Consider the following 57671-nt stretch of genomic DNA (forward strand, 5'->3'; position numbering starts at 1 on the left):
CTTTGTCATCAACTGACGACTTTTACTATTATACTAGGTATTGTTTGTTTTGTCAACAACTTTTTAAACATTTTTAAATTGTATTTTTAAAGTGTTAAATGTTAATTTATCAATCTTCACCTTTATCGTTACTCATTCGCGACGACAAGGAGTATTCTATCATGTACACCTATTACACATTCACGCCAATTCGCTAAATATGGCAATTATACTCAATATCCTTCATTATACTACTAATTATCAAATCTTTTTCACACTGATACACTAGGATTAGTATACTTTGTTCTTATCTATAACGTCCTCAAATTACATTGTATTTAATCTTTTAATGCCATTAAGCCATATACAACAGCATCATTTTCATATTCAAATTAATATAGGCTAATCCCCCCTTTTCAATATCTACTCCCTGTTTTGGAATATCATTAGATCTAGATTAAATCTAGAATATAGATATAAGAATTTTATGGTTTGACTTTAGTTCAGCCGTCATTCCTCACCGGCTTATAATTTATTCTACATCTTATACCTATTATTATGTTTGTTTTAAAAATGGATTGTTTAATTATACTTCATTTAAAAAAACTTCAGCCATATTTTTTTCACACTCAAAACCTAGTGCTTTTAATGAGTATTGTAATGCAAGTAAAGTATATGCTACTTTATCCTTTTTCGCATTTTCTCCCATATGTCCTATTCTTATTACTTTCCCCTGTAGATATCCGAATGAGCCAGCTATAAATACATTAAATTCGTCAACCATATGTTTTAATAGTTGTTTATCATTTATAGCCTCAGGTATTTCTATAACTGTTACCGTATTAGAATATCCCTCTTCAATATATAAATTAAGGCCTGCTTCCATTACAGCTTTTCTTGTAGCTTTACCAATAGAATTATGCCTAAAAATTATCTCTTCATCATCCAGTATATTATCGATAGCCTGTCTTAGTCCAACGATATCACTTATTGGTGGTGTATATGGAAACCATTTGTTTTCGTAGTAATCCTTCCATAGAAGTAAATTACAATAGTAAGAGGCTATTGGTTTTTTTCTCTGCTGCATTAATCTAAATGCATCTTCACTGATACTTAAAAAAGTGAGCCCTGCTGGAGCAGAAACGCATTTCTGTGAAGCACCTAATGCTATATCTATTTTCCATTCATCTACTCTTATATCTTCTCCACCCATAGCCGCTACACTATCTACCACCGTTAATATACCCTTTTTCTTTAATAAATTACATATTTTATCTATGTCATTTAAAACTCCTGAAGGCGTATCACAATGTACTACCGTAGCATATTTAAAGTCATGATCTTTTTCAAGAAATTTTTCAAGTTCTGTTATATCTATCTTACATTTCCTATTCCCTTTAAAAAAAACCGCTTCTCCACCGTACATCTTAACAAAATCAGCGAATCCTTCTCCAAATATTCCATTATCAATCACCAATACCCTATCATCATTTTCAGTAAGAGATGCACATGCAGCCTCAAGACTTAAAATCCCCTCACCACTTAATATTCTAACTTCATTATTAGTTTTTAAAAACCGACCTATTTCCTCACAAGTTTCTTTGTAAAATTCATAAAACTGCAAATCTAAATCTGGATTAGTAGTAGCTAGAGCTCTGGCCATCCTGACGTTCTCTCTTACCTCCGTGGGTCCTGGAGTCATTATTTTACACACTTTCATAATTTTCACTCCCTTAAACTATAAATTATATTCTTATATTAAAAATCATATCACTACATAGGCTGTTTCCTTATTCATATCCTTAATTTAAATGTGAAATATCAGCCTCTAAAATAATTTCAATTTTCTTATCTTCAACTTCTAATACAGTTAAACATGTATCATACATAAATGGTTTATTCCAAAATTCCTCAAGAGAATAATTCTTGATTATTGAATAGATCGCCTTTATTACAAGTGTATGTGATACTATTAAAATGTTTTCACCAATAGTATTACTCGCAATGTCATACAATACTTTTTTTACTCTATTAATCAATTGATCAAAGCCTTCCCCCTCTACAGGTTGATACAAATAAGGCTTATTCCAGAAATTAAACTGCTGCAAGGGATATAGTTCTTTTACTTTTTCTTGATCCATGCCTTCCCATATACCAAATCCCATTTCTTTTAAAGATTCAATTTTAATTATTTCCGTATCCTTATTTCCTCTAATGTAGTTCGCTGTATCAACAGCCCTTCCCAGTGGGCTACAATAAATATAATCAAAATCTATATCTTCTAAACTTACGCCGAGCTTTTTAGCATTATCAATCCCCTTTTCAGTTAAATTAGAATCCTTCCATCCCTGCATTCTACCTTCTCTATTCCATTCTGTTTCCCCATGTCTTGTTATATATATTTTCATTTTAACCCACCCTCTTACTATGATAAGATAATACCAAATATCTAACAATTATTATATATTTTTGCTCTTTAAAATACCTTCCGCCTTTTTGAGAAACAATAAATCTCTTATTTGAATGAATTTACCAATGTAATTATCCGGTGTATCATTCTCAAGAATAAGTATAGCTTCATCTAATGCAACCCATTTTAATTGAAATCCATTATCTATTTCCTCATCTGTAAATGATGGTTGTTTAATATATCCTTTAACTTTAGAATAAAAGCAGTATGATATTTGCAGTATATTTTGCATATTTTTATACTCTATTATTGTACCTACTTCACCTAAAATATCAATATTAACCCCAGATTCTTCCATAACCTCGCGATTTAAAGCAATATTTCGATCTTCGCCTGCTTCAATTCCTCCGCCCGGCAATTTGTGGTAGTTATTCTTTGATACATATAATAAAGCTATTTTCCGTGAATTATTTAATACAACCGCTCTTGATGCTTTCCTAAGCTTATAAGTAATGTCTATATTTTCATAATTGTAACCAATATCCTTTTCATATATCTCTTTTATTAATTCCATTTTATTTACCTGCTCTATTTCAATTTGGATTTATAAATGCACTATTAATATATGTTTTCTCTGTGATTTCTCATAACTATAAGATTATATTATTTACTTAGATTCATTTGTTAACTCGGTTATGCAATCAAATGGATAACTCAAATTTCACCATCTACCCCTATTATAGACTTATTTCATTTGTTAATTTATATTTAATAATTATAATGTACGATAATTCTTTTGCCAACCTATATTTATCACATTCCAAAAATTATGTATATCTCCTTTTAATTTATAAATAAAACCCTTCTTACGCGCCCCTTAAACATACCCCCTTAGAAATAATTTTTGTAACACATCAATTAATGTTGGTTTGCCTGGTATTAGGTGAATAACTCAAATGTAAAAGCTCCAAAAACTAATCGAGCTCGCATCCGATTAGCTATTGGAGCAAAATTTTATTTAAATTTAGTTAGGCCTTTTTTCGAAGAAGTAAATTTTTTTTAAATGTGACACAAATATACATCGTACAAAATGCCGCAAGGCCTCCACAAGTATCTATTAGCACATCTCGAAAGGCAGGCCCTCTTCCTGGAACAAAAGCTTGATGAAACTCATCTGAGCATGCATATAAAAACACAATCAATATAACCTTAATAAAAACTTTAATGTCTAGATTCTTCTTTGTATTTATAGCTCTATATAACAGAAAATATAAAATAAAATATTCAGTGAAATGAGCTGCTTTTCTAAGTATAAAATCACTCAAAGTCCCAAATATGCTATTTAAATCTAATCCAAGTAAGTTGAATACAGATGCAACAAATTTATTATTTCCACTTGATACTTCTCCAACTTGGCTAGAAAACAAAAATATTAATATCATCCACCCTATAACCAAAATCCAATCTATATGTTTTTTCTTCATATACACACCCCTCAATTATTTCACTAACTTCCCTTTATTAACACTTCAATTATGATTTAATTAAATATACTTGTCAATAACAATATCTTTAGAGACTTTAGTAACAGCACGTAATGGTTACAGTCCTTTAACATAGAGAAGTACCCTGTAAAACCAAACATTTATTTTTGCAGGTTGACAAATTTCATCTTGCAAGTTAAAATGATTTAAAGTTATTTATCTAAAAACTGTGACGAGAAGAGTAAATGTAGGAAGTAGTTAAAGCGAGTGGATTATAGTGTAAGTTCCATACAAAGCCTATGTTGAATAACATCTCTGAGTTTCCAACTGAAATCCTTGTGAAATTAGGTATGGACGGAGCCTAACCGTTATTTATAGGGCAGTATCGAAGATTTGTTTCCGTACTGATTATGAGTGAGCTTTTTCAGCTAATTTAGGTGGTACCACGGAAGTCTAACCTTTCGTCCTAGAAACTAGGATGAAGGTTTTTTGTTTTTTGTTTAAATTTTGAAAATTATTTAGCACGACCATTATAATCATTACAAAAAAATCACAACATTACTAGGAGGTTTTATTTATGATAACTTACAAAAAAGGACTTGCAATTCCCAATGGATACAATCCACTTCTCGGATTAAAGCATACGGAAATTGCTATTAAACAATTAAAAGATTATTTTGAAAACAGGCTATCAAAAGAGTTAGCTCTTACCAGGGTCTCAGCTCCTCTTTTCGTAAAGTCTAGCACCGGTTTAAATGATAACCTAAGCGGTACTGAACGTGCTGTTTCCTTTGATATGAAAGCCATGCATGATACACCTATCGAAATCGTACATTCTTTAGCTAAATGGAAACGAATGGCTTTATATAGATATAATTTTGAGTCCGGAGAAGGTCTATATACTGATATGAATGCTATAAGACGCGATGAAGATTTAGATAACCTCCACTCCATATATGTGGACCAATGGGATTGGGAAAAGGTCATTCTTAAAAAAGAAAGAACTTTAGATAAGTTAAAAGAAATTGTAACTAGTATTTATGCAGTTTTTAAAGATACTGAGGATCATATCCACAAACTATATCCTGAAATAGACCAATTTTTACCTGAAAAAATCTTCTTTATAACTACACAAGAACTAGAGGATATGTACCCTTCTCTTACTCCAAAAGAAAGGGAAGATGCCGTATGCAAAGAAAAACTTGCAGTATTTATAATGCAAATTGGTGGCGACCTAAAATCTGGCGAAAAGCACGATGGTAGAGCTCCCGACTATGATGATTGGTCACTTAATGGAGATATCGTATTCTGGTATCCAATACTAGAAAAAGCCTTTGAACTTTCCTCTATGGGAATAAGAGTTGATGAAATTGCGCTAAAAGAGCAACTTGTATTATCAGGTTGTGAGAAACGTTGTACATTAGAATTCCATAGGATGTTACTGGAAGGTAAGCTCCCATATACTATGGGTGGTGGCATAGGCCAATCTAGAATGTGTATGTATTTCCTAAACAAGGCTCATATTGGTGAAGTTCACTCCTCAATATGGCCAGATGAAATGATAACCGATTGTATAGAAGAGAATATAGTTTTACTATAACAAAGAGAAAACTAAATATTGTTCAAAAAAGATTAACTTTAGAAAAACACTGTAACTAACTATTACAGTGTTTTTCTAAGGTTATTTTTGTAATATTTATTATTTATTACCATTTAAATTTTACCGCAGTTCCATAAGCAATAACCTCTGCAGCCCCTTGCATTATAGCGCTAGTTGCATATCTTATGTTAATGACACCATCAGCACTCAAACCTTCAGTTTTTACTGCCATACGTTTTGTTGCTATAGCCTGAGTTTCATTCATCATCTCTGAGTAACTTTTAATTTCCCCGTCTCCAGCTATAATAACAAATTAACACATCTCTAAATTAATATTATTTCAAATATTTTAGGCCACATCTTTCCAGTTACAAAAGTGCGATTATTTTTTTTATCATACGTTATTCCATTCAGTGTACCCGCCCTTTTACATTCTTTAGAACTTAGCAATCCTTTAAGCTCTATCCATCCAGTTATTTTCCCGCTATGGGGACAAATTCTAGCAATTTTATCACATTTCCATACATTCGCATAAATTTCCCCTTTAATAAACTCTAATTCATTTAGTTTTTTAATAGGCCTAAATTCATCATGTACTTTAATACTATACACCTTTTTAAAATTTTGGAGATTTAAAAAATATATTTCATCTGTGCCATCACTCATAATTAAATGCTCATCATTGTGAGTAATTCCCCACCCTTCTGTATTATAGTAAAACTTATTAATTAGGTTAAAAGTATCTTTATCATAAATAAATCCCACATTAGATTTCCATGTCAATTGGAAAATTTTATCATTATAAAGTGTAATTCCTTCACCAAAATAATTTCCATCTAATTTGTGTAATTTTAAAATTTCTCCTGTTTGCAAATCTACTTTACGTAGTGTGGACTCATTAATTCTTCCGGTGCTTTCATAAAGAAACCCATCTTCATATACTAACCCCCCGGTAAAAGCATTAACATCATGTGGATAAGTGTTTATAATATTATAAGAATATCTTGGAACATTATTGAAATATATCATAACCCTCACTTCCCTAAATAATTTATATTTTGTAATTATTGTATGTATATTTCAATAGTTGTGTTAATGTAAAACAAAAAATATCCATTATTAGAACTGCTTTTCATATTATATGTGCTTACGTATACAAATTATAAAAGTTAACAGTAACTTTCTACCCAAAGAATTCAGGATTTTTTACATTATCTGCTCTTATTGCCTTTTTCATTATAGTCAAATCTACAGTTTGATTGTCTTTATCAAAGCAACAAGGATATTTGGTTCCACACTGATTACATTCTATAAATTCCTTGAAGCAAGTCTGTTCTCTATTATCAAATAAAAATGGAAGATTTTCCGCTCCTTCATCATCTATATTTACTGTATCTATTTTATATGTATAGAGATAAGTTGCCTCATGTTTTATTTCGAAGTTTTTACTATTACATTTTGGGCATACTAGTGATTCATTTATTTTCAATTTATAACATCCTCTCTGTCTTAGTATATTTATAGTATTTCTTTATTTTCTTTCATATTCCTATTATTAGCCTTAGAGTTTTATAGTGTTTTTATACATTAAATGATAAACTAGTTATAATAACTGTATATTATTTTTAATAAATAAAATCTCATTTTATTATTAAATTTCTTTATATAAATTTAATTTTATTTTCTAGATCTATATCAGTCTGTACTATAAATCTAGAAATAAGATTGGGGGTTAAACTTTGATTAATACTAGAAAACAGATAAGTACATCTATTTTAGAATCACAAAATTTATTTAAAGATATATTGGTTCCTGTAAATAAACGTCCTGGGTTTATTAGATCAAAATCACCTAATATACCTATTTATTTTTATAGATATATTGGCACTTGTGAAAATAAAGAACTCTATTATGAGAATTTACATAAACTAAACGATGAGCTGACTTCACTTCAAAGCTCATATTTAAAATTCACCTCAGGAATACCAATGACAATTTTATCTACCTCTATATTACAAATACCCTGGGATGGACTTCTTAGTTTCAATCCACTCCAAAGAAATACTTTAATTAGTATTCTTAAAACTAAAGGACTACTGCCGAACATAAAAAACAACTTCCTCGATGATTATATTGAAAGTAGTTTTGACGAAACCTTAGCTCTTTATTTAGCAAATAAACCTAATGTTACAGAAACTGTAATCAAGAATTTTGCTGTTAAATTTTTAGGATGGATTGGAGAATTTGTTCCAAAATTATTCCAAAACTCTGATTATAATCCTAAAATTGAAAAAGATATTATTAATCCTAAAGTCCTTTTTTATGGTGAGATAAAAAAACATGAAATATATTTTCTAATATTCTTATCGAAACTAGGTTGTGATGTGCTTTATGTTAATTCACTATCCGATATGGATTTCGCCAAAATTGATAAAGAAAATATGTATTCAAAACTCATAAATTTACCTAAAACTGAACCATTAATAGATCTTAATTTTAAAACAAACCTCACTAATACTAAAGCTAAAAAAGACGATACTATTGAATCTCAAAAAACTATTAATCAAAACAAACAACATGTTGTAGAAAACAGAAATTCATCTTTAGATATAACCTTTAAAGATTCTATTAATATTATCCTTAAATGCAGTATAAATATATTTGATGATTTAACCCTTCCTGCCAATAAAAGAATTGGATTTTTAGGTGGATCTTCTGCTTTTATCCCAGTATATTTTTATAGATATATAGGAATAAAGCAAAATGAAGATGATTATTATAATGACCTATTTAGATTAGACAAAAACTTTAGTATCTTCGATGGTTTATATTTAAAATTTACAGACTCTATACCCATACGCTCTAATCCTAAATTAATCACCAGTACTTTAAACATATGGCAATATATAGATCCTTTTGATGTATCACTCACAAGGAAGCTTGCGGCTCTATTTCTAGAACACAAGGTTTTCCCCACGAGTAATCATACTTTAAATTGCTCTATGGCAAATAGTTTTAGCTATATATTAGATTTATACTGTAAGGAAGAAAAAAATTTAAACCTGTCCAAAGTTAGAAATTTTTCTTTGAAATTACTTTCTTGGGTTTATGAATTTGTTCCAAACCTTATGAAAAATTTCGACTTTCAAAATACTTCGTCCGATGAAATTTTTAATCCTAAAGTAATATATTATGGTGATATTAAAAAACATGAGCTTTTATTCTTGATTTTTTTATCTAGATTAGGCTGTGATATTATATATATAAATTCCTTCTGTGATATGATTTTAGAGATTACAGAATATAGTGATCTATTTTCAAAAAGCTTTGAACTCCCATATAAAGCACATTTAAAAGAATTTCCAAAAGAAGAATTACTCATAAGACACGAAACTATTGCTCTAAAAGCCTCAAGGGAATTAGAGGCTACACTATATACCGATGATGATGGCTTTTATAAGCCTTGGCAATTTGAAAAATATGAAACTCACCCTACTACGTTAAAAACTACCTTTTATGAGCTGAAAATTTTATGGGATGAACCTTCTAGTTTGCGTACAGGATTTAAAGTAGAGAATAGCACCGTATATATGCCAAACTTATTCGCGAAAATAAGCGGTGTACACAGCGATTTAAATTTATATTGGAATGATTTCTTTAAGTTAAAATCATCAGATAATACATTATTTATAGCTGAAATTCCTTTTACTAAGGTAACCTACTCCAAAACCGATTTATACTCCTTAGCCTTTGTACTTGATAATATCGGGTTAATTGATAAACAAAAACTACTAAATCATAGCTGTTACAAATTTTCTTATTTAAAAACTTCCCTGCAACATACTATTTTACAAAAAATAAATTATTTGATGAAAACCGATATGCTAATAAAAACTATAGATAAAGAATTCAAATTAAAGATCTTAATGACCATCTTAAATCTTGATAAAAATATACTACAGCTAATTCAGCAGTATGATTACCCTTCAAAAATACCTAAACTTGTTATTTATGATAATAATGAAAGTATTTTTAGCGATGAAGATTCCATTGTATTATGTTTTTTAAACATATTTGGATTTGACATTACTATATTAACTCCTACTGGCTATAATAACATAGAAGGAAAAATCCAGGAAAAATTTTATGATACTCATAGATTAGAAGAAGTTAGTTTTAATTTATCCTTACCTGATTTTAAAAACGAAAAAAAATATACCAAAGAAAAAGCAAAAAAATTCTTTTCTAACATCTTTAATTTCAAATGATTTTCTTCAAAAAACAAATAAGGGACTTATTGAGTAAAGTCCCTTATTTATTTTAAATATAAGTTATATAATGTTGATATTTAGGAATTTCAAAGCTAACAATCAATTCCTAAATCGTATCGATCCCATAATTATTACACAAAGCTTCTAACCCACCTCTAAATCCACTACCTATGCAATTAATTTTCCATTCATTTTTATATCTATATATCTCAGCTACTACAATGGCTGTTTCTACAGATAAATTTTCATTAAATTTATAGTTTAGAATTTCTTGTTTATTGTCACCCGCTATAATTCTAAAATATCCATCTGATACTTGCCCAAAGTTTTGCTTCCTTTCATTTGCTTCATATACGGTTACAGTAAAAGCTAATTTTTGAATGCGAAGTGGTATTAGATTTAAATCTAGCTGTATGCACTCATTGTAAGCTTCCTTAAGAGAAGTATTATGATCCTTTTTAATTACTATTCCGCCACAAGTGCTCTTAGTGTTTTCATAAAAAATAAAGTCTTTCTCTGCTGTTTTATCATTTATATCTACCATAAATACCGATACATCTAAATCAAACTCATTATAACTATTTTTTATTATATTATAATCTAATGTTACTATTAATTTCGAAAGATTTTTAGCGTTCTGATTTAAGCTTAACTTCTGCCCTTTCGCTAATTTAATGCTTTTAGTAACATCCACAAGTTTTCTTTTTTCCATATTATTTACCTTTAATGGGACATTAACTTTAGGCTCAGAAATAATTTTAGAATGTACATTGTTTAACCCTTCAGCATTATTCTTATTCGTGTTCTGATTTGGCCCCATTACTACAGTTGCCTTTTTTTCCGGAATAATTGAGGTCTCAACAATTAATTTTCCATATTGTCTCTTTTGAGATCTTATTTTTTTATTACTGCTTTCAATAATTATAGCCACAAACACGTACCTCCTAATCTATTGCAACATTTAATCCTGAAGTTCTTTCACAAGGCTGGATAATTACAGTTTCGCCCTGAGAATTAAATTCTAACATATAGGATTCTCCAGAGGTTTGCCCAAGAAAAGTTTTCCAATTTACATCCGTTTTAAAATGAGGGTCAGCGCCTGTCCAGCATACTACTGCATCAGGATCTACTACGCAAGGAGACTCTAGAATAATCGGGTTTCCATTTGTAGTTATAACTACCTGCGCATTATTAGAAGTAGCTGTTAAATTTGATGTAAACATACCCTTTTGAGATATTACACCTGACCCCATAAATCTAACTCCATATTTACACTCCTGCGTAAAAGCAAGTAAATTTTCTCCTTCAACTCCTATACTCTGACCTGACTGAAGTGTAATTATACTAATATGTTGTGCTTTGTCTGCCATATAATAACTTCCCTGCCCATTTACTTTCATAATAGGAATATTCTCACCTGTCAGCTTTCTAGCAGCTAGATTCATAACAGATTTGAATATGCTTTGATTGTTATTTGTATCTACTAATACTTTTTCTTGAGTAAAATTACCCGTGTAAGCCACCATAGCACCAACTTTTGCAAAAAAATGTCCATCTCCCTCGGCGATGCAAGTAAGCTCTTGGTGATTTCTAAAATTAAACATGTATGTTGACTCCTTTCTCAATTTAAATATAGCGGAATTTCTAACTATGTACTCTATGTATTTTTGCAAACTTCCATTTTTTAAAATTCTATGTGTAAAGTATATCATAATGTTGTTAATGATTTATTAACGAATAGATCAATTATATTTATTCTATATTCAGTAATTTCTGTGTGTAATATGTAATTGTGTATAGAAATATGCTATAATTTGTATCACAATCAGTACTATTTATAATCTTTAAATTACTGATTAATTTATTATAATAAATGGAGAACAATTATGCGATATTTTAATAATATTAATAATTCACAAGATATTTTCTTTAAAGCCCCTTCAATTTACGGATTATTTTCCTCAAAGGAAGAGTTATCCTATTCATTAGGCGCATGTTTATACATGCCAGCAACGCGAGAACATTTACTTAAGGACATTCTTTTAAGTAACAAAATGGGTACTCACACCATCAGTCTTTGTCTTGAAGATTCCGTATCTTCAGACCAAGTTGTACAAGCTGAAACTAACATTATTAATCTATTTAAGAGTATCGACCTTCTTTTAAAAGATAACTCTTCTTTTATCGATAGTCTACCCCTTATTTTTATCAGAGTCCGAAATGTTAGTCAACTTCAAAAGTTGATTAATGAATCTTCTTTAATTGGTCTTTGTGGTTTTATTTTCCCTAAATTTGATTTTACACTTGGAGAAAAATACTTTTCTATACTAAAAGAATACAATATATCTAATAAAAGAACCCTGTACGGAATGCCAATACTCGAAACCCCCAGCATAATTCATAAAGAAACTCGAATAGAAGAACTTACTCGCGTAAAACATATCTTAGATTCTTATAAAGAATATGTTTTAAACATTCGAATTGGCGGAACAGATTTTTCTGGATTATATAGTCTTCGTCGAGGTAAAGATTTCACCATATACGATTTAGCCGTAATAAAGGACTGTATTAGTGATATAATAAATGTCTTTAAACGAGATAATTATGTTATTTCTGGTGTAGTTTATGAATATTATAGCAACGTTTTAGATTTTCATAATAATGTTCTTATTAAAGAAACCCTTTTAGATAGAACCAATGGCTTAACTGGTAAAACTGTTATACATCCAACTCAAGTAAATGTAGTAAATTCTCTTATGGTAGTTTCTAAAGAAGACTATACAGATGCAGTTAATATTATCAGTTCATCACTTGATGGTGTAATAAAGAGCAATTATTCCAATAAAATGAATGAGGTAAAACCCTATGAAATGTGGGCTAAAGAAACATTACTAAAAGCTAAAATAATGGGGGTATTAGAGGATGGAAAATCACACAGAGAATTATTGCAATCAATCACTTCATTACAATATAGATAATAGCCTACAAATATCACTTAATATAAAAGAAAATAAATGTAACATTCCAGCTTCAAAGCTTTTTACAATGTCCGCTAGAGAAAATAAAAAGAGGGATTTTTTATTTGTAAGTAAGGTTATAGGAAAACATATGCCAATGATTCCAGATACTCTAAAAATTATTGGAGGAATTTTGGCTCGTTTATGGATTAATGAAAGAGAGGACACAGTGCTTTATCCTACTACTGAATTAGTTGATACGCTTATTTCTTTAGATGTCTCACATAACATGGATACCTCTGTTAATCTCCACAGTTTACACGATATTTTAAACACGCCCATAAGGCTTGCAAACAAAACCCTTTTTATAGGTTTTGCAGAGACAGCTACAGGTCTTGCTCAATCAGTATTTCAAAACTTCTCAAATGCGGCTTATATACATACTTCGCGTGAGAAAATAACTTCTATAGAACCTGCATTATTTTTTAATGAAGAACATTCTCATGCAGTAGAGCATTCGCTTTTCCCTTATGAAAGTGATTTTTTTAATAAATTTTCTGATATAGTTTTAATAGACGATGAACTTACTACAGGTAAATCTGCATTAAATTTAATAAAATGCCTTCCCGGGAAATATTTTGGGATAATATCCATTTTAGACTGGCGAGATGCTAATAGTTATAAAATGTTCATTGATGAAAAAAACATAGATGTTAGGGTATGTTCCTTATTAAAAGGTGATATTAAGTGCAGTAAATCAAAAGATATTATTAGCGACGACATAACCATGCCTCCAAGTTCTACTAAACTAATCCCAAGTAAAGAGTGTGTTTTTCAAATAGCGCAAAGTATTGAGGGCTATAATAAATCTACTGGTAGATTTGGAATTACCTCTCGCGATAATTTGAAAATTTCTGAAGAAATCAATTCAATATCTAAATTTTTGATAAAAGAAAGAACTACTGGAAATTGTCTTTGCATAGGAACTGGGGAGTTTATATATTTACCTTGTAGTATAAGCTCGATGCTCGGAGATAATGTCTATTTTCATTCCACTACAAGAAGTCCCGTTCATGCTAGAAATATAGCTTCTTATGGAAATAAAAATAAGATTGCTTTTCAAAGCCCTGAGGATGACACTATAACTAACTACCTTTATAATATTCCTGATAATTTCTATACCCAGGTATTTTTCTTCTCTGAAAAGCCTTTAACCAAAGAAAAGAAAGATGAATTAAATAGAATTTTCTCTTATTTTCATGCTAAATCCATTATATTTGTATGCTGGAAATGCTAATGTATAATCCCTTTTAAATTGATTACAGCAGATAATTTTTTTCAATTTTCTTAAATAATAAAAAAGAGGTGTATTTAAATGAATAAATGTATTTTTTCAGGAAGCTACTGCACGGAAGATGTTGTATTTCTTCTTAAAGACATATCACACCTTATAGTGGAGCAAGATAATGAATTTAGAGAAAATGCTATACAAAGTGGAATCCACTATTCAGAAATGTTACCAATAGAATATACTCCCTCAAAAGGATACATGGACATTTTCTATAGTACCCTTGAGCATTCAAAAAACAAACTAGCTTCTCTAGTTTCTATATTAAGCGAGAAAATTATAGCTAAAAGAGGTAAAAATATTGTTTTAGTCTCTCTTGCAAGAGCCGGTACACCTATTGGCATATTAATTAAAAGATATATACAGTTTAAGTATAATATAACCGCTCCTCATTACAGTATTTCTATAATACGTGATAAAGGCATAGATAAAAATGCACTTATGTATATATTAAAGAATCACCCCTCAGCAGAAATACAATTCATTGATGGGTGGACAGGTAAAGGGGTTATTCAACATACATTAACAAAAGCTTGCAAAGAATATTCGCAGGAGTTTAATATAACCTTGAATTCGGACCTAGCCGTACTATCGGACCCCGCTCATTGTACCCTCATTTATGGTACAAGAGAAGATTTTTTAATTCCAAGCGCTTGTCTTAATTCTACAGTTTCGGGTCTTGTAAGTAGGACTGTTCTTAATGATAAGTTTATTTGCAGTGATGATTTTCACGGCACAAAATTTTATAAAGAATTAACGCCCGCTGATGTTTCCAATTTCTATATAGATGAAATATGTAACTGTTTCGATGAACTAGATAATAATTATCTATATGAACTAATGAATGACCCAAATGTTACAGAAGTTGCCGCAGATATTGAGTTTGATGGTAATTCTTTAAACTGCAAAGGACTTCGCGACATCGAAAGCATCAGACATAAATTTGACATCAATAATATTAATCTTATAAAGCCAGGAATTGGGGAAACCACACGAGTACTTCTAAGAAGAATTCCCTTTAAAATACTAGTTGACTCCTTTGATAATCCAAATTTAAAGCATATATTTAAGTTAGCCGCGGAAAAGAATATTCCTGTAGAAATATATACCGATATGTGCTATTCCTGCTGTGGCATTATTAAATCTAAAGAAAAAGAAGATCTATAAGGATGTGTTTTTATGATATTTGCCTCGGACCTTGATAGTACGCTTATATATTCTTCAAGACATTGTAACTTAATTAATGAAGAAAACCTTTTTCCTGTTGACTTTTATAATAACAATATGTGCAGTTTTATTACTAAATCCATGCACAATAAACTTGAACATATAAATGAAATTATGCTTTTTATACCTGTTACCACTCGTTCCCCAGAGCAATACACGCGAATGAAATATTTTTATGATATAATAAAACCTAAATATGCCGTTGTAGCCAATGGAGGTATCATTCTTAAGAATGGTATTGAACTTAAATCTTGGACAGATATAAGCTCTAATAAGCTTAAAAAAGTTGTATCTGTTAGGAATATGATAGTATTATGCAGTTTCTTTTTAGAAAGTGATTTTATAAAATCATATAAAACTTGTGAAGATTTATTCATATACTCTATTGTAGATGAGGACAAACTAGCTAATAACATAACAAATGGGAAAGTGGAATTAGATTATTTTGAAGTATTACGTTCATTTTGCAAAGGCTATAATTACAGCGTATCAAAGCAAGGTAAAAAGGTATATATAGTACCTAATTGTATAAATAAATATGATCCTATAAATTATATAATGCAACTAGAAAATACAAATATATTCCTTGCTGCTGGTGATTCTCTGCTAGACTACCCCCTTATTAAACATTCAAATTATGGATTAGTTCCGTCTCACGGAGAATTACTAAGTAACCTTTTCGAGAAAACACTCCATAATAATGTCTATATTACAAAAAAATATGGTATATTTGCAGGTGAGGAAATTTTAAATATAGTACATCAAAAATTCCACGAAATTAACGATATTTCTCGTAATGAAGTATGTTCCTATATTGAATAATATTACGTTTAGCTTATTTAGAACAAATTAAATCCCCCATTATTGATTAAAATCAATAGTGGGGGATTTATCATTTTGTCCACATGAAAATAAATAATAAGTACGTATTCCAGTCTATTTATTTTCATATTCCTACTCTTCTAAGCTACTCTCTTTTCTTCTGATTCTTCTTCTATTTGTTGTTGTTCTTTTTTTACAAAAATCCTCATAATCAATTTCACAATTTCATTTACTACTATTATAAGTGAAGATAAAATGATTATCTTTAACCACATAGTAGCGCTTAAAGACACTGCATTAAAGAATTTTGAAAACACTTCAGTTACAAATATTTGTGTTACTGCTGTAATCATAATTATCTTTAAAAATATAGTGTTCTTTGTAAGGCTAGGAAATATGCTATCTGACCCAAATTCTCTACAATTAAAAGCATTAAATAATGCACTGAAAGCAAATAATGCAAATAATGCTGTTTGCATTTCGTTTGGTCCTGTAATCCCATCTTTAGGGAATCCAGTTCCTAATATGTCAAATTTCATCTGAATCATGATAACACAAGTTATATATAAGGCATTGGCAACCATACTTCTTAACATTTGTTTAGTTATAATACTAGCATTTCTATTTGTAGGTTTTCTGTTTAAAACAGCATCTCTTACTGGTTCTAGTCCCAGGGATAGCGCTGGTGGGCCATCCATTATAATATTTACCCATAGAAGTTGTATTGTAGTGAATGGCATTTGAAAGTCAAACACTACAGATAAAATTGCTGTTAAGAATGCAATTATATTTACAGTTATCTGGAATTGAATAAATCTTTGGAAGTTTTCATAAATACCCCTTCCCCATTTAATTCCTTTTACTATAGTCCCAAAACTATCATCTGTTAAAATTATATCCGCTGCATTTTTACTAACCTCGGTACCAGCTATACCCATAGCTATACCCACATCTGCTCTTGTAAGGGCTGGAGCATCATTTATTCCATCTCCAGTTACTGCAACTACTTCTCCATTACTTTGAAGAGCCTCAACTATTCTCATTTTTGTATCAGGCTTTGAACGTGCTACTATTGAGATAGTAGTTATTTCATCTTTAAGTTCCTCATCAGATAATGTATCTATATAAGTAGCCTCTACTGCCCTATTTTTACCACTAAGTAACCCTAATTCTTTTCCTATAGCAATGGCGGTATTAATGTTATCCCCTGTAAGCATTTTTGTAGAAACCCCTGCTTTTTTAGCAGTTTCTACGGCTTCCTTAACGTCAAATCTTAGAGGATCTCTTATTCCTACGAATCCTGTAAACACTAAATCATTTTCTAAAGTGCCTTGCTCGGATGCCATAGCTACCTCTTCACTTATATTTCTATATGCAAATCCAAGTACACGCATAGATTTTCTCTGAAGTTTCTCTATTTCATCTAATATTTCTTCTCGTCTTGCTTGATCGAGCTCCACTTCCATGCAATTAATATGTTCATATTTGCATAATTCTAAAATAATTTCTGGCGCTCCCTTTGTTAATACTGTGGCACCTTTATCCTCTTCTATAACCGTACTCATTCTCTTACGCTTTGAACTAAATGGAATTTGATGAGCTATTTTTGCGCTTTGTCTTTCTTGTACATAATCACAAGCATCATTGTATAAAAGAAGAGCACATTCTGTTGCACTACCTAAATATTTTACTTCTTTATCAGCTTTCTCAATATCTGCTGTTGAATTTACGATACAGTTATCTATAAAATAGTTATTTCTATCACTTAATTCATCTCTTGCTTTGAACTTGCCATTTAAGTACACTTGTTCTACAGTCATTCTATTTTGAGTAAGTGTACCTGTTTTATCTGAGCATATTACACTTACAGAACCTATTGTTTCACAGGCTTCTTTTTTAGTAACAAGCGCATTTATCTTAGCCATCTTTTGCATAGTTATTGCAAGTGTCATATTTATCATTGTTGGAAGACCTTCTGGAACAGCTGCAACAATTAAAGCAACACATACAACAAACGCAGTTTTTATTGCTCCAACAGACTCTAAAAAGGCAAATACACCGGTAGTATCTGGTGATATAGTATTTGCTAGAACCATTTTTATAATCATAATTATAAATAGTATCGCAGCTATTGCGCTTGATACTTTTGAAATCTTAGCACCCAAATCTCCAAGTTTTGCTTGAAGCGGTGTTTCTAAATCACTTTCTTCAAGATTTTTAGCTATTTCGCCCATTTGTGAGCTATCACCAGTGGAAGTAACTACAAAGTTAGCTCTACCATACGCAATAAGTGTTCCCCCGAAAACCATATTCGTTTGTTTTGCTGGAATAGGGTCTTGCACAATATTTTTATCTTTAGCTTGTATATTTTCCATTTCTATAATAACATCGAAATCCTTGCTCACGTCTTCTGATTCTCCTGTAAGCATATCCTCTCTAACCATTAAATCTATACTACTTATGAGTCTTCCGTCCGCTGGTACCATATCACCCGTCTCAATTGAAACTATATCACCAGGTACCAAATCACTTTTATTCACTTGAACAATTTTCCCATTGCGCAATGCTTTTACTTCTATATTTTCTGTCATTTTTGAAAGCGCATCTGCAGCTTTTTGTGATTTTCCTTCCGTGAAAATTCCTATGCCAATTCCTATTGCTACAGCACATACTATACCAATGGCGTCACTAAACTCTCCTACTAATGCACTAATTACCGCTGCCGCTAAAAGTATTATCATCATAGGCTCAGTTATTGCCTCCTTAATACTATCCCACATCGATCCCTTTTCTTGTTTAGTAAATTCGTTAGCACCATACTTTGCTAGTCTTTCTTTAATCTCAGAACCCGATAATCCCTTACTACTATCAACTTTAAGACTTTTTAAAACTTCTGAGATCTGCTTATTAAAATATTTCATGTTATCCACCCTTCTGTAATTTACATAATTTCTTTTAAATTAAAATGTAGAAAATGATAACCCTCTCATTTTCTACATCACTAGTATACCTATATATCTATATATCTATATATCTATAAATGTATATAAATATATCTACATTTATCTATAATCTATTTAAACCCAGTTTGTCTATTGGTATCTTTTTATCATTTCACCTAAGCCAGATGAAGCATCTGTTTCTCCTACGGCTGTAAATTTCCATTCTCCATTATTGCGATAAATTTCTGCAACGAATAAACCAGTTTTACCAGAATATTCTTCTGTTAAGTTAAAACGAAGCATCTCTTTATTGTCTGTTAGATTTACTAAACGTATAAAAGCATTTTGTATCATACCAAAATGTTGTTTACGCTGAACTGCCGCATAGATATTAACCACAAAAACTAACTTAGTTATATTTTGTGGTATGCTTGACAGATCAACCATAATTTGCTCATCATCTCCATCACCATCTCCAGTAAGATTGTCTCCCATATGCTGAATACTACCACATTTACTTTTTAAGTTCCCGAAATAAACCATATTTTCTTTTCCTCTTAGCTTATCATTTTCATCAAGCATTAGCACAGAAGCATCACAATCTATTTGTGCTTGCTTTCCACCAAATAAGCCTCTCAATCCCTTAGATGCTCGCTCCACTGGATCCCATCCAAGTCCGACCATTGTCTTTTTTAACCCAGGATTATCTTTTGTAAGATTTATCTTTTGACCTTTTTGTAAATTAATACCCATTTTGTCATCCCCTTTAAATATTCAGTTAATATACATCCACTGATTAATTTAAATATCATATTGCTTTCTATGCATCAAGACCATAATTTTTACAAAGGGCTGCTAATCCACCTTGAAATCCACTTCCTGTCGCACTAAATTTCCATTCTCCATTGTTACGATATATTTCACAAAATACTAATGCAGTTTCTACTGAAAAATCTTCTGATAAGTCGTACCTTAGGATCTCTTCATTAGTTTCTTCATTTACCACCCTAACAAACGCATTAGAAATTTGGCCGAAATTTTGTGCACGAGCTATTGCATCATGTATAGTTACTGTAATTGCAATTTTATCAATGTCTGTTGGTACTTTAGAAAATTCAATGATTAATTGTTCATCGTCTCCGTCGCCTTCTCCAGTTCTATTATCACCGGTATGTATAACAGCTCCTGTTGAATGCTCTAAATTGTTATAGAATATAAAGTCTAGGTCATTATTGGTTTTTCCATTTGAACCTACTAAAAAGGCTGAAGCATCTAAATCAAAATCTCCTCCACCTGAATATTTATTTGTATCCCAGCCTAGTCCTATAACTGCTTTAGCTAAACTTGGGTTAGTTTTAGTTAAATCTATTTTTTGACCTTTACTTAAGTTAATTGTCATAATTATTCCTCCTTACTAATCATCATTTCTAATGCTATTAATCATCAATTTTAATGCCATTTAATCTACACTAATTCCAAAGTTACTACAAAGCGCAGTTAATCCACCCTCAAACCCACTTCCTATTGCACTGAACTTCCACTCCCCGTTGCTACGATATAGTTCTGCTACTACCACTGCAGTTTCAATACTATAATCTTCACTTAAATCATATCTTATTAATTCATTATCATTATTTTCATCGAGAATTCTTATAAATGCATTAGATACTTGTCCAAAATTTTGGCATCTTTGCACAGCTTCGTGAATAGTTACAGTAAAGTTAATCTTCTCAATAGAATATGGCACTTTACTCAGTTCAATTCTAATTTGTTCATCATCACCATCACCATCACCAGTTTTGTTATCTCCTAAATGCGTTACAGACCCTGCTGAGTCCTTTGGATTATTATAAAAGATAAAATCATTATCAGATGTTACTTTCCCATTTGCTCCAACTAAGAAAGCCGCTGCATCTAGATCGAAGGAAGCTCCACCATCATACTTATTAGTATCCCATCCAAGTCCAACAATAACATTACTAAGGCCTGGATTAGCTTTCGTTAAATCTACCTTTTGACCCTTTTTTAAACTAATTGCCATAATAAATTCCTCCTCACAAACCACTATATAATATATAGTCCTTCAATAATTAATTTTACTTATTAAAAATAAAAAGCTTATTATTAATCATTTCCAAAAATTCAGACAATAAACATCTTATCTGTTCATTTATAAAAAAAACTTTATTTTAGTCTAAATTATATAATATAATTAAACTAAAATAAAGCAACTATCATCATTACTATTATAACATTATTCCCCACTAAATACTAGATTACCAGTTAAATATCACTTACTGTTTTGTATATTTTTGGTGAACAAATAGCTATTCTGATAAAAGCAAGGTAAAAAATTCGATAATAGCTGATGGTTATGTTATAGAAGTAATTGTTTAAAATAGCATTATCTGCAAAAGCTCTAGGGTAAAGTCCTAAAGTTTTTTTTGAAGTTTATTAACTAATTCAATTTTTTTTTCTTTATCTATACTAGGTAATTTTTCAACGTAAACGCTTGTGCTTGGGAAAGCCATTGAAATTCCCTCTTGCTGTAAAATGTCCAGTATATTAAAATTAACATTTTCTTTTATTTTAAAATATTCATCAAAATCTGGTGTATCAGTAAAGAAACATATTAAAATATCTAAACTAGTTGCATTAAATTTATCAAATGTAACAAGGATGCCTTCCTTACTAACCTGTGAATAATTCTCTAACATATTTCTAATCTTATCCACACAAATCTCTAATTTCTCCCTAGAGCTATAAGTTAATTCTAAATTCAAATTAACCCTTCGTTTACCCCTTCTACTAAAATTGGTTACAGCCTCATTAGTTAATTTTGAATTAGGCACTATTATTAATGCTTGATCAACAGTTCTTATTTTAGTAGTCCTAAACGAAATATCCTCTATGCTACCTTCTAATGTGTCACTATTAATCCAATCTCCAATAGTAAAAGGCTTATCTAATATTATAAACATACCTGCAATAACATTGGATGCCGCATCTTTAGCTGCTAATGCAAAAGCCAATCCTCCTAACCCAAGCCCAGTAACAAAACCTTGAATGTTATATCCCCACTTCTCAGCAATTATGGTAATAACTAACGCTACTAGCATCATTCTTAATGTTTTTGATATAAATGGGAATAATATTTTATCCACTTTTACATCATATGCTTTATGCATTCTCTCAAACAGCAGAGAAGATTCTCCAGTAAGATCATATAGTCCCCAACAAATTAAAATTATTACAGCAGAACTGAAAATCTTTTCTATAAATGAACTATCAATTGGAACTCCTGCGATAATTAAAATTTTAAAAGCAAAATAAAATCCTAATACCTCAAAAAAGTTAGTTACAGGTTTTTGGAAAGCAGCTACTATTTTTGTATCTGTTTCAAATTTCGTTTTATTAACAAGTTTTAATATTATTTTGAATACATATTTTGCGAATATCTTTTTTAACAATACAAATAATGCGAAAACTGCGATAGCTATTCCTACATATTTTAATTTATAGGATGTTAAATCATTAAAAACCTCTTGTATTTTGTCTTTAGCAAAAAAGTCAACTATGGATTGGAACAAAACAACACACTCCTTTTTTTCTTATGTTAATATATATAATCATTTTAAGCTAATAATGTTATTTTCTCAATGGATTATATAGGAAGAAACAACTTTTTATTAATATACAACTCTTTAAAATTATACTCTAGATGAGTCTAGTTAATTTTCCTGTAAGGTATTATTAATTAAACACCCTTATTCAATATCTATTTATATTTTTATAAGACATAAAAAAACTTCAGGGGATTTAAATTCTCCCTCTGAAGTGGTTAATCGATCACCTTAGATACTCCTTGAATTGTAAACACTATTTAGCACCTTGACTTTATACCGGTCTCATTATTTTTAAAATGTCCACACGTACCCCCTTATAACTATTAAAATATGATGTTTGATTTTCTTTCTCCATATTATCTCCGTAATCTATATTTTTTTCATTAAATATATAAAAAAATGAAGTTAATTTCTCTAAATTTCTATCTGCTGGTTTATAAGTTGGGTCAAACACATATGATGCTCTATAGTATTTACACGCCATAGCTGCATCGCCTTTATATTCTGAAATAACTCCTAGTAAATTGTACACTTCTGCCGAATGATCATTTTCAATCATAGCTGCATATAGATACATATGTGCTAGATCATATTTATTTGACTTTATTTCATTAATAGCTTCTTTTATATTATTTTGAAAAGAACTTTCTTCATTACTATTTGTTAACATATAATCACCCCAGGTTATCCTTTCACTTTATATTTATAATTATATCTTATCAAAATCACCATGAACTTGATATTAAGAAAGTATAAAGATAAATCCTGATGTATAAAGATTATGTTAATATTTTAAGTTACGTCTTATTGTTTTGCAAAAAAAGATGAAGCTAAAAGCTTCATTTTTGAAACATTATTCATCTACTAAACGATAACCTACTCCAACCTCCGTTATGATATACTGCGGCCTAGCAGGATCCTTCTCTATTTTTCTTCTTATATTAGCCATAAATACCCTAAGAGACTGTGTATCATTCTCAAAATAACTTCCCCAAATCTCATCAACTATATATTTATGAGTTAACACACGTCCTGAATATCTTGACATTAGCTCAATTAGTTTGTATTCCATTGGCGTTAAATGTATCTCTTTATCTAAAATTATAACTTTACGTTTTTCAAAATCTATCTTTAAATCCTTAACCTTAAATACTGACTGCACATCGTTTTGTGACTTATTCTCTCCATTAAAATGTCTAAGTGCCACTCTAGTTCTAGCTAAAGGCTCTGCTACACTAAAAGGCTTGGTCAAATAATCATCTGCACCTTTATCTAATGCTTCAACTTTTTCCCTTTCAAGCCCACGAGCTGAAACAACTATAATCCTAGCTTTTGTAGACTCCCTTACTTTCTCAATAACATTAAGTCCATCAATATCCGGTAACCCTAAGTCCAAAATTATTATATCTGGATTATGTGAAAAAATAAGTGTTATAGCCGCATTGCCAAATTCAGTTCCAATGCACTTATATCCCTGTGCTTCAAGCGAAATTTTCATAAATTTTTTAATAGGCTTATCATCTTCAACTATTAAAATCAAAGGCTTCATATCCACTGCCATCACCCCTTATTACAGGTAAACCAAATCTAAAAGTCGCCCCACCAGAAGAGTTATTTAAAGCTTCTATATATCCACCATGTGCTTCTATTATAGACTTACAAATAGCAAGTCCCAATCCTATCCCTCGCTTTTCTAGGGAATTACTCTTCGCCCTGGTATAAAACCTATCAAATATAGTTGGTATATCTTCTTCCGGTATGCCTTTTCCATTATCTGATACCTCAAAAACCACACTATCTTCCTTTTCTGTAACTTTAACTTCTATAATAGAATCACTCCGTGAATACTTGATGGCATTATCAATCAAATTAATAAACACTTGTTCTATTAATAATCCATCTACAAATAATATAACCATTTTTTCCGGTAGTTCAATCTTAATATTATGACTTCCCGAAAACCTTGTAACTCTCGATATAGATTCAGCAACAAGTTCTTCAACAATCTCTACATCTTTCTTAATTTCAAGCTTACCTTCATCTATCCGTGTCATGCTTAATATATTTTCAACTGAATGTATAAGCCAGCTTGTATCTTCATAAATTATTTCAAGAAGTTCTTTCTTTGTATCATTATCAAGTACATCATAATTATCACTAATAGTAGAAACTGACCCTAATATCCCTGTTAGCGGAGTTCTTAAATCATGCGAAATTGACCTTAAAATATTGCCCCTAAGTCTTTCCGTCTCAGTCTCTAAATTTATCTGTCTTTTCTTTTCGTATAACTCTTCTCTTTCAATAGCTAAAGCGATTTGTGTAGAAACGGACTCTAGAAGGATCTTTTCATTTTTTGATAACATATTTTCTTCTAAACATGCGATGCCAATAATTCCAAGAATCCTATTTTGTCCTTTAATGGGATGGTAATATCCAATACTATTTAAGGAAATTTCAGCTTCAATGCCAACTGATTTGCCTATTTCAAAGCATTTTTCAATTGCTCCAACCTCTATATCTGACTTAAAAATCCCCCTACTATATTCTCCATTAAGCATATATTCACTTGGCTGTTGCAAATTATTTTTATTATCTACTATAGCTATCATAATATTTCTGTTAAACATGTCAACTAAATTATCTCCACAAAACTCAACTACTTGTTTTTTATTTCTTGCCGTAAGCAATGACTTATTAATTTTATATAAAATTTTCATTCTATTTTCACGTATATATGATATCTTAGCTTGCGACTTAACTCTTGAAGTTAAAGTGCTTGTAATAATTGCTGCTATAAGCATTATAATAAAAGTTACTGGATAATCAGCTCTATAAGCTAGAAAGGTATAATATGGCACCGTAAATAAAAAGTTAAATGATAGCACTCCAATTATCGCGGCCAGTATACCATAACCATATCCATCAGTACTTCTTGATACGAATAATACACCTAAAATAAATACTATTATTACATTTGATTCATGTAACCCAATTTTTCTAAATATCAGAGATATTACAGTGGCTAAACTCATAATTACTATAGTTTTAACCACATTGGTAATCATTATTGTTTTAGGTTTGATTTCTTCATAATCACTATATTCATATTCACTAGAAATTTTGAAAAACTTCTCATCAAATTTACCTTTTTTCAAACTCCACATCACCTTCCTAATATATCTAATTATCGTTTATTTGAACTATGACTATCCTAAATGCCTCTTAATTAGCAATGCTAATCTTGAATAATCCATTACTTAAAAATGATATCTAGTACTATGTTTAGTATGGACAAAATAGTCTTAGTTTTAAAGTTCTAAAAAAAGCATTTCATTTTGAAGTGCTTTTAGTAAATTTTATATATGAAAAAATTAAAGCAAGTGTGATGACTGTTAATATTATTGCTATACCTTTTTTATTGTTACTTATAGGGATTGCTACTTTGTGCCCAGGCTCTATAATTTTAACCGAGCTTGCATGTATATCCATATCCCCCCCATGGTCCTTACAAGCCCTATTAAAAGTTCCATTTATCTTAACTATATCTCCCTTATAACCATACTTACCAAATTTTTTTATACTTTGAACTTCATCAGATTTAATCCATATTCCCATAGCTGTGCTTCCATCATTGATATTTACCCATGAATATTTACCTCTATTCATACATTCACCAATAGCTTCACCCTTTAATGTAATTTTACTATTATCAATATTTTTGCTATTTTCGATTAATTCATTAAAATTACTATATTCCTTTGCCATACATGTTATTGAAAAACAAAAAGCCAAAATACACACTACTATTATTGTTTTAAAAGTCTTAACCATAACTTCTTAATGCCTCCAAATGTGACTCCTATTAGCGCAAACACAGATATGAATTCTAATCTTCCTAAATACATTGCAATTATATAATATACCTTCATTGCAGTAGGCATTGTAGGCGCCGTAATCCCAATGGATAATCCTACATTTCCTGTAACTGAAGCAGCTTCAAAAGCTGAACTGAGCACTGGGTATCCATAATAGGTTCCCAACGCAGTACCTATAAAAAATAATATTATATATAATATTATTATTAGGTAAGCAGATTTCACCATTGCATCCTCTAAGATAATTTCCTTTATATGATGAAATTTAAACACCTTTATTTTTCTATCAGAATTTAATAATTTGTTTACCTCTGCAATTATACTTTTAAAAACCAATCCTACCCTTAATCCTTTAAACCCACCTGCCGTAGAACATGCTGATCCACCTATAAGCATGGCTATTATAAGCATAACCACAGGAAAATCGCCCCATTCAGTTGCAAACTGTCTGGCATAAAGATTACCAAACCCTGTAGTTGTATGCGCTGATAATACATTATAAATACCTTTTCTGAAAACCGATATACCATTACTATATACACCTGAATTTGTTAGTTTTAACGCTGTAAAAAAAGAAATAATTAAAGCTGTAATAAAAAAACTCTGTGTTTCAATATTCCTGAATATTTCTTTTTTATTACCTTGCCATACTGCATAATGTAATGCAAAATTTAAAGAACCAATGACAAAGAAAATCATTGTTAATAACTCATAAGAAATACTATGATAATACAGAATATTTTGAGACATTGGTGCAAATCCACCAGTACTCCATGCAGACATAAAAATAAACAATCCATGAAAAAAAGCACTTACAGGCTGCATACCTATAAACATTCCATTAATCCAAAGCATAGTAGTCCCTACAATTAAATACACAATACTTATTTTCCATATAATTCTTGCTGTGTTTTTTACATTAGGTACGAGTTCAGCATCCTTACCTTCACCAACATACATTTTGTAAGCACCTAAAGTATGGTTTACCATAAAACTTAAAGCTAGTACCACCATGCCTTGGCCTCCAACAAAGGTAAGAATGTGTCTCCACATATTTAATCCTAGAGAAAGATGGTCAAGATTTTGAATAAGTAGTACTCCTGTGGTTGTAAATCCACTCATAACATCAAAACATGCATCTAAGAAAGATGTTGTATTTCCACTGAGCTCATAAGGCACCGCACATAACAAAGTTAATATAATCCATGAACTAGATGCAATAATTAACCCATGCTTCCATTGCAACCTTACTTTATCAACCTTGTCTTTACCTGTAAACATAAGAACTATACCTAAACTAATCGCTATATTTATACTAATAATAAAATCTAAAAGCGCGCTCCATTCCTTAAATATCAATGAGATCAATATGGGTATCAACATTAAACTTGCAGTTCCCATTATTACATAGCCTACATAAAAATTTATTATTTTAAAATCATCAAAGTTTTTTGTTATTTTTTTCATATAATCACCTTGCTAAAATCATATTAATGCCATATAAAATAAATAAAAATGTTAATGTATATCCTATCTCTGTAATTACTCCGCATACAATTTTTTTATTAGTCATAATATATTTACCCTCCAATTATAGATTTTTCTACATCATTTTTTTTATCTGTATTTGTGATAATAAGTACTTTATCACCTTCTTTTATATCTACGCAGCCTCTTGGAAAAATTACTTCCCCACTTCTTATTATTGATAGTATTACACATTCCTTAGGTATATTTAACTGCTCTACTGATTTATCTTTCCATGCGCTTCTTTTATCTATTTTTGCTTCTACTAATGTCATTTCTCCTTTATTAATGCTTTCTATAATTTTCAGTGGTTCGCTATTAAATTCACCCTCTATCAAATTGCAAATTACTTGTGTGCTACATACAGTCTTATCCACTCCTAACGCTTCGAAAATTGCTGTATTTTTAGGATTGTTGATTCTAGCTATTGTTTCATTAATATTAAAGTTTACTTTAGCCATCTGACATATTACCAGGTTTTCCTCATCTTTTCCCGTTACTGCAGCTACAACTTCAGCTTGCTCTATATCCGCATCTTCTAATACTTCAACATCTGAGCCATCCCCACATATTACATCTACTTCAAGTTCTTCGGCAACCTTTTCACAAATTTTTGTGTTTTTTTCTATTAACACTACCTGATGTTTTTTTTCTTTTAATGCTTTAACAAGATAGTATCCTACCTTCCCACCGCCAACTACTATTGCTCTCATCTAAGTTTCTCCTTCATTATTGCCTTTACTAACTTTTCTTTATTCTCCTTATTTATGCTACAAATTATTTTGTCACCCTTTTCCAATAGTTCATTTTCATTTGGTATAATAAGTTCCCCCTTTTTGGAAACTGCACATATCCTACAATTAAACTTATCTTCTATTTCTAAAATGTTATTAATTCTAAGTCTGTTTATTGTCATCTCCTCTATTGATATATCATTATTTAATATCAATAATGCATCTGATTTTTTATCTATTATTTTGTTTTTAATTATATTTATACTTACTTCAGTTGGACTTATAGTTTGTAGTCCTAGTTTTCTATAAATAAATTCCCTTGATGGATCAAAAATTCTAGCTATTACTTTAGGCACCTTAAATATATCCTTTGCAATTTGACTAGCCATAATATTTATATTATCTGCTGGAGTCATAGCTAAAAATATATCTGCTTTATCTATTCCCGCGTCTATTAATATATCATTATCTATCTCCACTCCTTTAATTCTAATTCCATTAAATCCACTTCTAAGTCTCTCTAGATTTTCCGCATGTTTATCCACTATTACCACATCATGACCGTCATTAGACAATTCCATAGCAAGTCCGCTACCTAATCTACCACAACCTATTATTACAATATACATAGTATGTTCTCCTTACTTAAATTTCTTTTAAAAAAACCATAGCTGAATTTAAAACTACTTTTAGTAAGTTAATATGAATTTACTATTAAATTTAAATACCATATGCATATTTTAAGCAATTATAGGAGATAATGCAACTTTGCATAACTGTCCTTAAAATCATTCTCCTACCTGTTATATGTGGTTTAAGAAATCTAGCAATTCTATTCTTTGTTTACATTCGTTTTTGTTCATTTTCCTCATAGTACTAACTCCATAATTGAGTATATAACTTACTTAAAAGAAGTACAGTGTGTTTTTATCTATAATTTGCACATAACACATATTTTACATGTTAAAGTATTCACTTGCAGTTGATTATAATTAATAAAAGTAATATATAAACTTAAAAATACAGATGAGAATATTATCAGGTTATTATTTTATTTAAAATCCTTACTCAACTAAAATTAAGCTATAATTCTACACCATTAAGTGTTAAAATTATAGCTCTATATGTTTAATAATACAATTTTTCACTTGGGAAAGAAGGACTACTATGAAAAGAGCTTTAGTTGTAGATGATACAAAAAATATTCGTACGTTGCTAGGCATTTACCTTAAACTAAACAATTTTGAAGTTTTGATGGCTACTAATGGTCATGAAGCTTTATCATTAATTGATACTGAGCCCGTAGATTTAATATTTTTAGATATTAAAATGCCCGAAATAAGTGGCACAGAAGTTCTAAAAAGAATTAGAAGTAAAGGAATAACCGCTCCAGTAGTAATTATGACAGCTTTTGCCACAGTTAAAAATGCAGTGGATTGTACTAAACTTGGGGCAATTACTTATTTACAGAAGCCTTTTACTACAGATAAGATTAAAACTATTCTTGCTGAATTGACTACAAAATATGATACCTATGATAAAAATATTGAACACCAAATAATTACTATAAAATATTTAATAAATGAAAATAACTTAGAAAAAGCATTAGATACTTTAAAAGCGGTTTTATCCATCGATCCAAGTATACCTGAGATTTATGAATTAATATCTATAGTATATAGTAGGCAAGGAGAATTAAAAAAATCAAAAATATTTCATAATATGTCGGAACAATGGAAATAAAAAAAAAGCACTTCATAAAGAAGTGCTTTCTGGTGGCTTACCGGGGAATCGAACCCCGGACACCATGATTAAAAGTCATGTGCTCTACCAACTGAGCTAGTAAACCATGTTTACCTGGCGACAACCTACTCTTCCACAAGGTCACCCCTGCAGTACCATCGGCGCATTGAAGCTTAACCTTCGTGTTCGGTATGGGAACGGGTGTTACCTTCATGCCATAATCACCAGATTGAGAATATAAATATTCTCTGAAAATTGCACAGTGAATTAGTCTTCTTCCTTACGTCCGAAGCTTCGCGTTATTTCTAATTATTTAGGTCAAGCCCTCGACTTATTAGTATTAGTCAGCTGAACATGTTACCATGCTTACACCTCTAACCTATCAACCTGGTGGTCTTCCAGGAGTCTTACTAACACCGCACTTACGTGCGAGTTATGGGAAATCTCATCTCAGGGTGGGCTTCACGCTTAGATGCTTTCAGCGTTTATCCCTTCCAAACATAGCTACCCAGCGATGCCACTGGCGTGACAACTGGTGCACCAGAGGTTTGTCCATCCCGGTCCTCTCGTACTAAGGACAGCTCCCTTCAAATTTCCTACGCCCGCGACGGATAGGGACCGAACTGTCTCACGACGTTCTGAACCCAGCTCGCGTGCCGCTTTAATGGGCGAACAGCCCAACCCTTGGGACCTACTTCAGCCCCAGGATGCGACGAGCCGACATCGAGGTGCCAAACCTCCCCGTCGATGTGGACTCTTGGGGGAGATCAGCCTGTTATCCCCGAGGTAGCTTTTATCCGTTGAGCGATGGCCCTCCCACGAGGTACCACCGGATCACTAAGCCCGACTTTCGTCCCTGCTCCACTTGTAAGTGTCGCAGTCAGGCTCCCTTCTGCCTTTGCACTCTTCGCGCGATTTCCAACCGCGCTGAGGGAACCTTTGGGCGCCTCCGTTACTTTTTTGGAGGCGACCGCCCCAGTCAAACTGCCCACCTAACAATGTCCTGTGACCAGATTCATGGCCTCCAGTTAGAACCTCAGTACTGTCAGGGTGGTATCCCAAGGATGACTCCACACAGGCTGACGCCCATGTTTCTCAGTCTCCCACCTATCCTGTACAGACAATACCGAAATTCAATGCTAAGCTACAGTAAAGCTCTACGGGGTCTTTCCGTCCAATCGCGGGTAGCAAGCATCTTCACTTGCACTACAATTTCGCCGGATGTGTTGTTGAGACAGTGCCCAAATCATTACGCCATTCGTGCGGGTCGGAACTTACCCGACAAGGAATTTCGCTACCTTAGGACCGTTATAGTTACGGCCGCCGTTTACTGGGGCTTAAGTTCATACCTTCGCTTGCGCTAAGTAATCCCCTTAACCTTCCAGCACCGGGCAGGCGTCAGCCCCTATACATCAGCTTTCGCTTTAGCAGAGACCTGTGTTTTTGCTAAACAGTTGCTTGGGCCTATTCTCTGCGACCTACTTACGTAGGCACCCCTTCTCCCGAAGTTACGGGGTCAATTTGCCGAGTTCCTTAACAACAATTCTTCCGATGGTCTTAGGATTCTCTCCTCACCTACCTGTGTCGGTTTGCGGTACGGGCACCAATATCCTCGATAGAGACTTTTCTTGGCAGCGTGGAATCAGATACTTCGGGAATAAATTCCCTTCCCCATCACATCTCAGCGTTAAGAGCAAACGGATTTGCCTGTCTGCTCCGCCTAAATGCTTAGACACACATCCAATAGTGTGCACATCTTATCCTCCTGCGTCATCCCATTTCTAATAACGTCCATTGGTGGTATCGGAATATCAACCGATTGTCCATCACCTACGCCTTTCGGCCTCGGCTTAGGTCCCGACTAACCCTGAGAGGACGAGCCTTCCTCAGGAAACCTTAGGTTTTCGACCGTTAAGATTCTCACTTAACTCTCGCTACTCATGCCAACATTCTCACTTCTGTACCGTCCACCACTCCTTACGGTATGACTTCAGCCAGTACAGAAAGCTCCTCTACCGCGTACACAATTGTGTACACCCATAGCTTCGGTGGTAAGTTTTAGCCCCGGACATCTTCGGCGCAGGATCTCTTGACTAGTGAGCTATTACGCACTCTTTAAATGAGTGGCTGCTTCTGAGCCAACATCCTAGTTGTCTTAGAAATCCCACATCCTTTTCCACTTAACTTACACTTTGGGACCTTAGCTGATGGTCTGGGCTGTTTCCCTTTTGACTACGGATCTTATCATTCGCAGTCTGACTGCCGAAATAAAAGTATATGGCATTCGGAGTTTGATAGGGTTCAGTAACTGTTGTCAGCCCCTAGCCCATTCAGTGCTCTACCTCCATTACTCAATTAATCGACGCTAGCCCTAAAGCTATTTCGAGGAGAACCAGCTATCTCCGAGTTCGATTGGAATTTCTCCGCTATCCACAGCTCATCCCATGGTTTTTCAACACCAACGTGGTTCGGACCTCCACGGAATTTTACTTCCGCTTCATCCTGGCCATGGATAGGTCACCCGGTTTCGGGTCTACGACATGCAACTATGCGCCCTATTCAGACTTGGTTTCCCTTCGGCTCCGTACCTTAAGTACTTAACCTTGCTACATATCGTAACTCGTTGGCTCGTTCTACAAAAAGCACGCCGTCACACATATAAAGTGCTTCGACCGGTTGTAGGCACACGGTTTCAGGTTCTATTTCACTCCCCTTCCGGGGTTCTTTTCACCTTTCCCTCACGGTACTTCTTCACTATCGGTCACTAGGTAGTATTTAGCCTTGGGAGGTGGTCCTCCCAGCTTCCCACAAGGTTTCACGTGTCTCGTGGTACTCTGGATTAGATCTGACTGTTTTTCCTTTTCATTTACAGGCCTATTACCTTCTGCGGAGCAGCTTTCCAGCTATCTTCAATTAAGGAATTGCAGTATTTATGATCTATCCTCAACCCCCAGATCAAAGACCTGGGTTTGGGCTCTTTCCCTTTCGCTCGCCGCTACTTAGGAAATCGATGTTTCTTTCTCTTCCTCCGGGTACTTAGATGTTTCAGTTCCCCGGGTCTACCTCTGCATACCTATTTATTCAGTATGCAGTACATAGTTGTTACTATGTGGGTTCCCCCATTCGGAAATCTTTGGATCACAGGCTATTTGCGCCTACCCAAAGCTTATCGCAGCTTAACGCGTCCTTCTTCGGCTCCTAGTGCCAAGGCATTCGCCATGCGCCCTTTGTAGCTTGACCTTGATTCTGTCTATTTACATAGACGGTTATATTAATTTTGCGAAATTGTATTAAATTAATTTATAAACTACTTGCGTAGTTTTAATTTTTTTAAAACAACTTTTTTCACTGTGCAATTTTCAAAGAACATTTTAAGAAAAACTATTCATTATCTAACTCCTAAGAGTTAGATAAAATTAGTCTCTCAAAATTAAACAGAGAACTAGGTACGATTAATTACAATAGATATTTTTGAAGAACAAATTAATATTCTTCTATTGCATCGACCGAAGTCAATACATCTACTCCCTAGAAAGGAGGTGATCCAGCCGCAGGTTCTCCTACGGCTACCTTGTTACGACTTCACCCCAATCATCAATCCCACCTTCGGCCGCTGGCTCCTTACGGTTACCTCACGGACTTCGGGTGTTACCAACTCTCATGGTGTGACGGGCGGTGTGTACAAGGCCCGGGAACGTATTCACCGCGACATGCTGATTCGCGATTACTAGCAACTCCGGCTTCATGTAGGCGAGTTGCAGCCTACAATCCGAACTGGGATGAGTTTTTGAGTTTGGCTCCACCTTGCGGTCTTGCATCTCTTTGTACTCACCATTGTAGCACGTGTGTAGCCCTAGACATAAGGGGCATGATGATTTGACGTCATCCCCACCTTCCTCCCGGTTAACCCGGGCAGTCTCACTAGAGTGCTCAACTTAATGGTAGCAACTAATGATAAGGGTTGCGCTCGTTGCGGGACTTAACCCAACATCTCACGACACGAGCTGACGACAACCATGCACCACCTGTCACCCTGTCCCGAAGGACTTCGCCCATCTCTGGGTTATGCAGGGGATGTCAAGTCTAGGTAAGGTTCTTCGCGTTGCTTCGAATTAAACCACATGCTCCGCTGCTTGTGCGGGCCCCCGTCAATTCCTTTGAGTTTTAATCTTGCGATCGTACTCCCCAGGCGGAATACTTAATGTGTTAACGGCGGCACCGAGGTTCGACCCCCGACACCTAGTATTCATCGTTTACGGCGTGGACTACCAGGGTATCTAATCCTGTTTGCTCCCCACGCTTTCATGCCTCAGCGTCAGTTACAGTCCAGTAAGTCGCCTTCGCCACTGGTGTTCTTCCTAATCTCTACGCATTTCACCGCTACACTAGGAATTCCACTTACCTCTCCTGCACTCTAGACACCCAGTTTCAAATGCAGCACCCAAGTTAAGCTCGGGTATTTCACATCTGACTTAAATGTCCGCCTACGCATCCTTTACGCCCAGTAAATCCGGACAACGCTTGCCACCTACGTATTACCGCGGCTGCTGGCACGTAGTTAGCCGTGGCTTCCTCCTCTGGTACCGTCATTATCGTCCCAGAAGACAGAACTTTACAACCCGAAGGCCTTCATCATTCACGCGGCGTTGCTGCGTCAGGGTTTCCCCCATTGCGCAATATTCCCCACTGCTGCCTCCCGTAGGAGTCTGGACCGTGTCTCAGTTCCAATGTGGCCGATCACCCTCTCAGGTCGGCTACGCATCGTCGCCTTGGTGAGCCGTTACCTCACCAACTAGCTAATGCGCCGCGGGTCCATCTCAAAGTGGAATTTTCCGAAGAAAAATCCTTTGATGTTTCGATCATGCGACCAAAACATATTATGCGGTATTAATCTCCCTTTCGGGAGGCTATTCCCCTCTTTGAGGCAGGTTACCCACGTGTTACTCACCCGTCCGCCGCTAATCCACCCCGAAAGGTTTCATCGCTCGACTTGCATGTGTTAGGCACGCCGCCAGCGTTCGTCCTGAGCCAGGATCAAACTCTCAATTTAAAAGTTTACACTTTTTTAGTTGAAATGATTAATCTGCGACAACTGTTAAGTTGTTACGCAAGCTCATTACATACTTTTTAGTCTTACGACTAAATTTTACTTTATACTAAAGTAATTAACTGGTTTAACGAAATATTATTTCGCTATCTTTACCTATTTCTCTGTTTAATTTTCAAAGACCAATTTGCTTTGTCATCATGTGATGACTTCTACTATTATATCTGTTATGTCTTAAGTTGTCAACAGTTTTTTTAATTCTTTTAACTGTTATTCTTCTTAATCTTTCTTGCTTCATCACTATTGAACCGCAGCGACAATTAATATAATATCATCTTTCAAAAACATAATATTTCATTTTTTTCTTTAATACGACAATTATATACAGTATTCTTTATAATGCTATTATATGTTAAGTTTCTTTTGTACTGACACACTAGGAATAGTATACCTTTATACACCAAATAATATACCAGCTTCATCACATTATACTTAGTTATAAATAAAGTGTAAGCCCTCTACATTAAGAAAAAACTCAATAAAGAGGACTTGCAACTATTATATTAAATAATCACCTGCGGTGCAGCAACAGCTTCGCAGAAGATGCATCGACGACTTCAGAAGAAGATTTATACTACCACCGAAGTTTTTTCTTTATTATAATCCGTAACCCCCTCTTATACAAGAGGGTGACGTTCCTTCTAAAATGTCATTAAAAATTCGGAAGATTATCTAAGTTGTCTTCTGTGATACTATTGGGTGATGACCTTATAACATCATTCCCATTTCTATTTTTACCAACAATCACCGATTCTACTGTTCCCCTCTTTGCTAACGCTACGACCTTACTCACATCCAATTCTTCACCTGTACTAGTTAATACATTTGTGATATCTCCGTCTGCATTTTTTCTTACCTTAACTATCTTCATAAAAATACATCTCCTCGTTAATTAATATAAGTAGAATTCAACATCTAAATTTTTTTAATACTATATTGTTTTTTATGTTAGCTTTTACATCACATATTTAGTATTTCCCTTTTTACCATTGTTTTATTACTAAACTATTACAAATCATATAAATTAATATTTACTAACTATCCTTTTAATATAATAAAAGCATGTAACTAATTACATGCTTTCATTATATTAAATCATCTCCTACGGAGCTGCAATATTAACCTATAGGGCTTTTAAATCCATTACCTTCAACCTCAGCTATATCAATTATAGAAATAAAAGCTTCTTGGTCTATAACTTTTATTACTCTCTTAATTTGTGGTAGTTGACCCAATGAAACAACACAATACACTATATTTTTTCTATGTTTAGTATATGCGCCTTCTCCATATAAAATAGTTACTCCTCTATTAAAATTACTCATTATCGCATCACTTACTTCTTTTTCTTTTTCTGATACTATTAAAAGCATTTTTCGTCGGTTTAATCCATTCATAACTTTTTCCATAACAGCCACCGTAATATACATAGAAATCAGAGTATATAATCCAACTTTAAAATTAAATAATACAGATCCAACAGCTACAATTAAGAAATTTATTGTAAAGCTCATTATACCTATTTCTATATCATATTTCTTTTTAGCATATATAGCTAAAATATCCATACCACCTGTAGATCCTTCATTAGAAAAAACAATTCCAGTCCCTATACCTGAAAGTATCCCGCCATATATACAGTAAAGAAGCCTATAAGACTCTTCAACAGGAGCAAGAACATTATTTAAAGATGAGGTAAGCATTAAACAAACCGATAGCGAAATGGTCCCCAATATCGTAAATGCAGTGAATTTCTTATTTATTTTTAATATACTTAATATAAGAAGTGGAATATTAAATATCAATAATGTAATACCCATTGGAAGATTGAAAATATACTGTAACATTAGCCCTATTCCTGAAAGCCCTCCACTAAGAAGCTTATTTGGAATTATAAATAAATTTATTGCAACCGCTAAAATAAAAGTGCCTAAAATAATAAGAACTATTTTCTTAAATAAATCTTTAAAATCAGTGCTAGATACCTTTTTCATAAACTATCTCCTTGTCTTTCTCTGAAATACAAAACAGCTATTAATTGGTTTGTACCATATATTTTTGTATCTTCTTCTATTATTATATACCATTTAACACTTAAAACAAGCAGAAGTACCATCCTATATTTTTATAATTTATACAATGAAAATAACAACTTATTTTATGAAAATAAATGCATTTATGTTACACTTAATTGAGGTGATTTTATGAATAATTTAGTAAATGATTGGAACGAGCTCTTATTTGAAGAATCTAATAAAGACTATTATTTAAAATTAAGATATTTTTTAAAAGAAGAATATGAAAAGGCGCAAATATATCCTGAAGTGCAGGATATATTTAATTCACTTAAATATACAGCATATAATGATGTAAAAATTGTTATACTTGGTCAAGATCCTTACCATGGACCTAGCCAAGCTCACGGTTTAAGTTTTTCTGTAAAAACAAATGTACCCATTCCCCCTTCTTTATTAAATATATATAAGGAATTAACTAATGATGTAGGCTGTTATATTCCTAATCACGGTTATTTAAAGAAATGGGCTGATCAGGGTGTTCTGCTCTTAAATACCGTTCTTACTGTTAGATCCGGAGAGGCTAATTCACATAAAAATAAAGGTTGGGAGCATTTTACGGACAAAATCATTGCTTTATTAAACGAGAAAACAGAGCCTATAGTTTTTATTTTATGGGGGAACAATGCTCAGACAAAACAATCTCTTGTAACAAATCCAATACACTATATAATAAAGTCTGTTCACCCAAGCCCATTATCCGCATATAGAGGTTTTTTTAATAGTAAACCTTTTTCTGATGCTAATAATTTTTTAACTTCGGTAGGCGAAAAAAACATCGATTGGCAAATTGAAAATTTATAAATATATCACTCCAATTAAAAAAAACGTCTTAGAATTATCTAAGACGTTTTTGGTGGCTAGACCAGGAATCGAACCAGGGACACGAGGATTTTCAGTCCTCTGCTCTACCGACTGAGCTATCCAGCCACATTACCTGGCGACAACCTACTCTTCCACAAGGTCACCCCTGCAGTACCATCGGCGCATTGAAGCTTAACCTTCGTGTTCGGTATGGGAACGGGTGTTACCTTCATGCCATAATCACCAGATTGAGAATATAAATATTCTCTGAAAATTGCACAGTGAATTAGTCTTCTTCCTTACGTCCGAAGCTTCGCGTTATTTCTAATTATTTAGGTCAAGCCCTCGACTTATTAGTATTAGTCAGCTGAACATGTTACCATGCTTACACCTCTAACCTATCAACCTGGTGGTCTTCCAGGAGTCTTACTAACACCGCACTTACGTGCGAGTTATGGGAAATCTCATCTCAGGGTGGGCTTCACGCTTAGATGCTTTCAGCGTTTATCCCTTCCAAACATAGCTACCCAGCGATGCCACTGGCGTGACAACTGGTGCACCAGAGGTTTGTCCATCCCGGTCCTCTCGTACTAAGGACAGCTCCCTTCAAATTTCCTACGCCCGCGACGGATAGGGACCGAACTGTCTCACGACGTTCTGAACCCAGCTCGCGTGCCGCTTTAATGGGCGAACAGCCCAACCCTTGGGACCTACTTCAGCCCCAGGATGCGACGAGCCGACATCGAGGTGCCAAACCTCCCCGTCGATGTGGACTCTTGGGGGAGATCAGCCTGTTATCCCCGAGGTAGCTTTTATCCGTTGAGCGATGGCCCTCCCACGAGGTACCACCGGATCACTAAGCCCGACTTTCGTCCCTGCTCCACTTGTAAGTGTCGCAGTCAGGCTCCCTTCTGCCTTTGCACTCTTCGCGCGATTTCCAACCGCGCTGAGGGAACCTTTGGGCGCCTCCGTTACTTTTTTGGAGGCGACCGCCCCAGTCAAACTGCCCACCTAACAATGTCCTGTGACCAGATTCATGGCCTCCAGTTAGAACCTCAGTACTGTCAGGGTGGTATCCCAAGGATGACTCCACACAGGCTGACGCCCATGTTTCTCAGTCTCCCACCTATCCTGTACAGACAATACCGAAATTCAATGCTAAGCTACAGTAAAGCTCTACGGGGTCTTTCCGTCCAATCGCGGGTAGCAAGCATCTTCACTTGCACTACAATTTCGCCGGATGTGTTGTTGAGACAGTGCCCAAATCATTACGCCATTCGTGCGGGTCGGAACTTACCCGACAAGGAATTTCGCTACCTTAGGACCGTTATAGTTACGGCCGCCGTTTACTGGGGCTTAAGTTCATACCTTCGCTTGCGCTAAGTAATCCCCTTAACCTTCCAGCACCGGGCAGGCGTCAGCCCCTATACATCAGCTTTCGCTTTAGCAGAGACCTGTGTTTTTGCTAAACAGTTGCTTGGGCCTATTCTCTGCGACCTACTTACGTAGGCACCCCTTCTCCCGAAGTTACGGGGTCAATTTGCCGAGTTCCTTAACAACAATTCTTCCGATGGTCTTAGGATTCTCTCCTCACCTACCTGTGTCGGTTTGCGGTACGGGCACCAATATCCTCGATAGAGACTTTTCTTGGCAGCGTGGAATCAGATACTTCAGGAATAAATTCCCTTCCCCATCACATCTCAGCGTTAAGAGCAAACGGATTTGCCTGCTTGCTCCGCCTAAATGCTTAGACACACATCCAATAGTGTGCACATCTTATCCTCCTGCGTCATCCCATTTCTAATAACGTCCATTGGTGGTATCGGAATATCAACCGATTGTCCATCACCTACGCCTTTCGGCCTCGGCTTAGGTCCCGACTAACCCTGAGAGGACGAGCCTTCCTCAGGAAACCTTAGGTTTTCGACCGTTAAGATTCTCACTTAACTCTCGCTACTCATGCCAACATTCTCACTTCTGTACCGTCCACCACTCCTTACGGTATGACTTCAGCCAGTACAGAAAGCTCCTCTACCGCGTACACAATTGTGTACACCCATAGCTTCGGTGGTAAGTTTTAGCCCCGGACATCTTCGGCGCAGGATCTCTTGACTAGTGAGCTATTACGCACTCTTTAAATGAGTGGCTGCTTCTGAGCCAACATCCTAGTTGTCTTAGAAATCCCACATCCTTTTCCACTTAACTTACACTTTGGGACCTTAGCTGATGGTCTGGGCTGTTTCCCTTTTGACTACGGATCTTATCATTCGCAGTCTGACTGCCGAAATAAAAGTATATGGCATTCGGAGTTTGATAGGGTTCAGTAACTGTTGTCAGCCCCTAGCCCATTCAGTGCTCTACCTCCATTACTCAATTAATCGACGCTAGCCCTAAAGCTATTTCGAGGAGAACCAGCTATCTCCGAGTTCGATTGGAATTTCTCCGCTATCCACAGCTCATCCCATGGTTTTTCAACACCAACGTGGTTCGGACCTCCACGGAATTTTACTTCCGCTTCATCCTGGCCATGGATAGGTCACCCGGTTTCGGGTCTACGACATGCAACTATGCGCCCTATTCAGACTTGGTTTCCCTTCGGCTCCGTACCTTAAGTACTTAACCTTGCTACATATCGTAACTCGTTGGCTCGTTCTACAAAAAGCACGCCGTCACACATATAAAGTGCTTCGACCGGTTGTAGGCACACGGTTTCAGGTTCTATTTCACTCCCCTTCCGGGGTTCTTTTCACCTTTCCCTCACGGTACTTCTTCACTATCGGTCACTAGGTAGTATTTAGCCTTGGGAGGTGGTCCTCCCAGCTTCCCACAAGGTTTCACGTGTCTCGTGGTACTCTGGATTAGATCTGACTGTTTTTCCTTTTCATTTACAGGCCTATTACCTTCTGCGGAGCAGCTTTCCAGCTATCTTCAATTAAGGAATTGCAGTATTTATGATCTATCCTCAACCCCCAGATCAAAGACCTGGGTTTGGGCTCTTTCCCTTTCGCTCGCCGCTACTTAGGAAATCGATGTTTCTTTCTCTTCCTCCGGGTACTTAGATGTTTCAGTTCCCCGGGTCTACCTCTGCATACCTATTTATTCAGTATGCAGTACATAGTTGTTACTATGTGGGTTCCCCCATTCGGAAATCTTTGGATCACAGGCTATTTGCGCCTACCCAAAGCTTATCGCAGCTTAACGCGTCCTTCTTCGGCTCCTAGTGCCAAGGCATTCGCCATGCGCCCTTTGTAGCTTGACCTTGATTCTGTCTATTTACATAGACGGTTATATTAATTTTGCGAAATTGTATTAAATTAATTTATAAACTACTTGCGTAGTTTTAATTTTTTTAAAACAACTTTTTTCACTGTGCAATTTTCAAAGAACATTTTAAGAAAAACTATTCATTATCTAACTCCTAAGAGTTAGATAAAATTAGTCTCTCAAAATTAAACAGAGAACTAGGTACGATTAATTACAATAGATATTTTTGAAGAACAAATTAATATTCTTCTATTGCATCGACCGAAGTCAATACATCTACTCCCTAGAAAGGAGGTGATCCAGCCGCAGGTTCTCCTACGGCTACCTTGTTACGACTTCACCCCAATCATCAATCCCACCTTCGGCCGCTGGCTCCTTACGGTTACCTCACGGACTTCGGGTGTTACCAACTCTCATGGTGTGACGGGCGGTGTGTACAAGGCCCGGGAACGTATTCACCGCGACATGCTGATTCGCGATTACTAGCAACTCCGGCTTCATGTAGGCGAGTTGCAGCCTACAATCCGAACTGGGATGAGTTTTTGAGTTTGGCTCCACCTTGCGGTCTTGCATCTCTTTGTACTCACCATTGTAGCACGTGTGTAGCCCTAGACATAAGGGGCATGATGATTTGACGTCATCCCCACCTTCCTCCCGGTTAACCCGGGCAGTCTCACTAGAGTGCTCAACTTAATGGTAGCAACTAATGATAAGGGTTGCGCTCGTTGCGGGACTTAACCCAACATCTCACGACACGAGCTGACGACAACCATGCACCACCTGTCACCCTGTCCCGAAGGACTTCGCCCATCTCTGGGTTATGCAGGGGATGTCAAGTCTAGGTAAGGTTCTTCGCGTTGCTTCGAATTAAACCACATGCTCCGCTGCTTGTGCGGGCCCCCGTCAATTCCTTTGAGTTTTAATCTTGCGATCGTACTCCCCAGGCGGAATACTTAATGTGTTAACGGCGGCACCGAGGTTCGACCCCCGACACCTAGTATTCATCGTTTACGGCGTGGACTACCAGGGTATCTAATCCTGTTTGCTCCCCACGCTTTCATGCCTCAGCGTCAGTTACAGTCCAGTAAGTCGCCTTCGCCACTGGTGTTCTTCCTAATCTCTACGCATTTCACCGCTACACTAGGAATTCCACTTACCTCTCCTGCACTCTAGACACCCAGTTTCAAATGCAGCACCCAAGTTAAGCTCGGGTATTTCACATCTGACTTAAATGTCCGCCTACGCATCCTTTACGCCCAGTAAATCCGGACAACGCTTGCCACCTACGTATTACCGCGGCTGCTGGCACGTAGTTAGCCGTGGCTTCCTCCTCTGGTACCGTCATTATCGTCCCAGAAGACAGAACTTTACAACCCGAAGGCCTTCATCATTCACGCGGCGTTGCTGCGTCAGGGTTTCCCCCATTGCGCAATATTCCCCACTGCTGCCTCCCGTAGGAGTCTGGACCGTGTCTCAGTTCCAATGTGGCCGATCACCCTCTCAGGTCGGCTACGCATCGTCGCCTTGGTGAGCCGTTACCTCACCAACTAGCTAATGCGCCGCGGGTCCATCTCAAAGTGGAATTTTCCGAAGAAAAATCCTTTGATGTTTCGATCATGCGACCAAAACATATTATGCGGTATTAATCTCCCTTTCGGGAGGCTATTCCCCTCTTTGAGGCAGGTTACCCACGTGTTACTCACCCGTCCGCCGCTAATCCACCCCGAAGGGTTTCATCGCTCGACTTGCATGTGTTAGGCACGCCGCCAGCGTTCGTCCTGAGCCAGGATCAAACTCTCAATTTAAAAGTTTACACTTTTTTAGTTGAAATGATTAATCTGCGACAACTGTTAAGTTGTTACGCAAGCTCATTACATACTTTTTAGTCTTACGACTAAATTTTACTTTATACTAAAGTAATTAACTGGTTTAACGAAATATTATTTCGCTATCTTTACCTATTTCTCTGTTTAATTTTCAAAGACCAATTTACTTTGTCATCATGTGACGACTTCTACTACTCTACCAGTTATTTAACCATCTGTCAACAGTTTTTTAATCTTTTAATTTAAATTCTCTGTTGTAATGATTACTTTCTCGCAGCTAAACTGTAGCAACATGTAATATCTTATCATAATTATTTTTATCTGTTTTATGATGTGTATTACTTATCTTAATATAAGTGCACAATAATCTTATTTTCTTACTTATTCTACGTTTTTCTCATATTGATACACTAGGATTAGTATACATATCATATACTTGTAAACTCATCCTAAACACTTAAATTCATAAAAATATCTATTCCAATAGCCATTCTAGTTATAAATAAAATTTCAATTATATTAGATTAGTTAACTGCTTTTAACCTTATAAAAAACCATTTGATCTCTCCATTCACCATTTATGTATAAATGTTTTTCACTTATACCAAGTTCTTTAAACCCACAACTACTTAAAACTCTTTGTGACTTTTCATTATCTATTAAAGTAGTTGCTTCTATTCTATGAAGCTCTAATTCTTCAAAAGCATATTTCATTACAAGTTTAACTGATTCTTTCATATATCCCTTACTTTGTTCCTTTTCATCCATAGAATAACCTATAAACGCATTTTTAAAGCTGCCCATCACTATATTCGATATCTTTATTTTCCCAATAAGCTTGTTATTCTTGTATATCCCAAAATTCACAACATTACCATTCAAAAATTGTTTATAGCTCTCTACTAAAGTACGTTTTTGGCTCTCTAAAGTATAAAACCTCTCATCTCTAGACGGTTCAAAAGGCCTTAGAAATTTTCTGTTTCTTAAATGAAACTCTAACACTTCTTCCGCATCACTTGGAATTAATGCATGAATCTTAATATTCATTCCTTCAATTGTAAGTTCTCTTTTTATTGAATTTTTTTTAAGTCCAAACTCATTTATACCAAACATCATTTCTGATTGATATTCAGATTTATTTACTACACTATCTGTGATAATACCTTCTAACTGAAATCCTAAATCAATAAAAGCACTAATATTTATACTTTCATGAACCATAACATTTACTTTGTTTAATCCCATATTTTTAAACAAAATACCCAGCATAAGATTTAACGTATCTTTTAAATACTCATAACCCCCATTATTGTGGTTATGAAATTTCAATCTAAACTGACAAAACTTATTTTTTTTATCTAATTCAACTATAAATATTCTTCCTAGTATAATATAATTACTATCCTTAATTATATACTCTCTATCATTACCTTTTAAAGCTTCTAAATTTACGTACTTACCTTTGTTCATCTTAAGCCCCTTTATCTACACTAAAATCATTAATTAAAGTTTAATAGTTGCTTTTCTTCATACCATTTATTATAACATAACCAATTATAATATTATATTTTTCTTCAATAGCTTTTAATTTTTTGTTATACTTGTAGCATAGTTCAAAAATAATTATAGAAGAAAGGTTTGAGCACAATGAATAAGCAAAATATTAATAAATTAAAACTTTTTCTAATGGGCCTAGAAAATAGATTTTCTGAAAACTGTTCAATATTTAAACAAATTGATACTACCTATATAACAGGTCTAAAAGAGTTTAAAGGAACAGGTATTTATGATAACGGAAATATTAAATACAATTTTAATGGAAAAACAGAAACTTTGAGTATAAATCAATTATTTTCTAACATAACTAAAGAAGCCGAAAGCTATGAATGCTCATCTCTAGTTTATAGTGAAAGAGGTTCTTCAATTTTAATCTCTGCAGATAATAAAAATGTAACTATGAAGAGCTTAAATGTGGATTTCGTAGAGGATCAAGACTTAAATACTATTTCTTCTAAATTACCCTCTACTCATATTAGTAGAACTACCTCCACTCTTTTGAATAGAGATTACTATATAAAGATTGGTAGTGCAGATGCTTTGTTAAAAGAAATAGGCATAATGAGCAAAGATGGTAAAATAAAAAATGATAAAATAAGAAAATATAATCAAATTGATCACTATGTAGAACTCTTAGAAGGAATTTTAGATAAGCTCCCACAACATCAAGTTATAAATATATTAGATTGTGGTTGTGGAAAATCCTATTTATCATTTGTACTAAACTATTATTTAACTGAAGTTAAAAAGAAAAAATGCCATTTTATTGGGCTAGATTACTCTAAACCTATAATAGACTCATCTAAAAACATGGCCAAAAACTTAAATTACAGGAATATGGAGTTCCATGCTATTGATATTAAAGATTATGAATCTGATAAAACTATACATGTAGTATTATCATTACACGCTTGTGACACTGCTACAGATATGGCATTAGCTCTAGGTATCAGAGTAAACTCTAATATAATCATTGCAGTTCCATGCTGCCATCGAGAATTTTTAAAGCAATATTCTTATGAACCCTTTAAAAACATACTAAAGCAGGGTGTATTTAAATCAAGAATGGCCGATATTTTAACAGATGGAATGCGTTCTTTACTGCTAGAAGCTAAAGGATATGATGTTTCTGTAGTAGAATATATATCTCCTCTTGAAACACCTAAAAATCTAATGATAAGAGCCATAAAGACAAGTGAAGAAAATGATACAGCTATGGATGAATATATATCTTTAATGAGTAATTTAAATGTTTATCCAGCGTTATATTCGTTTTTGAATTAATGGTAAATATATTTACACAAATAATTTTTAACAAAAATAAGAGTGCATTAATTTTCACTCTTATTTTTGTTCATCCCAATAACATTAAATATTAATTTTTCCTTTTAACGACATTTCAGAAGGAAAGTCTCCCACTTCTATAAGTTGGAGTATAAATCCCCTTCTGGAGTCGTTAATTCATCTTCTTCGAAGCTGTTCAGCTCCGCAGGAGATGATTTAATTAAATCCTTAATAACTTCTCCACCAAGTATCATTCCTGCTACTGGAGGAACGAAAGATATACTACCTGGGATTTGTCTTTTTATAGCACACTTTTTTGAACCTCCTGTACATACACAACCTTCTTTGCATGTTATAACCTCATCTAACTTTGGCCTCATAGGGGTTTCCTCTGAGTAAACAACCTTTAAGCTATCAATATTTCTCTTTCTTAGCTCCTGTCTTATAACCCTTGCAAGTGGACATACTTTTGTATCATAAATATCTGCGACTCTAAATAGCGTTGGATCTAATTTATTTCCAGTCCCTAAACAGCATATAATATTGATATTACGTTTTCTGCAGTGTTCAACTAATGATATTTTTGAAGCTACTGTATCGATAGCATCTACTACATAATCTGTGTCCTCAGTAATTATATCTCCCATATTATCTGCAGTTACGAATGTTTCATGAGTGATAACTTCACATTTAGGATTTATTTCGAGTATTCTATCCTTCATTACTAAAACCTTACTTTTGCCTATAGTTTTAAATGTAGCATGTATTTGTCTATTTAAGTTTGTTAAACAAATTGTATCATCATCTATTAATACCAATTTCCCAACACCTGCTCTTACTAATGCTTCAACTGTATAACTACCAACTCCACCTATTCCAAAAACTACTACTTTACTTTCTCGTAATTTATTTAAACTGTCCATACCTATGAGTAACTCTGTTCTTGACAATGAATGCTGTGGCATATGTTTCTCTCTCCTTTGAAATATATCTTATTTTAAGTATTATATGTTTTCATATTATAAAATTTATTAATAAAACAAATCAATTTCATAATTTAATTATACCCTATATATTTAAAAAGACCACGCATATGCGTGGTCTTTTTCCTATTTCAATAGTTTTATTCTTATCATGATGTTAGATTATAGTTCGTGGACAAATATTCCACTTTGTAATTTAGGTTCAAACCAAGTTGATTTAGGAGGCATTACTTTCCCCGCATTTGCTATATCCATTAGATCATCCATAGTTGTAGGGCACATAGAAAATGCAACTTTCATTCCTTCTCTGACCCTTCTTTCTAATTCCCCAAGCCCTCTTATTCCACCTATGAAATCGATTCTTGAATTTGTTCTTGGATCATCAATATCTAAAATCGGATCTAGTAAATTCTTTTGAAGTATTGATACATCTAATCTTTCAACTGGATCACTCATATTAAAAGTCCCTTCTTTTGCTAACAGTTTGTACCATTTTCCCTCTAAGAACATTCCGTATGTTCTTTGCACTTCTGGTTTAAATTGGCCTTTACCTTCATATAGAGTTATATCAAATTTGTCAGTAACTTTATTTAAAAAATCTTCTGAAGAATTTCCATTTAAATCTGCAACAACTCTATTATAATCCATTACGTATAAATCATTATCTGGGAATATAACCGATAGGAAGAAATTAAATTCCTCATCACCAGTGTATGCTGGGTTATCTTTTCTTCTCTTTAGTCCAACTTTAACAGCTGAAGCTGATCTATGATGTCCGTCAGCTATATATAAATAATCTGTTTGCGTAAATACAGCTGATAGCTTATTTATAATTGCTTCCTCATCTATAACCCAAATAATTTGTGATACCCCATCTTCTGATTTATAATCATATACTGGTGTTTTTGTTTCTGTCCAATTTTTAACTATACTATCTATTTCATCTTTATGTCTATATGTTAAAAATATTGGTCCAGTATTACAATTTGTATAATCAACATGATTAAATCTATCAAGCTCTTTATCCGATCTTGTTAGCTCATGTTTTTTAATTGTATTATTTATGTAATCATCAATTGAAGCACAAGCAACTATACCAGTTTGAGGTCTTCCATTCATTATTTGTCTATAAATATACATACAAGGTTTTTCATCTTGCATATACACTTTATCGCTAATCATTTTTTGAAGATTTTCTCTAGCTTTCAAATAAACTTGCTCACTGTGGGTATCTATACATTGTGGTAAATCTATTTCTGGTTTATCGACATGTAGAAATGAATAAGGTTTTCCTTTTACCATTTCTCTAGCCTCTTCACTATCCATAACGTCATAAGGGAGAGCTGCTACTTTCTCTACTAAACCTAATTGCGGTCTGTATGCTTTAAATGACTTTACTACTGCCATGATTATCCCTCCTGTGATTAATTAATTTATTTGAAAAATTCTAAAATAATACTTATTATCTCGGTACCTATTCTTGTTTGAGCTTCCTGCGTTGCAGCTCCAATATGTGGTGTTACAGAAACCTTTGGATGGTTAACTAAAGTTTCATTTTTAGTTGGTTCTTCAACAAAAACATCTACTCCAGCTCCTGCTAATTTGCCATTATCTAAAGCTTCTACTAAAGCATCTTCATCAACTACTCCACCTCTAGCACAGTTAATTAAGAATGATCCATCCTTCATCATATCTAATTGGTCTTTTCCTATAGTAGCCCCTTGATCTTTAATGAATGGTATATGTAATGATAAATAATCTGCTCTTTTTAATACATCATTTAACTCACAGAATTCGTACTCATCACAATCCTTAGCTTTACCTATTATATCTGTATATATGACCGTCATGCCAAGTGCAAATGCTTTTTTAGCTAGTTCTCTTGATATTCTTCCAAACCCAACTAAACCTAAAGTTTTTCCCGCAATTTCTACACCTACATATTTTTTCTTATCCCATTTGCCCTGTCTCATAGATACATTAGAAATATTAACAAATCTTGATACTGCAAACATATGAGCAAGCGTAAGTTCCGCTACAGATGCACTGCTTGCATTTGGAGTATTAGATACATTTATCCCTTTTTCCCTAGCATATGCTACGTCAATATTGTCAACGCCAACCCCTCCACGTATTATAAGCTTTAGTCTTCCCGATTCTGCCGCTTTGTCGATTATTGGTTTTCTAACCTTTGTTGCAGATCTAACTACAATTACGTCAAATGATTTTAATGCTTCGCCCAAAACTTCTGGTTCATAAAACTTCTCAACAACTTCAAACCCTTTAGCTTTCAACTCTTTAACAGCATTTTTTTCCATACTATCAGTAACTAATACTCTAATCATGATTATCCTCCTCTTTATATAAAGAAATATTATCCTTTAATTTAGATACTTTAGTGGATTCTTAAACCAATTATATTATTTTCAATAATTACATAAACTCAAATTAAGAATGAAAAATCACATTACAATTTTTCATTCTTAATCTAATTGTTAATTATTTAAGTTCTAAAATTTCGGTTATTATTTTCAATAAATTTTTCACTTCTTCTGGTGTAGTTTCAGCCATATGAGCAATTCTAAATGTCTTATCTTTTAATTTTCCATAACCATTAGAAATAATAAAGCCTCTTTCACCTAATTTCTTATTTAAGTCAGAAATACTGATTCCTCTTGTGTTTTTAACATTAGTTAATGTATTTGACAAAAAGTTTTCATTAGCGAATATTTCAAAATATTTTCTAGCCCACTCTCTAACAAGTTCAGCACCAGCAATATGTCTATCATATCTGTTCTGTAAGCCTTCGTCTAATATCTTATCTAACTGATAATCTAAAGCAAACATATGTGCAAGTGAAGGCGTAGACGGATATTGATAATCCTTCTTTTGGATGCAATTATATAGTCCTAATAAATCAAAATATACTCCTCTGTTTGTAACTTGTTTAGCTCTTTCTACTGCTTTTTTTGAGAATGTGCAAATAGCCATTCCTGCAGGTAATCCTAAACATTTCTGAGTTGAAGTTATACAAATATCTATAGCCCATTCATCTACTTTTACTTCTGTTCCAGCAGCGTTACTTACTGTGTCAACGCATACTACAATTTTAGGGTATTTTTTGTAAACTGACGAAAGAACTTCCATGTTATTCACGAGTCCTGTTGAAGTCTCATTCATAGTAATCGTTATTAAATCATATTTACCAGTTACTAATGCTTCTTCGATCATTTCTGGAGTTGTTGGTTGTCCCCATTCAGATTCAAATTTATCTGCTGGTACTCCATTATCCGTACACATTTCAAACCATCTGTTTCCAAATGCTCCTACTGAAAATATTGCTGCTCTCTTGGCTGTACATGAACGTACAGCACCTTCCATTAGACCACTTCCTGAACTAGTTGAAAGTAGTATTTCTTCTTTAGTATTAAACACTTTTCTTATTTTGTCGCTTATGTTTCTTTGTAGCTCCGATGCTTCCTTACCTCTATGTGATATTTGAGGCGTAGCCATTTTTTGAAGTACGTCCTCTGCTACTTCTACTGGCCCCGGTATAAATAATCTTTTATGCATGATTCACCCTCCAAGTTTTACTTTTCCCATTTTTTTGTTAATCTTATGATTTGTCTTGAAGTCTAACAACTATTTTAACACTTAAATATAAATTTCTCAATATATTTAAAATAAATGTTATGAATATTCTATATTTAATACGCAATTCTATATTAGTATATAATTTGTTTTTAAATTACTTTTTTATCATTATTTTACACTAAAGTTTTCGCTTTGTTATGATGTGTAACTCCCACTTAGAAGTGGGAGACTTTCTTGTGGAATGCCTCTAAAATATTAGTGATTTAATACTTGCATTAACCTTGATCTAATCCTGCTAAAACTTTGTCATATAAATTGACTTCACATTTATTGTTTTTTAAATGCTGGCAATTATCACAGCTTTTACTAAATGATGTTCCTATTGAAGATTGAAATCCTGTTCCTACCGAGTCATATCCCTTACAGCTATTTGCTACATGTGTCATCTGTTCTATATTTGGCATAATATTGTTCCTCCTTATATTTTAAAACTTAATTAATTTCTCCTTATTATTTCCCTACTTTCATCAAATAATTCCTCTATACATTTTTATATTACAGAATTACCACAACTATTATAACTTTCAGCACCATATTTAAAAAAATTTACATTACCAAAACTTCTCTAATCTAAATAATTTTAAATTTTTTTATAATTTCCTGTAAATTAGACAAAGCTACCAAAACATAAACTGTTCTAGTAGCTTGTATATGCTATTTAAAATAGCATCTTTTATTATATTAATAACCTATTGCTTTTATATGCTCTTCAAGTTTTTACAACTTTCATCCTACTACCTTATTCAAGGTTATCCCACCAGTAATCTTTTATGTTAATTATAGATTCAGTTTCTCTACAGTATTTTGTAGTTAAACACTGCCTTAGATTTCTTGGGCATCTTTTGCATAAACAGTCCACGTCTCCGCCATTACACTGTTTTGTAGAAGCTTCAGGACATTTATCACAGTTATCTCCACCTACAGCCATTTTATCACCTACCACTTTAATTAAAATTGTTTTATCAATAGTTACTATATTTTTTGCTATTTTTCTTCATTCTCTGTCTCGTAAATTGTTCTATACTTAATCATTATTTCATTTAAAATATCTGCTACTATTGGGGGGGTATATGTAATTGCATTAGCCCCTGCTTTTATAGTTTCCCTTATAGTTTCATTATTGGGACCACCTGTCGCAATTATAGGAAAATCGGGATGTTTTTCTCTTATTTTTCCAACTATATATGCTGTCTTTTTAGCACCTGAAACATTAATTATAGTTGCTCCGGCATTTATCCTAGCCTCTGTATCTTCAAATTCTGACACAACTGTAACTATTATTGGAATATCTATAGTTCTCCTTACTTGTCTTATAACATCATTTGATATAGGACTATTGACTACTACACCCATAGCGCCTTTAAATTCGGCATCTAGTGCTAAATTTGTCACCCTTCTCCCCGTAGTAATCCCTCCTCCAACGCCACAAAACACTGGTACATCTGCCGCTAATACTAAGGCTTCTGTTATAATGGGCTGAGGTGTAAATGGATATACTGCAATAATTGCATCCGCATTTGTATTTCTTATAACTGCCACATCTGTAGTAAAAACAAAAGATTTCAACCTTTTGCCAAATATTACAATTCCACTAGCATCCCTAATTGCACTTGGTAGCTCTATCATATGGCTCCTCAAACTCCCTGTTATTTGAGGCACTTTTTTACTTAAATTTTTACCTTCAATGTTATTTTCCATTTTTATCCTTCTCTCTTTTTATAATTATTTAATATTAACACTAATATAATATTTAATCTAATTATCACGAAGCTACTAATATTTTATCAACATCCCCAATATAATTATACTTATATTGGGGATTTAATTCTACCCTTAATACTTATATTATTTTATTTGTACTAGTAATTCTTTTGCCTTTACTATAAAATAATTACATAGGGTTTAAGTTTATAAATTAAGGGGGTCTTTTATGCGAATAAAAATTCATTCTACCTATTATATGTTTATTTGCTTATCTTTATTTTTCGTGATTTTAGCATTTGTTATGAACACCCCAACGGAAATCTTCATAGGTTTTAAAAAAATAATTTTTGAATCTAATATACTAATTACAGATTATGTAGAACTTGCAGGCATTGGCGCTACCTTTTTTAATATGTCTTTAGTAGTTTTAGCCTCTATATTCCTACTTGTATATGTAGGAATAAAACCAAATGGTTCCACTGTAGCCGCACTATTTACAATGGCAGGCTTCTCTCTTTTCGGAAAAAGCATTGTAAATATCTGGCCAATAATATTTGGGGTTTGGTTATATTCTAGATATCAAAAGGAAAAGTTTATAAATTATGTTTTAATAGCACTATTTGGAACAACTTTATCACCTACCGTTAATCAATTAGCATTTTTAGGTCATTTACCCTTTCTAGGAAATATAATTATAGGAATATTAATAAGCACTTTTATCGGCTTTATTTTCCCTCCAATGGCAGCTTATTGTCTAAAGCTTCACCAAGGTTATAATCTTTATAATATAGGTTTCGCAGCTGGCCTTCTTGCAACCTTGATCATGTCTTTACTAAGAGCTTTTGGTATAAACTTTGAAAGTCGATTACTTTGGTCTACAGGAAATAATTTATTTTTTTCTATAATATTAATTTCCTTATTCATACTAATAATAATAGTTGGATTCATACATAATGATAAAAGTTTTAAAAACTTATTTAAACTTTATAAACAACCTGGTAGACTAGTAAGTGATTATTACCTTTTATTTGGACGTGGACTTACTATGATAAACATGGGTATTCTAGGCGTATATTCAACTATTTACGTACTCATAATTGGAGGGGATTTAAATGGTCCTACTATAGGTGGAATATTAACCATTGTTGGTTTTGGATCATTTGGAAAGCACCTACGAAATGTATTTCCTGTTATGATAGGCGCAACACTTGCATCTCTATTAAATATTTGGCAATTTAGTTCACCTGGAATGCTATTAGGTATCTTATTTAGTTCAACATTAGCTCCTATTTCAGGTCAATTTGGATGGGTTTATGGTGCTATTGCCGGATTTTTGCACATTTGCTTGTCCATGAATATTAGCTATCTTCATGGTGGCTTAAATCTATACAATAACGGTTTTTCAGGAGGAATAGTATGTATAATCCTTATTCCAATTATTACTGCATTTAGAAAGGAGGTTGATTAATATTGAAACATACAGATCAGCGAAATATAAAAATAGTAACTGAATTAATGGGTTATTGTTATAGACATGGTTCAGATAATGTTCATATTGATATAAGTAAAGAAAATAAAAAAATAATCATATTTATAAGAGCACAACTTTCCTTTATATCCAAAGAAAATCTTGAGCTTTTAGAAGAATCACTAACCGCACCAAGATGTCATGAAATGGAAGAATACTATTGGAATCTTACAGGAGATAGTGATACATGTACAGAACTTACCCTTGTAGGTATGATGATTGATGAATCTCACATAAATTATGTAGATGGCGAGTATCTAGAGATACTTTTAACTAGGATTCCATAAAGAACTTTAAATAGCTAGGTTAAATTACTTTGCATTTAACAATTTCAGAAGATTAAACAATTATTAATTTTGAATCTTCTGAAATATCGTTAAACTTTCACAGTGGATTTTAAATTATTTTATGAAATTCACTCTTTCTATTTGATATAGCAGTAGTTAGCCTATATATCACATCTATACGCCTTTTCTCCCTTATATTCAATTTCCTTCAGCAATTTTCTTACAACCCTTTTCCCTATTTCGTCTTCACTCATTTCACATATGGCATCATCTATTTTTTCCCACTCAGCCCAATCAACTTCAGGGGACTTATTTATTTCACCTCCAACATACTTAGCCATAAAAGTTAACATTATAATTTCTTTAGAAGCTAAATAATCACTCCCCAAATATTTTATCTCTCCAACTATTATTCCAGTCTCCTCTTTAACTTCTCTGTGAACAGTTTCTTCAACAGATTCTCCAGTATTTACATATCCTGATACTAATACCTTTGAATTCTTAAAAGTGTAATTTTGTTTAAGAAGTAAAATTTCTTTACCCTTTACAACTGCAACTACCACACATGGTTTTGGTGTGTCGAAATACATAATATCATCCACAGGGCAATATGGAACTGCCCCTTCATCCCAGCTATCTTTCTTTATTAATTCTTTTCCACAAATTGGGCAATATATAAATTTCAAACTTTTACCTCCTCAATTCCCATGTTCTTAACCCACATGTTATTTAACATCCTAATTCAATTATTGCTTACTTTAAGACAAATGTCATCACGTTTCTTAAATCATTATCTTCGAAGCTACATTAAATTATCGCCTGCGGTGCTGTGATATCAGCGACTTCAGAATAAGATTTGTATTCCCACTGAAGTTTTTTCTTTGTTTAGTCCGCAACCCTCTCTTATAGAAGATGGCGACTTTCCTTCTAAAATTTAGTTAAATTTATAAAACAACTTCAACTGGATTACTTAAAGTTATAAATTTTTCACCAACTTCACATTCGTAAGCAAAAATATCAACACCATTTTTGCATGCCAATCTTAATGCTTCTCCAAACGCTACATCCATATCATCATATGGAGAGAAATTTTTTATATTGCTCATTTGAATAAGAAAAAGTACTCCAGCTCCAAATCCTCTCTTTTTAGCCTCTATAAGCTCTAATAAGTGTTTTCTGCCTCTCTCTGTAGGTGCATCTGGAAACTTAGTTTTACCACCTACTTCAAATGTAACCCCTTTTACCTCGAGGTAATATTCTTCATCCATGTCATTAGATAGTTTAAAATCAAATCTACTATTTCCAAAAGTCTTTTCTCTTTGTATTATATTATATTTAACCAAATTTTGTATTTTTTTTATCTTTTAATGCCTCCTCAACAACTTTATTAGGCATTTGTGAATCTATATTAATGATCTTATTATCTTTATACCCTGAAATTAGATCATATAATGTTTTTCTAGTAGGATTAAGCTCTTCTCTTAATAGAACTGTGGAGCCTGGAATTAGTATTTCCTTACATCTCCCCGTATTAGGAACATGTACTATTATTTCTTCGCCATTAAGATTTACATAAGCTTGAAATCTATTTGGTCTTCTTATAAATTCGGCAACAAAAACCCTTTTATTTATAAACATAATTTCATCTCCATTTTTTAAATATACACTAATAAATAAAAATAATCAACATTATCCACAATCGTAATATTATTTTATGTGAAAATATTGATTATTATATAACGCCATAAAAAAGCCCTTGCTTTTGCAAGGACTTTTTTATGGTGACTCCTAGGGGAATTGAACCCCTGTTACCACCGTGAAAGGGTGGTGTCTTAACCGCTTGACCAAGGAGCCTTATAAAATTTGGTGGCTTACCGGGGAATCGAACCCCGGTAAGCCATGATTAAAAGTCATGTGCTCTACCAACTGAGCTAGTAAACCATATTGGCTGGGATAGCAGGATTTGAACCTACGGATGCCACAGTCAAAGTGTGGTGCCTTACCGCTTGGCGATACCCCAATATTGTATGGTGCGTCTTAAGGGATTCGAACCCCCGGCCCACGCCTTAGAAGGGCGTTGCTCTATCCAACTGAGCTAAAGACGCATATTAAATAAATAAAATGGAGCGGGTAGAGGGAATCGAACCCTCGTAATTAGCTTGGAAGGCTAACACTCTACCATTGAGTTATACCCGCTTATATAAATATGGTGCAGGTGAAGGGACTTGAACCCCCATGCCGTAAAGCGCTAGATCCTAAGTCTAGTGCGTCTGCCATTCCGCCACACCTGCATACATATGGTGACTCCTAGGGGAATTGAACCCCTGTTACCACCGTGAAAGGGTGGTGTCTTAACCGCTTGACCAAGGAGCCTTATAAAATACTTAAATATTCTTATTTTAGTATTGACCTGGCGACAACCTACTCTTCCACAAGGTCACCCCTGCAGTACCATCGGCGCATTGAAGCTTAACCTTCGTGTTCGGTATGGGAACGGGTGTTACCTTCATGCCATAATCACCAGATTTATTTTCAGAAACAATAATTGAGAATCTACCGTCGTTGACTACGGATATTAGATATAAAATATATTCTCATTATTATCTCTATATAGAGAAATTTCACTTTCTTTACAGAAAAGTATTCTCTCAAAATTGCACAGTGAATTAGTCTTTTTGCTCACGCTCAAAGCCTTGCTTCTTTCTTACGAAAGAAGTATATCGCATTACTTTTAATTATATATTTAGGTCAAGCCCTCGACTTATTAGTATTAGTCAGCTGAACATGTTACCATGCTTACACCTCTAACCTATCAACCTGGTGGTCTTCCAGGAGTCTTACTAACACCGCACTTACGTGCGAGTTATGGGAAATCTCATCTCAGGGTGGGCTTCACGCTTAGATGCTTTCAGCGTTTATCCCTTCCAAACATAGCTACCCAGCGATGCCACTGGCGTGACAACTGGTGCACCAGAGGTTTGTCCATCCCGGTCCTCTCGTACTAAGGACAGCTCCCTTCAAATTTCCTACGCCCGCGACGGATAGGGACCGAA

At 33.8% G+C, this 57671-nt stretch carries 43 protein-coding genes, 9 tRNA genes, 8 rRNA genes, 2 pseudogenes and 1 other annotated feature (1 of these 63 running past the window's edge); of the genes and pseudogenes, 11 read left to right on the forward strand and 51 right to left on the reverse strand.

Annotation, left to right across the window (positions count from 1 at the left end; translation table 11 throughout):
• Positions 1–565: 565 nt before the first annotated feature.
• The 4 genes from ACWJKP_RS00005 to ACWJKP_RS00020 form a co-directional block, all read right to left on the reverse strand.
• Positions 566–1699 (reverse strand): pyridoxal-phosphate-dependent aminotransferase family protein, encoded by a 1134-nt coding sequence (locus ACWJKP_RS00005; protein WP_165413740.1) that lies wholly within the window; start codon positions 1697–1699, stop codon positions 566–568.
• 82 nt (positions 1700–1781) lie between these two features.
• Positions 1782–2387: a histidine phosphatase family protein gene (locus ACWJKP_RS00010; protein WP_165413741.1), complete on the reverse strand. Its 606-nt coding sequence runs from the start codon at positions 2385–2387 to the stop codon at positions 1782–1784.
• A 51-nt stretch (positions 2388–2438) separates the two neighbouring features.
• Positions 2439–2963, reverse strand: a complete 525-nt coding sequence (locus tag ACWJKP_RS00015; protein ID WP_165413742.1) for an NUDIX domain-containing protein — start codon at positions 2961–2963, stop codon at positions 2439–2441.
• Between the two features lie 454 nt (positions 2964–3417).
• A complete protein-coding gene (locus ACWJKP_RS00020; RefSeq protein WP_165413743.1) occupies positions 3418–3873 on the reverse strand; it encodes a VanZ family protein in 456 nt (151 codons plus the stop codon).
• A gap of 220 nt (positions 3874–4093) precedes the next feature.
• Positions 4094–4345: a binding site (T-box leader), on the forward strand.
• Positions 4346–4450: 105 nt separating this feature from the next.
• Here ACWJKP_RS00020 and asnA point away from each other — a divergent pair.
• The gene (asnA, locus tag ACWJKP_RS00025; RefSeq protein ID WP_165413744.1) at positions 4451–5473 is read left to right on the forward strand and encodes an aspartate--ammonia ligase; all 1023 of its coding nucleotides are present in this window, start codon (positions 4451–4453) and stop codon (positions 5471–5473) included.
• A gap of 106 nt (positions 5474–5579) precedes the next feature.
• Here the strand turns inward: asnA and ACWJKP_RS00030 are convergent.
• From ACWJKP_RS00030 to ACWJKP_RS00040, 3 genes and pseudogenes are all read right to left on the reverse strand, one after another.
• Positions 5580–5765, reverse strand: a pseudogene (locus ACWJKP_RS00030) (YbjQ family protein); the annotation flags it as partial.
• 32 nt (positions 5766–5797) lie between these two features.
• On the reverse strand, positions 5798–6502 hold the full coding sequence (locus ACWJKP_RS00035; RefSeq protein WP_202881881.1) for a glutaminyl-peptide cyclotransferase: 705 nt from the start codon (positions 6500–6502) through the stop codon (positions 5798–5800).
• 154 nt (positions 6503–6656) lie between these two features.
• The gene (locus ACWJKP_RS00040; RefSeq protein WP_224579130.1) at positions 6657–6962 is read right to left on the reverse strand and encodes a hypothetical protein; all 306 of its coding nucleotides are present in this window, start codon (positions 6960–6962) and stop codon (positions 6657–6659) included.
• A gap of 250 nt (positions 6963–7212) precedes the next feature.
• Here ACWJKP_RS00040 and ACWJKP_RS00045 point away from each other — a divergent pair, with 250 nt between their 5' ends.
• Positions 7213–9741, forward strand: a complete 2529-nt coding sequence (locus ACWJKP_RS00045; protein ID WP_224579129.1) for a YceG family protein — start codon at positions 7213–7215, stop codon at positions 9739–9741.
• Between the two features lie 109 nt (positions 9742–9850).
• On the opposite strand, the gene ACWJKP_RS00050 is transcribed toward ACWJKP_RS00045, so the two are convergent.
• Together ACWJKP_RS00050 and ACWJKP_RS00055 are read right to left on the reverse strand one after the other, a co-directional pair.
• On the reverse strand, positions 9851–10675 hold the full coding sequence (locus tag ACWJKP_RS00050; protein WP_224579127.1) for a TerD family protein: 825 nt from the start codon (positions 10673–10675) through the stop codon (positions 9851–9853).
• A gap of 13 nt (positions 10676–10688) precedes the next feature.
• Complete coding sequence (locus ACWJKP_RS00055) at positions 10689–11348, reverse strand: AIM24 family protein (RefSeq protein WP_165413746.1); 660 nt, start codon at positions 11346–11348, stop codon at positions 10689–10691.
• A gap of 282 nt (positions 11349–11630) precedes the next feature.
• Here ACWJKP_RS00055 and ACWJKP_RS00060 point away from each other — a divergent pair, with 282 nt between their 5' ends.
• From ACWJKP_RS00060 to ACWJKP_RS00075, 4 genes are all read left to right on the forward strand, one after another.
• Entirely contained in the window at positions 11631–12722 is a 1092-nt protein-coding gene (locus ACWJKP_RS00060; protein WP_462961367.1) for an HpcH/HpaI aldolase/citrate lyase family protein, read from the forward strand.
• A complete protein-coding gene (locus ACWJKP_RS00065) occupies positions 12667–13998 on the forward strand; it encodes a phosphoribosyltransferase family protein (RefSeq protein WP_165413748.1) in 1332 nt (443 codons plus the stop codon). Before ACWJKP_RS00060 ends, ACWJKP_RS00065 begins: the two co-directional genes overlap by 56 nt.
• A gap of 78 nt (positions 13999–14076) precedes the next feature.
• Entirely contained in the window at positions 14077–15216 is a 1140-nt protein-coding gene (locus tag ACWJKP_RS00070) for a cysteine protease StiP family protein (RefSeq protein ID WP_165413749.1), read from the forward strand.
• A gap of 12 nt (positions 15217–15228) precedes the next feature.
• Entirely contained in the window at positions 15229–16098 is an 870-nt protein-coding gene (locus tag ACWJKP_RS00075) for a Cof-type HAD-IIB family hydrolase (RefSeq protein ID WP_165413750.1), read from the forward strand.
• A 140-nt stretch (positions 16099–16238) separates the two neighbouring features.
• On the opposite strand, the gene ACWJKP_RS00080 is transcribed toward ACWJKP_RS00075, so the two are convergent.
• The 12 genes from ACWJKP_RS00080 to ACWJKP_RS00135 all read right to left on the reverse strand — a co-directional run bounded on the left by ACWJKP_RS00080 (position 16239) and on the right by ACWJKP_RS00135 (position 29431).
• Positions 16239–19019, reverse strand: coding sequence for a calcium-translocating P-type ATPase, PMCA-type (locus ACWJKP_RS00080; RefSeq protein ID WP_165413751.1), 2781 nt, complete (start codon positions 19017–19019; stop codon positions 16239–16241).
• A 171-nt stretch (positions 19020–19190) separates the two neighbouring features.
• Positions 19191–19793, reverse strand: coding sequence for a TerD family protein (locus ACWJKP_RS00085; protein WP_165413752.1), 603 nt, complete (start codon positions 19791–19793; stop codon positions 19191–19193).
• A 67-nt stretch (positions 19794–19860) separates the two neighbouring features.
• A complete protein-coding gene (locus tag ACWJKP_RS00090) occupies positions 19861–20439 on the reverse strand; it encodes a TerD family protein (protein WP_165413753.1) in 579 nt (192 codons plus the stop codon).
• A 60-nt stretch (positions 20440–20499) separates the two neighbouring features.
• The gene (locus tag ACWJKP_RS00095) at positions 20500–21081 is read right to left on the reverse strand and encodes a TerD family protein (protein WP_165413754.1); all 582 of its coding nucleotides are present in this window, start codon (positions 21079–21081) and stop codon (positions 20500–20502) included.
• A 391-nt stretch (positions 21082–21472) separates the two neighbouring features.
• Positions 21473–22630, reverse strand: coding sequence for a mechanosensitive ion channel family protein (locus ACWJKP_RS00100; protein WP_224579117.1), 1158 nt, complete (start codon positions 22628–22630; stop codon positions 21473–21475).
• 307 nt (positions 22631–22937) lie between these two features.
• Positions 22938–23336 (reverse strand): tetratricopeptide repeat protein, encoded by a 399-nt coding sequence (locus ACWJKP_RS00105; RefSeq protein ID WP_165413755.1) that lies wholly within the window; start codon positions 23334–23336, stop codon positions 22938–22940.
• Between the two features lie 183 nt (positions 23337–23519).
• Positions 23520–24221, reverse strand: a complete 702-nt coding sequence (locus tag ACWJKP_RS00110; RefSeq protein WP_165413756.1) for a response regulator — start codon at positions 24219–24221, stop codon at positions 23520–23522.
• Positions 24190–25821 (reverse strand): DUF4118 domain-containing protein, encoded by a 1632-nt coding sequence (locus ACWJKP_RS00115; protein WP_224579115.1) that lies wholly within the window; start codon positions 25819–25821, stop codon positions 24190–24192. Before ACWJKP_RS00115 ends, ACWJKP_RS00110 begins: the two co-directional genes overlap by 32 nt.
• A gap of 175 nt (positions 25822–25996) precedes the next feature.
• Positions 25997–26497: a DNA-binding protein gene (locus tag ACWJKP_RS00120; RefSeq protein ID WP_165413758.1), complete on the reverse strand. Its 501-nt coding sequence runs from the start codon at positions 26495–26497 to the stop codon at positions 25997–25999.
• Positions 26473–28008 (reverse strand): TrkH family potassium uptake protein, encoded by a 1536-nt coding sequence (locus ACWJKP_RS00125; protein ID WP_462961369.1) that lies wholly within the window; start codon positions 28006–28008, stop codon positions 26473–26475. Before ACWJKP_RS00125 ends, ACWJKP_RS00120 begins: the two co-directional genes overlap by 25 nt.
• A 113-nt stretch (positions 28009–28121) precedes the next feature.
• Positions 28122–28781, reverse strand: coding sequence for a potassium channel family protein (locus ACWJKP_RS00130; RefSeq protein WP_165413760.1), 660 nt, complete (start codon positions 28779–28781; stop codon positions 28122–28124).
• Positions 28778–29431 (reverse strand): potassium channel family protein, encoded by a 654-nt coding sequence (locus ACWJKP_RS00135; RefSeq protein WP_165413761.1) that lies wholly within the window; start codon positions 29429–29431, stop codon positions 28778–28780. Before ACWJKP_RS00135 ends, ACWJKP_RS00130 begins: the two co-directional genes overlap by 4 nt.
• A 538-nt stretch (positions 29432–29969) precedes the next feature.
• Between ACWJKP_RS00135 and ACWJKP_RS00140 the strand changes: the two genes are divergently transcribed.
• Positions 29970–30545, forward strand: a complete 576-nt coding sequence (locus ACWJKP_RS00140; RefSeq protein ID WP_165413762.1) for a response regulator — start codon at positions 29970–29972, stop codon at positions 30543–30545.
• 30 nt (positions 30546–30575) lie between these two features.
• On the opposite strand, the gene ACWJKP_RS00145 is transcribed toward ACWJKP_RS00140, so the two are convergent.
• The 7 genes from ACWJKP_RS00145 to ACWJKP_RS00175 form a co-directional block, all read right to left on the reverse strand.
• A tRNA-Lys gene (locus ACWJKP_RS00145) sits at positions 30576–30651 on the reverse strand.
• A gap of 6 nt (positions 30652–30657) precedes the next feature.
• Positions 30658–30774, reverse strand: a 5S ribosomal RNA gene (rrf, locus tag ACWJKP_RS00150).
• 85 nt (positions 30775–30859) lie between these two features.
• Positions 30860–33785 (reverse strand): 23S ribosomal RNA (locus tag ACWJKP_RS00155).
• A gap of 292 nt (positions 33786–34077) precedes the next feature.
• Positions 34078–35595, reverse strand: a 16S ribosomal RNA gene (locus tag ACWJKP_RS00160).
• Together the 16S, 23S and 5S rRNA genes with 1 tRNA gene alongside form the textbook arrangement of a ribosomal RNA operon.
• 172 nt (positions 35596–35767) lie before the next feature.
• The gene (locus tag ACWJKP_RS00165; protein ID WP_263492430.1) at positions 35768–35890 is read right to left on the reverse strand and encodes a hypothetical protein; all 123 of its coding nucleotides are present in this window, start codon (positions 35888–35890) and stop codon (positions 35768–35770) included.
• Between the two features lie 414 nt (positions 35891–36304).
• Positions 36305–36523: a DUF3892 domain-containing protein gene (locus ACWJKP_RS00170; protein WP_165415007.1), complete on the reverse strand. Its 219-nt coding sequence runs from the start codon at positions 36521–36523 to the stop codon at positions 36305–36307.
• Between the two features lie 247 nt (positions 36524–36770).
• Positions 36771–37646: a YitT family protein gene (locus tag ACWJKP_RS00175; RefSeq protein WP_165415008.1), complete on the reverse strand. Its 876-nt coding sequence runs from the start codon at positions 37644–37646 to the stop codon at positions 36771–36773.
• 210 nt (positions 37647–37856) lie between these two features.
• Between ACWJKP_RS00175 and ACWJKP_RS00180 the strand changes: the two genes are divergently transcribed.
• Complete coding sequence (locus ACWJKP_RS00180; protein WP_165415009.1) at positions 37857–38531, forward strand: uracil-DNA glycosylase; 675 nt, start codon at positions 37857–37859, stop codon at positions 38529–38531.
• 50 nt (positions 38532–38581) lie between these two features.
• Here ACWJKP_RS00180 and ACWJKP_RS00185 read toward each other — a convergent pair.
• The 5 genes from ACWJKP_RS00185 to ACWJKP_RS00205 form a co-directional block, all read right to left on the reverse strand.
• Positions 38582–38657 (reverse strand) — tRNA-Phe (locus ACWJKP_RS00185).
• A gap of 5 nt (positions 38658–38662) precedes the next feature.
• Positions 38663–38779: ribosomal RNA gene (gene rrf, locus ACWJKP_RS00190) — 5S ribosomal RNA — on the reverse strand.
• Between the two features lie 85 nt (positions 38780–38864).
• Positions 38865–41790: ribosomal RNA gene (locus ACWJKP_RS00195) — 23S ribosomal RNA — on the reverse strand.
• A 292-nt stretch (positions 41791–42082) separates the two neighbouring features.
• A 16S ribosomal RNA gene (locus ACWJKP_RS00200) occupies positions 42083–43600 on the reverse strand.
• A gap of 549 nt (positions 43601–44149) precedes the next feature.
• Positions 44150–45091 carry a GNAT family N-acetyltransferase gene (locus ACWJKP_RS00205; protein WP_165414538.1) on the reverse strand — a complete coding sequence of 314 codons (942 nt, stop codon included), beginning with the start codon at positions 45089–45091 and terminating at the stop codon, positions 44150–44152.
• A gap of 177 nt (positions 45092–45268) precedes the next feature.
• Here ACWJKP_RS00205 and ACWJKP_RS00210 point away from each other — a divergent pair, with 177 nt between their 5' ends.
• Positions 45269–46462: a class I SAM-dependent methyltransferase gene (locus ACWJKP_RS00210; RefSeq protein ID WP_165414539.1), complete on the forward strand. Its 1194-nt coding sequence runs from the start codon at positions 45269–45271 to the stop codon at positions 46460–46462.
• Between the two features lie 137 nt (positions 46463–46599).
• Here the strand turns inward: ACWJKP_RS00210 and ACWJKP_RS00215 are convergent, their stop codons facing one another.
• From ACWJKP_RS00215 to ACWJKP_RS00245, 7 genes are all read right to left on the reverse strand, one after another.
• A complete protein-coding gene (locus tag ACWJKP_RS00215; protein WP_165414540.1) occupies positions 46600–47427 on the reverse strand; it encodes a tRNA threonylcarbamoyladenosine dehydratase in 828 nt (275 codons plus the stop codon).
• A gap of 180 nt (positions 47428–47607) precedes the next feature.
• On the reverse strand, positions 47608–48852 hold the full coding sequence (locus tag ACWJKP_RS00220) for a DUF1015 domain-containing protein (RefSeq protein ID WP_165414541.1): 1245 nt from the start codon (positions 48850–48852) through the stop codon (positions 47608–47610).
• Between the two features lie 26 nt (positions 48853–48878).
• Positions 48879–49790, reverse strand: a complete 912-nt coding sequence (locus ACWJKP_RS00225) for a D-2-hydroxyacid dehydrogenase (protein ID WP_165414542.1) — start codon at positions 49788–49790, stop codon at positions 48879–48881.
• 154 nt (positions 49791–49944) lie between these two features.
• The gene (locus ACWJKP_RS00230; protein WP_165414543.1) at positions 49945–51018 is read right to left on the reverse strand and encodes a pyridoxal-phosphate-dependent aminotransferase family protein; all 1074 of its coding nucleotides are present in this window, start codon (positions 51016–51018) and stop codon (positions 49945–49947) included.
• A gap of 296 nt (positions 51019–51314) precedes the next feature.
• Positions 51315–51503 (reverse strand): hypothetical protein, encoded by a 189-nt coding sequence (locus tag ACWJKP_RS00235; protein ID WP_165414544.1) that lies wholly within the window; start codon positions 51501–51503, stop codon positions 51315–51317.
• 335 nt (positions 51504–51838) lie between these two features.
• Entirely contained in the window at positions 51839–52027 is a 189-nt protein-coding gene (locus tag ACWJKP_RS00240) for a hypothetical protein (RefSeq protein ID WP_165414545.1), read from the reverse strand.
• 56 nt (positions 52028–52083) lie between these two features.
• Positions 52084–52797, reverse strand: a complete 714-nt coding sequence (locus ACWJKP_RS00245; RefSeq protein ID WP_165414546.1) for a beta/alpha barrel domain-containing protein — start codon at positions 52795–52797, stop codon at positions 52084–52086.
• A 232-nt stretch (positions 52798–53029) separates the two neighbouring features.
• On the opposite strand from ACWJKP_RS00245, the gene ACWJKP_RS00250 reads away from it, so the two are divergent.
• Together ACWJKP_RS00250 and ACWJKP_RS00255 are read left to right on the forward strand one after the other, a co-directional pair.
• Complete coding sequence (locus ACWJKP_RS00250; RefSeq protein WP_165414547.1) at positions 53030–54271, forward strand: DUF1576 domain-containing protein; 1242 nt, start codon at positions 53030–53032, stop codon at positions 54269–54271.
• 2 nt (positions 54272–54273) lie between these two features.
• Positions 54274–54618: a hypothetical protein gene (locus tag ACWJKP_RS00255; protein WP_165414548.1), complete on the forward strand. Its 345-nt coding sequence runs from the start codon at positions 54274–54276 to the stop codon at positions 54616–54618.
• 161 nt (positions 54619–54779) lie between these two features.
• On the opposite strand, the gene ACWJKP_RS00260 is transcribed toward ACWJKP_RS00255, so the two are convergent.
• The 11 genes and pseudogenes from ACWJKP_RS00260 to ACWJKP_RS00310 all read right to left on the reverse strand — a co-directional run.
• Positions 54780–55304 carry an NAD(+) diphosphatase gene (locus ACWJKP_RS00260; RefSeq protein ID WP_165414549.1) on the reverse strand — a complete coding sequence of 175 codons (525 nt, stop codon included), beginning with the start codon at positions 55302–55304 and terminating at the stop codon, positions 54780–54782.
• Positions 55305–55562: 258 nt separating this feature from the next.
• Positions 55563–56256: pseudogene (sfsA, locus tag ACWJKP_RS00265) on the reverse strand (DNA/RNA nuclease SfsA).
• Between the two features lie 141 nt (positions 56257–56397).
• Positions 56398–56472 (reverse strand) — tRNA-Glu (locus ACWJKP_RS00270).
• 10 nt (positions 56473–56482) lie between these two features.
• A tRNA-Lys gene (locus tag ACWJKP_RS00275) sits at positions 56483–56559 on the reverse strand.
• A gap of 4 nt (positions 56560–56563) precedes the next feature.
• A tRNA-Gln gene (locus ACWJKP_RS00280) sits at positions 56564–56638 on the reverse strand.
• Positions 56639–56646: 8 nt separating this feature from the next.
• Positions 56647–56723 (reverse strand) — tRNA-Arg (locus ACWJKP_RS00285).
• 17 nt (positions 56724–56740) lie between these two features.
• Positions 56741–56814: transfer RNA gene (locus ACWJKP_RS00290), tRNA-Gly, on the reverse strand.
• Between the two features lie 11 nt (positions 56815–56825).
• A tRNA-Leu gene (locus ACWJKP_RS00295) sits at positions 56826–56909 on the reverse strand.
• A gap of 7 nt (positions 56910–56916) precedes the next feature.
• A tRNA-Glu gene (locus ACWJKP_RS00300) sits at positions 56917–56991 on the reverse strand.
• A gap of 35 nt (positions 56992–57026) precedes the next feature.
• Positions 57027–57143, reverse strand: a 5S ribosomal RNA gene (gene rrf, locus ACWJKP_RS00305).
• Between the two features lie 219 nt (positions 57144–57362).
• Positions 57363–57671 (reverse strand): 23S ribosomal RNA (locus tag ACWJKP_RS00310); it runs 2617 nt beyond the window's last position.

The sequence above is a fragment of the Clostridium sp. CM037 genome (assembly GCF_055081095.1).

Coding starts and splice junctions, on each gene's coding strand:
- ACWJKP_RS00060 (WP_462961367.1), top strand. CDS start 11,631: ATGCGATATTTTAATAATATTAATAATTCACAAGATATTTTCTTTAAA.
- ACWJKP_RS00170 (WP_165415007.1), bottom strand. CDS start 36,523: ATGAAGATAGTTAAGGTAAGAAAAAATGCAGACGGAGATATCACAAAT.
- ACWJKP_RS00250 (WP_165414547.1), top strand. CDS start 53,030: ATGCGAATAAAAATTCATTCTACCTATTATATGTTTATTTGCTTATCT.
- ACWJKP_RS00090 (WP_165413753.1), bottom strand. CDS start 20,439: ATGACAATTAACTTAAGTAAAGGTCAAAAAATAGATTTAACTAAAACT.
- ACWJKP_RS00075 (WP_165413750.1), top strand. CDS start 15,229: ATGATATTTGCCTCGGACCTTGATAGTACGCTTATATATTCTTCAAGA.
- ACWJKP_RS00120 (WP_165413758.1), bottom strand. CDS start 26,497: ATGGTTAAGACTTTTAAAACAATAATAGTAGTGTGTATTTTGGCTTTT.
- ACWJKP_RS00080 (WP_165413751.1), bottom strand. CDS start 19,019: ATGAAATATTTTAATAAGCAGATCTCAGAAGTTTTAAAAAGTCTTAAA.
- ACWJKP_RS00230 (WP_165414543.1), bottom strand. CDS start 51,018: ATGCATAAAAGATTATTTATACCGGGGCCAGTAGAAGTAGCAGAGGAC.
- asnA (WP_165413744.1), top strand. CDS start 4,451: ATGATAACTTACAAAAAAGGACTTGCAATTCCCAATGGATACAATCCA.
- ACWJKP_RS00210 (WP_165414539.1), top strand. CDS start 45,269: ATGAATAAGCAAAATATTAATAAATTAAAACTTTTTCTAATGGGCCTA.
- ACWJKP_RS00135 (WP_165413761.1), bottom strand. CDS start 29,431: ATGTATATTGTAATAATAGGTTGTGGTAGATTAGGTAGCGGACTTGCT.
- ACWJKP_RS00005 (WP_165413740.1), bottom strand. CDS start 1,699: ATGAAAGTGTGTAAAATAATGACTCCAGGACCCACGGAGGTAAGAGAG.
- ACWJKP_RS00020 (WP_165413743.1), bottom strand. CDS start 3,873: ATGAAGAAAAAACATATAGATTGGATTTTGGTTATAGGGTGGATGATA.
- ACWJKP_RS00125 (WP_462961369.1), bottom strand. CDS start 28,008: ATGAAAAAAATAACAAAAAACTTTGATGATTTTAAAATAATAAATTTT.
- ACWJKP_RS00130 (WP_165413760.1), bottom strand. CDS start 28,781: ATGAGAGCAATAGTAGTTGGCGGTGGGAAGGTAGGATACTATCTTGTT.
- ACWJKP_RS00095 (WP_165413754.1), bottom strand. CDS start 21,081: ATGGCAATTAGTTTAAAAAAGGGTCAAAAGGTAGATTTAACGAAAGCT.
- ACWJKP_RS00010 (WP_165413741.1), bottom strand. CDS start 2,387: ATGAAAATATATATAACAAGACATGGGGAAACAGAATGGAATAGAGAA.
- ACWJKP_RS00035 (WP_202881881.1), bottom strand. CDS start 6,502: ATGATATATTTCAATAATGTTCCAAGATATTCTTATAATATTATAAAC.
- ACWJKP_RS00215 (WP_165414540.1), bottom strand. CDS start 47,427: ATGCCACAGCATTCATTGTCAAGAACAGAGTTACTCATAGGTATGGAC.
- ACWJKP_RS00225 (WP_165414542.1), bottom strand. CDS start 49,790: ATGATTAGAGTATTAGTTACTGATAGTATGGAAAAAAATGCTGTTAAA.
- ACWJKP_RS00105 (WP_165413755.1), bottom strand. CDS start 23,336: ATGTTAACAAATAGTAATGAAGAAAGTTCTTTTCAAAATAATATAAAA.
- ACWJKP_RS00240 (WP_165414545.1), bottom strand. CDS start 52,027: ATGGCTGTAGGTGGAGATAACTGTGATAAATGTCCTGAAGCTTCTACA.
- ACWJKP_RS00245 (WP_165414546.1), bottom strand. CDS start 52,797: ATGGAAAATAACATTGAAGGTAAAAATTTAAGTAAAAAAGTGCCTCAA.
- ACWJKP_RS00015 (WP_165413742.1), bottom strand. CDS start 2,963: ATGGAATTAATAAAAGAGATATATGAAAAGGATATTGGTTACAATTAT.
- ACWJKP_RS00205 (WP_165414538.1), bottom strand. CDS start 45,091: ATGAACAAAGGTAAGTACGTAAATTTAGAAGCTTTAAAAGGTAATGAT.
- ACWJKP_RS00065 (WP_165413748.1), top strand. CDS start 12,667: ATGGAAAATCACACAGAGAATTATTGCAATCAATCACTTCATTACAAT.
- ACWJKP_RS00235 (WP_165414544.1), bottom strand. CDS start 51,503: ATGCCAAATATAGAACAGATGACACATGTAGCAAATAGCTGTAAGGGA.
- ACWJKP_RS00085 (WP_165413752.1), bottom strand. CDS start 19,793: ATGGGTATTAATTTACAAAAAGGTCAAAAGATAAATCTTACAAAAGAT.
- ACWJKP_RS00055 (WP_165413746.1), bottom strand. CDS start 11,348: ATGTTTAATTTTAGAAATCACCAAGAGCTTACTTGCATCGCCGAGGGA.
- ACWJKP_RS00140 (WP_165413762.1), top strand. CDS start 29,970: ATGAAAAGAGCTTTAGTTGTAGATGATACAAAAAATATTCGTACGTTG.
- ACWJKP_RS00180 (WP_165415009.1), top strand. CDS start 37,857: ATGAATAATTTAGTAAATGATTGGAACGAGCTCTTATTTGAAGAATCT.
- ACWJKP_RS00165 (WP_263492430.1), bottom strand. CDS start 35,890: ATGAAGCAAGAAAGATTAAGAAGAATAACAGTTAAAAGAATTAAAAAA.
- ACWJKP_RS00175 (WP_165415008.1), bottom strand. CDS start 37,646: ATGAAAAAGGTATCTAGCACTGATTTTAAAGATTTATTTAAGAAAATA.
- ACWJKP_RS00070 (WP_165413749.1), top strand. CDS start 14,077: ATGAATAAATGTATTTTTTCAGGAAGCTACTGCACGGAAGATGTTGTA.
- ACWJKP_RS00220 (WP_165414541.1), bottom strand. CDS start 48,852: ATGGCAGTAGTAAAGTCATTTAAAGCATACAGACCGCAATTAGGTTTA.